49 protein-coding genes (1 of these 49 running past the window's edge) are annotated in these 57,179 nt (G+C 64.0%); 20 read left to right on the top strand and 29 right to left on the bottom strand.

What is annotated here, in order from left to right; all coding sequences use genetic code 11:
• A protein-coding gene (locus VSX56_RS13925) for a GTP-binding protein (RefSeq protein WP_350937955.1) crosses the window boundary here: on the top strand, window positions 1-842 show its 3' portion. 373 nt of this gene lie to the left of the window's left edge; 842 of the gene's 1,215 nt are visible here — the last part of the coding sequence; its start codon lies off the left edge, out of view; its stop codon occupies window positions 840-842.
• Between the two features lie 104 nt (window positions 843-946).
• On the opposite strand, the gene VSX56_RS13920 is transcribed toward VSX56_RS13925, so the two are convergent.
• The 4 genes from VSX56_RS13920 to VSX56_RS13905 all read right to left on the bottom strand — a co-directional run bounded on the left by VSX56_RS13920 (window position 947) and on the right by VSX56_RS13905 (window position 4,532).
• A complete protein-coding gene (locus tag VSX56_RS13920) occupies window positions 947-1,813 on the bottom strand; it encodes a nickel/cobalt transporter (protein WP_350937953.1) in 867 nt (288 codons plus the stop codon).
• Window positions 1,801-2,451 carry a DUF1007 family protein gene (locus tag VSX56_RS13915; RefSeq protein WP_350937950.1) on the bottom strand — a complete coding sequence of 217 codons (651 nt, stop codon included), beginning with the start codon at window positions 2,449-2,451 and terminating at the stop codon, window positions 1,801-1,803. The genes VSX56_RS13920 and VSX56_RS13915 overlap by 13 nt, the downstream gene beginning before the upstream one ends.
• A 72-nt stretch (window positions 2,452-2,523) precedes the next feature.
• Complete coding sequence (locus VSX56_RS13910; RefSeq protein WP_339115618.1) at window positions 2,524-3,822, bottom strand: TrkH family potassium uptake protein; 1,299 nt, start codon at window positions 3,820-3,822, stop codon at window positions 2,524-2,526.
• A 50-nt stretch (window positions 3,823-3,872) separates the two neighbouring features.
• Window positions 3,873-4,532 carry a potassium channel family protein gene (locus VSX56_RS13905; RefSeq protein ID WP_339115298.1) on the bottom strand — a complete coding sequence of 220 codons (660 nt, stop codon included), beginning with the start codon at window positions 4,530-4,532 and terminating at the stop codon, window positions 3,873-3,875.
• 239 nt (window positions 4,533-4,771) lie between these two features.
• Here VSX56_RS13905 and VSX56_RS13900 point away from each other — a divergent pair, with 239 nt between their 5' ends.
• Complete coding sequence (locus tag VSX56_RS13900; protein WP_350937948.1) at window positions 4,772-6,811, top strand: oxidoreductase; 2,040 nt, start codon at window positions 4,772-4,774, stop codon at window positions 6,809-6,811.
• 4 nt (window positions 6,812-6,815) lie between these two features.
• On the opposite strand, the gene VSX56_RS13895 is transcribed toward VSX56_RS13900, so the two are convergent.
• Window positions 6,816-7,766 carry a GlxA family transcriptional regulator gene (locus VSX56_RS13895; RefSeq protein WP_339115296.1) on the bottom strand — a complete coding sequence of 317 codons (951 nt, stop codon included), beginning with the start codon at window positions 7,764-7,766 and terminating at the stop codon, window positions 6,816-6,818.
• Window positions 7,767-7,894: 128 nt separating this feature from the next.
• Here VSX56_RS13895 and VSX56_RS13890 point away from each other — a divergent pair, with 128 nt between their 5' ends.
• Entirely contained in the window at window positions 7,895-8,488 is a 594-nt protein-coding gene (locus VSX56_RS13890; RefSeq protein WP_350937945.1) for a sarcosine oxidase subunit gamma, read from the top strand.
• A gap of 41 nt (window positions 8,489-8,529) precedes the next feature.
• On the opposite strand, the gene VSX56_RS13885 is transcribed toward VSX56_RS13890, so the two are convergent.
• Window positions 8,530-10,557: a polysaccharide biosynthesis tyrosine autokinase gene (locus tag VSX56_RS13885; protein WP_350937943.1), complete on the bottom strand. Its 2,028-nt coding sequence runs from the start codon at window positions 10,555-10,557 to the stop codon at window positions 8,530-8,532.
• A gap of 208 nt (window positions 10,558-10,765) precedes the next feature.
• Between VSX56_RS13885 and VSX56_RS13880 the strand changes: the two genes are divergently transcribed.
• A complete protein-coding gene (locus VSX56_RS13880; protein WP_339115293.1) occupies window positions 10,766-11,509 on the top strand; it encodes a sulfotransferase family 2 domain-containing protein in 744 nt (247 codons plus the stop codon).
• A gap of 3 nt (window positions 11,510-11,512) precedes the next feature.
• Entirely contained in the window at window positions 11,513-12,916 is a 1,404-nt protein-coding gene (locus tag VSX56_RS13875) for an oligosaccharide flippase family protein (RefSeq protein WP_350937940.1), read from the top strand.
• Here the strand turns inward: VSX56_RS13875 and VSX56_RS13870 are convergent.
• The 6 genes from VSX56_RS13870 to VSX56_RS13845 form a co-directional block, all read right to left on the bottom strand.
• Entirely contained in the window at window positions 12,897-14,024 is a 1,128-nt protein-coding gene (locus tag VSX56_RS13870) for a glycosyltransferase family 4 protein (RefSeq protein WP_350937937.1), read from the bottom strand. The two genes, VSX56_RS13875 and VSX56_RS13870, sit on opposite strands and share 20 nt — an antisense overlap.
• Window positions 14,021-15,187 carry a glycosyltransferase gene (locus VSX56_RS13865; protein WP_350937935.1) on the bottom strand — a complete coding sequence of 389 codons (1,167 nt, stop codon included), beginning with the start codon at window positions 15,185-15,187 and terminating at the stop codon, window positions 14,021-14,023. Before VSX56_RS13865 ends, VSX56_RS13870 begins: the two co-directional genes overlap by 4 nt.
• Complete coding sequence (locus tag VSX56_RS13860; RefSeq protein WP_350937933.1) at window positions 15,187-16,464, bottom strand: hypothetical protein; 1,278 nt, start codon at window positions 16,462-16,464, stop codon at window positions 15,187-15,189. The genes VSX56_RS13865 and VSX56_RS13860 overlap by 1 nt, the downstream gene beginning before the upstream one ends.
• Window positions 16,461-17,768 carry a GumK N-terminal domain-containing glycosyltransferase gene (locus VSX56_RS13855; protein ID WP_339115288.1) on the bottom strand — a complete coding sequence of 436 codons (1,308 nt, stop codon included), beginning with the start codon at window positions 17,766-17,768 and terminating at the stop codon, window positions 16,461-16,463. The genes VSX56_RS13860 and VSX56_RS13855 overlap by 4 nt, the downstream gene beginning before the upstream one ends.
• Before the next feature lie 36 nt (window positions 17,769-17,804).
• Window positions 17,805-18,482, bottom strand: coding sequence for a sugar transferase (locus tag VSX56_RS13850; RefSeq protein ID WP_350937931.1), 678 nt, complete (start codon window positions 18,480-18,482; stop codon window positions 17,805-17,807).
• 297 nt (window positions 18,483-18,779) lie between these two features.
• Window positions 18,780-20,063: an Nramp family divalent metal transporter gene (locus VSX56_RS13845; protein ID WP_339115286.1), complete on the bottom strand. Its 1,284-nt coding sequence runs from the start codon at window positions 20,061-20,063 to the stop codon at window positions 18,780-18,782.
• Window positions 20,064-20,263: 200 nt separating this feature from the next.
• Between VSX56_RS13845 and mntR the strand changes: the two genes are divergently transcribed.
• The gene (gene mntR, locus VSX56_RS13840) at window positions 20,264-20,692 is read left to right on the top strand and encodes a manganese-binding transcriptional regulator MntR (RefSeq protein ID WP_350937929.1); all 429 of its coding nucleotides are present in this window, start codon (window positions 20,264-20,266) and stop codon (window positions 20,690-20,692) included.
• Here the strand turns inward: mntR and VSX56_RS13835 are convergent.
• From VSX56_RS13835 to VSX56_RS13825, 3 genes are read right to left on the bottom strand one after another with little or no spacing between them, the layout of a single operon-like run.
• The gene (locus tag VSX56_RS13835; protein WP_350937927.1) at window positions 20,689-21,642 is read right to left on the bottom strand and encodes a D-2-hydroxyacid dehydrogenase; all 954 of its coding nucleotides are present in this window, start codon (window positions 21,640-21,642) and stop codon (window positions 20,689-20,691) included. The genes mntR and VSX56_RS13835 overlap by 4 nt on opposite strands.
• A 9-nt stretch (window positions 21,643-21,651) precedes the next feature.
• A complete protein-coding gene (locus VSX56_RS13830) occupies window positions 21,652-24,240 on the bottom strand; it encodes an AAA family ATPase (protein WP_350937925.1) in 2,589 nt (862 codons plus the stop codon).
• Window positions 24,237-25,358 carry a metallophosphoesterase family protein gene (locus tag VSX56_RS13825; RefSeq protein WP_350937923.1) on the bottom strand — a complete coding sequence of 374 codons (1,122 nt, stop codon included), beginning with the start codon at window positions 25,356-25,358 and terminating at the stop codon, window positions 24,237-24,239. Before VSX56_RS13825 ends, VSX56_RS13830 begins: the two co-directional genes overlap by 4 nt.
• Before the next feature lie 211 nt (window positions 25,359-25,569).
• On the opposite strand from VSX56_RS13825, the gene VSX56_RS13820 reads away from it, so the two are divergent.
• Genes VSX56_RS13820 through VSX56_RS13810 form a run of 3 tightly spaced genes read left to right on the top strand, consistent with a single transcriptional unit; the run spans window position 25,570 to window position 28,100 of the window.
• The gene (locus VSX56_RS13820) at window positions 25,570-26,637 is read left to right on the top strand and encodes a methionine ABC transporter ATP-binding protein (RefSeq protein WP_350937921.1); all 1,068 of its coding nucleotides are present in this window, start codon (window positions 25,570-25,572) and stop codon (window positions 26,635-26,637) included.
• On the top strand, window positions 26,627-27,301 hold the full coding sequence (locus VSX56_RS13815; RefSeq protein ID WP_350937919.1) for a methionine ABC transporter permease: 675 nt from the start codon (window positions 26,627-26,629) through the stop codon (window positions 27,299-27,301). The genes VSX56_RS13820 and VSX56_RS13815 overlap by 11 nt, the downstream gene beginning before the upstream one ends.
• A gap of 22 nt (window positions 27,302-27,323) precedes the next feature.
• Complete coding sequence (locus tag VSX56_RS13810) at window positions 27,324-28,100, top strand: MetQ/NlpA family ABC transporter substrate-binding protein (RefSeq protein WP_350937916.1); 777 nt, start codon at window positions 27,324-27,326, stop codon at window positions 28,098-28,100.
• Window positions 28,101-28,171: 71 nt separating this feature from the next.
• Here the strand turns inward: VSX56_RS13810 and VSX56_RS13805 are convergent, their stop codons facing one another.
• The 8 genes from VSX56_RS13805 to VSX56_RS13770 all read right to left on the bottom strand — a co-directional run bounded on the left by VSX56_RS13805 (window position 28,172) and on the right by VSX56_RS13770 (window position 38,296).
• Window positions 28,172-28,708 (bottom strand): response regulator transcription factor, encoded by a 537-nt coding sequence (locus VSX56_RS13805; protein ID WP_339115278.1) that lies wholly within the window; start codon window positions 28,706-28,708, stop codon window positions 28,172-28,174.
• Window positions 28,705-30,039, bottom strand: coding sequence for an ATP-binding protein (locus tag VSX56_RS13800; protein ID WP_339115277.1), 1,335 nt, complete (start codon window positions 30,037-30,039; stop codon window positions 28,705-28,707). The genes VSX56_RS13805 and VSX56_RS13800 overlap by 4 nt, the downstream gene beginning before the upstream one ends.
• 45 nt (window positions 30,040-30,084) lie before the next feature.
• The gene (cydC, locus tag VSX56_RS13795; RefSeq protein WP_350937913.1) at window positions 30,085-31,743 is read right to left on the bottom strand and encodes a thiol reductant ABC exporter subunit CydC; all 1,659 of its coding nucleotides are present in this window, start codon (window positions 31,741-31,743) and stop codon (window positions 30,085-30,087) included.
• Window positions 31,736-33,445, bottom strand: a complete 1,710-nt coding sequence (gene cydD, locus VSX56_RS13790) for a thiol reductant ABC exporter subunit CydD (RefSeq protein WP_350937911.1) — start codon at window positions 33,443-33,445, stop codon at window positions 31,736-31,738. Before cydD ends, cydC begins: the two co-directional genes overlap by 8 nt.
• Window positions 33,446-33,452: 7 nt before the next feature.
• The gene (locus tag VSX56_RS13785; RefSeq protein WP_339115274.1) at window positions 33,453-34,502 is read right to left on the bottom strand and encodes a cytochrome d ubiquinol oxidase subunit II; all 1,050 of its coding nucleotides are present in this window, start codon (window positions 34,500-34,502) and stop codon (window positions 33,453-33,455) included.
• A gap of 16 nt (window positions 34,503-34,518) precedes the next feature.
• Entirely contained in the window at window positions 34,519-35,964 is a 1,446-nt protein-coding gene (locus tag VSX56_RS13780) for a cytochrome ubiquinol oxidase subunit I (protein ID WP_339115273.1), read from the bottom strand.
• Between the two features lie 300 nt (window positions 35,965-36,264).
• Window positions 36,265-37,353, bottom strand: a complete 1,089-nt coding sequence (locus VSX56_RS13775; protein WP_350937908.1) for an N-acetylglucosamine-6-phosphate deacetylase — start codon at window positions 37,351-37,353, stop codon at window positions 36,265-36,267.
• 4 nt (window positions 37,354-37,357) lie between these two features.
• On the bottom strand, window positions 37,358-38,296 hold the full coding sequence (locus tag VSX56_RS13770; RefSeq protein WP_339115271.1) for an ROK family protein: 939 nt from the start codon (window positions 38,294-38,296) through the stop codon (window positions 37,358-37,360).
• 282 nt (window positions 38,297-38,578) lie between these two features.
• Here VSX56_RS13770 and minC point away from each other — a divergent pair, with 282 nt between their 5' ends.
• The 5 genes from minC (at window position 38,579) to VSX56_RS13745 (ending at window position 44,895) form a co-directional block, all read left to right on the top strand.
• Complete coding sequence (gene minC, locus VSX56_RS13765) at window positions 38,579-39,415, top strand: septum site-determining protein MinC (RefSeq protein ID WP_350937906.1); 837 nt, start codon at window positions 38,579-38,581, stop codon at window positions 39,413-39,415.
• Window positions 39,412-40,281 (top strand): septum site-determining protein MinD, encoded by an 870-nt coding sequence (gene minD, locus VSX56_RS13760; RefSeq protein WP_339115269.1) that lies wholly within the window; start codon window positions 39,412-39,414, stop codon window positions 40,279-40,281. Before minC ends, minD begins: the two co-directional genes overlap by 4 nt.
• Window positions 40,278-40,556, top strand: coding sequence for a cell division topological specificity factor MinE (minE, locus tag VSX56_RS13755; RefSeq protein WP_339115268.1), 279 nt, complete (start codon window positions 40,278-40,280; stop codon window positions 40,554-40,556). The genes minD and minE overlap by 4 nt, the downstream gene beginning before the upstream one ends.
• 150 nt (window positions 40,557-40,706) lie before the next feature.
• Window positions 40,707-44,009 carry a hybrid sensor histidine kinase/response regulator gene (locus VSX56_RS13750; protein WP_350937902.1) on the top strand — a complete coding sequence of 1,101 codons (3,303 nt, stop codon included), beginning with the start codon at window positions 40,707-40,709 and terminating at the stop codon, window positions 44,007-44,009.
• Window positions 44,002-44,895 carry a response regulator gene (locus VSX56_RS13745; RefSeq protein ID WP_350937900.1) on the top strand — a complete coding sequence of 298 codons (894 nt, stop codon included), beginning with the start codon at window positions 44,002-44,004 and terminating at the stop codon, window positions 44,893-44,895. The genes VSX56_RS13750 and VSX56_RS13745 overlap by 8 nt, the downstream gene beginning before the upstream one ends.
• Before the next feature lie 24 nt (window positions 44,896-44,919).
• On the opposite strand, the gene urtE is transcribed toward VSX56_RS13745, so the two are convergent.
• The 5 genes from urtE to urtA form a co-directional block, all read right to left on the bottom strand.
• Entirely contained in the window at window positions 44,920-45,639 is a 720-nt protein-coding gene (urtE, locus tag VSX56_RS13740; protein ID WP_339115265.1) for an urea ABC transporter ATP-binding subunit UrtE, read from the bottom strand.
• Window positions 45,640-45,643: 4 nt separating this feature from the next.
• Window positions 45,644-46,414, bottom strand: a complete 771-nt coding sequence (urtD, locus tag VSX56_RS13735; protein ID WP_350937898.1) for an urea ABC transporter ATP-binding protein UrtD — start codon at window positions 46,412-46,414, stop codon at window positions 45,644-45,646.
• Window positions 46,411-47,472 carry an urea ABC transporter permease subunit UrtC gene (gene urtC, locus VSX56_RS13730; protein WP_350937896.1) on the bottom strand — a complete coding sequence of 354 codons (1,062 nt, stop codon included), beginning with the start codon at window positions 47,470-47,472 and terminating at the stop codon, window positions 46,411-46,413. The genes urtD and urtC overlap by 4 nt, the downstream gene beginning before the upstream one ends.
• A 1-nt stretch (window position 47,473) precedes the next feature.
• Entirely contained in the window at window positions 47,474-48,367 is an 894-nt protein-coding gene (urtB, locus tag VSX56_RS13725; protein WP_350937894.1) for an urea ABC transporter permease subunit UrtB, read from the bottom strand.
• Between the two features lie 62 nt (window positions 48,368-48,429).
• Window positions 48,430-49,626, bottom strand: coding sequence for an urea ABC transporter substrate-binding protein (urtA, locus tag VSX56_RS13720; protein ID WP_350937892.1), 1,197 nt, complete (start codon window positions 49,624-49,626; stop codon window positions 48,430-48,432).
• 234 nt (window positions 49,627-49,860) lie between these two features.
• On the opposite strand from urtA, the gene VSX56_RS13715 reads away from it, so the two are divergent.
• Complete coding sequence (locus VSX56_RS13715) at window positions 49,861-50,430, top strand: hypothetical protein (protein ID WP_350937890.1); 570 nt, start codon at window positions 49,861-49,863, stop codon at window positions 50,428-50,430.
• 9 nt (window positions 50,431-50,439) lie between these two features.
• On the opposite strand, the gene VSX56_RS13710 is transcribed toward VSX56_RS13715, so the two are convergent.
• A complete protein-coding gene (locus tag VSX56_RS13710; protein ID WP_350937887.1) occupies window positions 50,440-51,492 on the bottom strand; it encodes a LacI family DNA-binding transcriptional regulator in 1,053 nt (350 codons plus the stop codon).
• Window positions 51,493-51,701: 209 nt separating this feature from the next.
• On the opposite strand from VSX56_RS13710, the gene iolG reads away from it, so the two are divergent.
• The 5 genes from iolG (at window position 51,702) to VSX56_RS13685 (ending at window position 57,093) form a co-directional block, all read left to right on the top strand.
• Window positions 51,702-52,721, top strand: coding sequence for an inositol 2-dehydrogenase (gene iolG, locus VSX56_RS13705; protein WP_339115258.1), 1,020 nt, complete (start codon window positions 51,702-51,704; stop codon window positions 52,719-52,721).
• A 171-nt stretch (window positions 52,722-52,892) separates the two neighbouring features.
• Window positions 52,893-53,810, top strand: a complete 918-nt coding sequence (locus VSX56_RS13700) for a sugar ABC transporter substrate-binding protein (protein WP_339115257.1) — start codon at window positions 52,893-52,895, stop codon at window positions 53,808-53,810.
• 153 nt (window positions 53,811-53,963) lie between these two features.
• The gene (locus VSX56_RS13695) at window positions 53,964-55,070 is read left to right on the top strand and encodes an ABC transporter permease (protein ID WP_339115256.1); all 1,107 of its coding nucleotides are present in this window, start codon (window positions 53,964-53,966) and stop codon (window positions 55,068-55,070) included.
• 1 nt (window position 55,071) lies between these two features.
• Complete coding sequence (locus VSX56_RS13690; RefSeq protein ID WP_339115255.1) at window positions 55,072-55,896, top strand: ATP-binding cassette domain-containing protein; 825 nt, start codon at window positions 55,072-55,074, stop codon at window positions 55,894-55,896.
• 63 nt (window positions 55,897-55,959) lie between these two features.
• Window positions 55,960-57,093 carry a Gfo/Idh/MocA family protein gene (locus VSX56_RS13685; protein WP_339115254.1) on the top strand — a complete coding sequence of 378 codons (1,134 nt, stop codon included), beginning with the start codon at window positions 55,960-55,962 and terminating at the stop codon, window positions 57,091-57,093.
• The last annotated feature ends 86 nt before the right edge of the window (window positions 57,094-57,179 follow it).

Here is a 57,179-nt window from a genome sequence, read left to right as displayed (position 1 = left end):
AGAGCCTCTCGGATGTCGCGCGACTCGATACGATGGTGACGGTGGTCGATACCGCGAACCTGCTCAATGATTATTCGAGCCATGATTTCATTGCCGATCGCGGCGAGAGCATGGGGGAGGGCGATGAGCGCCGGATCGTCGATCTGCTTGTTGACCAGATCGAGTTTGCCGATGTCGTGGTGCTCAACAAGGTCAGCGATGCAGGGCCTTCCAAGGTCGATGCGGCCCGCAAGATCGTCACATCGCTCAATCCCGATGCACAGATCATCGAGACCGACCATTCCAAGGTCGCGCCCGGGCGAATCCTCGATACCGGCCTCTTCGATTTCGACACCGCGCATGAGCATCCGCTCTGGGCCAAGGAGCTTTATGGTTTTGCCGATCATGTGCCGGAAACCGAGGAATATGGCGTGTCGTCCTTCGTCTATCGCGCGCGCCTGCCCTTCCATCCGCAGCGTATCCACGATGTGCTGAACGGGCCGCTGCGCGGGGTGATCCGCGCCAAGGGCCATTTCTGGCTGGCGACCCGTCCCGACTGGCTGGCGGAATTCTCTCTGGCAGGGGCGCTGTCGGCGGTGAAGCCGATGGGGATCTGGTGGGCCTCGGTGCCGCAGGAGCGCTGGCCCGACCATCCGTCGGCACGCAGCTATCTGGAGCAGCACTGGCAGGAACCCTATGGCGACCGGCGTCAGGAGCTGGTGTTTATCGGGGCGGGGCTGGACGAGGAGGGGATCACCCGCGCACTCGATAGCGCCCTGATCGATCCCGAAGAGATCCCGCCGCACAGCTGGGCGGATCTGCCCGATCCCTTCCCGCGCTGGCGTCAGCCTGAAGCGGCCTGAGCCCCCCGGATTTCCGCGCCGCCCCTGCCCGTGACGACGGGCGGTGCGGATCTGGAACGCCTCCGTCCCTTCCCGAGGCGGGGGCGTTCTGCTGGTGTCAGGGGTCAGATCGCGATGGCCAGAATGATCGCGCCGAGCGCCATCTCGAAGAACCGCCCCGCGATGCCGAGCCAGGGTCGGTCGGGCCTGCGGGCAAATCGGTTGCCCATATGGCCTGCCGCCAGCGCGATGGCCAGTGTCACGACGGCTGTGCCCACCCCCATCGCCAGAACCGCCCAGGCGCCCGTCCATGGGGCACCGATCAGCCATGCCAGCAGCATGACGAACAGCCCGCCCGTGCAGGGCCGGAACGCGACCGACCCGATCAGCAGAAGGGCCTGGGGCAGGCTTGCGCGGGCCGATTTTTCGGGATCGGGCGCATGGGCATGGCCGCACCCGCAGCCTTCGTGATGATGGTGGTGTTGGGTGCGGGGTTTGCGCAGGCTCCGCCAGAGCCCCAGAAGAGCGCGCGCCATCAGATAGGCCCCGAGCGCCCCGATCAGGATATTGCCGAGCTGCGTCACCGGCCCTTCGGCGAGTTCGGTCAGTGCCTGCCGCCCGAGCCCCAGAACCGAGGCGCCGATCACCACGATCCCGATGGCGCAGAGCGATTGCGCAAGGCTTGCGGTCAGCGTAATCCCCGCCACCCGCGCAAGCCGCGCCTTGGAGGCAAAGGCCCAGCTGCCCAGCACCATCTTGCCATGGCCGGGCCCTGCGGCATGGACCACACCGTAGAGGAAACTCAGCCAGATCAGGCTCGCGCGCGCCCCCGGATGATCGGCCTTGAGCGCGCGCATCGCCCGCGCCAATACGCTCTGGAAACTACGCTGTATGTCCAGAAGCGCGAAGTGCAGCCCCTGGAATACGCCCAACCCCCAAAGCGCCGCAAACCCCAGGATCACCGCACAGGCGGCCAGCATTACCCACCGCATGTAATCTCCACGGTCTGGGCGAAATACTGGCCGACATTGGGGAGCCCCGCCTGCTCGGGCGTCTGGTCGGCGGGCAGATTGGCGATGGCCGCGGCGGTCTTGGCCGAGACCTGGTGCGGCTTGGGCTGCACGATCTTGGCCTTGCAGTCGCTGCGGCCCTCGAAGGTGGGGGTCTTCGTTACCTCGTAATCGACGTAGAAATAGGGGTCATAATTCTGCAGGACGATCCCTTTGGACACATCGAGCGGGGTCTCCAGCTTGACCGTATGGATGGAGACCGCGCGCCCGTCATGCCATTCGGCGGCCCAATCGGTGGGGCCTTCCAGCGCCTGATCCTTGCCATCGGCATGGATGACCAGATCACCGCCGAAATCCGGTGGCCAATTGGCATCCCAGAGCCGGAAGGCCTCCAGCTCGTCGCCGGTGACATCACCATCGCCATTGGTGTCGTATTTGCCGTCTTCCACCATCAGCATGGTGAACATCTCGTCATAATCCCATGTCACCCGCACGGCCGTCAGGCGGCCCTGATCATCGAAGATCAGCTTGTGCGAGGCATCGACAAAGATATGCGGATGGGCCTCGGCCCATTGCGGCAGGGCTATCAGAAGGCCCAATGTGAGAAGGATCTTGCGCATGATCCCACCTAGCCGCGTGGATGGGGTTTTGGCAATGCCCGCCCGCTTGCGGGCGAACACAAAGCCGTATCCTCAGCCCAGATGGATCTCGCCCTTTGGATAGCGCAGCCGTGGCACCGAATGGGTGGCAAGGAAGAAGCCCAGTGTCAGCGGCCCGACGCGCCCGAGGAACATCACGGCAATGATCACTGCGCGCCCGAATTCGTTAAGATGGCTGGTATAGTCGCGCGAGAGCCCGACGGTGCCGAAGGCGCTCGAGACCTCGAAGGCCACATCGAGGAACCGCCCGTCATGGGTGATCAGGATCAGGAAGGTGGCCACGAACACCAGAACGGTGCTGATCGCGGTCAGCGCCATCACCTTCAGCACGGCCTCGAACCCGATCGAGCGGCCGAAGGCGTTGAGCTGGGTCTGGCGGCGGAAAAAGGCCACCGTGGCCAGCAGCATGACCACGAAGGTCGTCACCTTGATACCGCCTGCGGTCGAGGCCGGTCCCCCGCCGATCAGCATGAGCGAGATGAACATCAGCGAGGTGCTGTCATGCATGGCCGCGATATCGGTGGTGTTGAAGCCCGCCGTGCGGGTCGTTACCCCCTGGAACCAGCTGATCATCAGCTTGGCCCAGACGGTGTGGCCGCCCAGCGTGCCGGGATTGGTCCATTCGAGCGCGGCAAACATCACTACCGACCACGGGATCAGGATGGCCGTGCCCAGAAGCACGATCTTGGTCGAGAGGCTGAAGCGTTTCCAGCCCTTGCCCGAGCCCAGCTCGCGCAGCACCGTGTAGCCGATCCCGCCGATGATGAAGAGGGCAGGGATCACCAGATTGATGATCGGATCGGTCGCATAGCCGATCAGCCCGTTGGAAAAGGTCGAGAAGCCCGCATTGTTGAAGGCCGAGACGGAATGGAAGATCGCCTGCCAGACCCCGTCGCGCAGCCCGAGCCGTGGCACGAAGCTGAAGCAGAGGGCGACGGCACCGATCGCCTCGCAGATCAGCACGGCCTTAAGGATCACGCGCACCAGCTGCATCAGGCGGTGCATGGAGTTCTGGTTGAGGTCCTCGCGCAGATAGATCTGTCCGGTCAGTCCGATCGGCAGGCCCAAAGCCCCCAGCACCAGCACGGCAAAGGTCATCAGCCCGAGCCCGCCCAGCTGGATCAGGAAGGCCAGCACCATCTGCCCGAAGAGGCTCAGGCTGGTGCCGATATCGAAGACCACGAGCCCCGTCACTGTCACCGCCGAGGTGGCGGTGAAGAGCGCATCCGACCAGCTGATCTGGGCATGGCGCGAGATGGGCAGCATCAGCGCGCAGGCGCCCAGGAGGATCGCCGAGGCATAGAGCACGGCCAGCAGGAGCGGCGGTGGCATATGGGTCAGGCGACGCTGGCATTTGTGCCAGAGCATACGCGTCGAGGGTTTCACAACGCATCCCCGAAGCTGCGCAGATCGGGCCTGCGGCCCAGCACCAGAAGCTTGTCCTGGGGTGCAAGCTCCAGCCCCTCGGTCTCGCAGGGATGGAACTCGGTGCCCCGCATCAAGCCCAGAAGCCGCAGATCGTAATGTTCGAAATCCAGCGAGGAGAGCAGGCGCCCCTTCAGCCTCTCGGGCACGGCCATGGTCACCACGCTGAACCCGTTGCCGAGGTTGACGTAATCCTGCACCACGGGATTGTTCAGGCGCTGCGCCACATGGCGGCCCATTTCCTGCTCGGGCAAGATGATCCGGTCGGCGCCGAGCTTGGACAGGATGCGGTGATGGGTCTTGTTGATCGCCTTCACCCAGAGCTGGTCCACGCCCAGCACGCGCACATTCATCGTGGCCAGAATGCTCGACTCGATATCATGGCCGATGGCCACGAGTGCCACGTCATAGCGGTCGACGCCCGCCTCGCGCAGGGCCTGCTCGTCGGTGGCGTCCAGAATAACGGTAGAGGTCAGTGCATCGGCCAGTTTGGCCACGCGGGCCTCGTCCTGATCGATGCCCATGACGGTGTTGCCAAATCTCGCCAGTTCGCTTGCTACCGCAGAGCCGAACGCTCCGAGGCCGATAATCGCGAAGGTGCGGGTTTCTTTGGGCATGTTGGCTCCGTAGGCCGTTTCAGATGCGCCAGAGGTTGGCGCGGATTCGCGGAAAGTCAATCTGTTACGCGACTTGCCCGAAAGGCGGGCACTTCGCGCGCGCGATAAATGGACTTTGCTCCCGTTTGCAAATGGGTGTCGCTTATAAACAAGTCAGGTCGCTCAGGGATTTGACAGGGGCTGCGGGGCGGATTTGCCTTGGGATAGCCCGCATAGGTTGCGGCCACCGGAGGATTCCCATGCGCGACGACCCTTTATTGCAGCCTTTCACGCTCAAACATCTGACCCTGAAAAACCGGATCTTCATCAGTTCGCACGAGCCTGCCTATGCCGAGAACGGGATGCCGACCGAGCGCTACCGCGCCTATCACCTCGAACGCGCCCGCGCGGGGATCGCGATGACCATGACCGCGGGTTCGGCCAGCGTCGCCGCCGACAGCCCGCCCGCTTTCAACAATATCCTCGCCTATAAGGACGAGATCGTGGGCCATATGGGCAAGCTTGCGCAGGAATGTCATGACGAGGGCTGCGCGGTGATGATCCAGCTGACCCATCTGGGCCGCCGCACCCGCTGGGACCGTGGCGACTGGCTGCCCACCGTCGCCCCCGGCACCGTCCGCGAGCCTGCCCACCGCGCGATGCCCAAGCTGATCGAGGATTGGGACATCACCCGCATCATCGCCGATTATGCGGATGCCGCCGAGCGGATGAAACACGCAGGGCTCGACGGGATCGAGCTGGAGGCTTACGGCCATCTGATGGACCAGTTCTGGTCGCCGCAATGGAACGAGCTGGACGGCCCCTATGGCGCGCAGAGCCTTGAAAGCCGCATGAAATTCTCGATGGAGGTGCTGCAGGCGATCCGTGACCGCGTGGGGCCCGAATTCATCGTGGGGGTGCGCGGTGTGGTCGATGAGGACCTGCCGCAGGGGATCAATGCGGGCGAGGGCCACGAGATTGCCAAGCGCCTGACCGAAAGCGGGCTGATCGATTTCTTCAACGTTATCCGTGGCCATATCGACACCGATGCGGGGCTCACCGATGTGATCCCGATCCAGGGCTCGCGCTCGGCCCCGCATCTGGATCTTGCGGGCGAGGTGAAGGCGCAGGTCCGGCTGCCGGTGCTGCATGCCGCGCGCATCCCCGATCTGTCGACCGCGCGCCACGCCATTGCCTCGGGCAAGCTGGATATGGTCGGCATGACCCGCGCCCATATCGCCGATCCGTATCTGGTGGCCAAGTTGGTGGCGGGTCAGGAAGAGCGTATCCGGCCCTGTGTCGGCGCGAATTTCTGTATCGATCGCATCTATCAGGCGGGCGGGGCGCTATGTATGCACAATCCCTCCTCGGGCCGCGAGATCGAGCTGCCGCACCGGATCGATCCTGCCGAGGCACCCTTGCGGGTGACGGTTGTGGGGGCGGGGCCTGCGGGGCTTGAGGCCGCACGGGTCGCGGCGCTGCGTGGCCATAAGGTCACCGTTCTGGAGGCCGCCAACGAGGCGGGCGGCCAGATCCGGCTGACCGCACAGGATCCACGCCGCCGCGAGATGCTCGCGGTCACCGAATGGCGGATGAGCGAATGCGATACGCTGGGGGTCAGCTTCAAATTCAACTGTTTTGCCGAAGGCGAGGATGTGCTGGCGCAGGAGCCCGAAGTGGTCGTTGTGGCGACGGGCGGTCTGCCGCGCACAGATCTGGGCCAGCCCGGCGCGGATCTGGCGATCAGCGCATGGGATATCCTCTCTGGCGATGTGACGCCGGCCTCCGAGGTGCTGATCTTTGATGAGGCGGGCGATCATGCAGGGCTGATGGCGGCCGAGAGGATTACCGCGGCTGGTGGCAAGGTCGAACTGGTCTCGGCGGATCGGGCCTTGGCCCCCGAGGTGATGGCGATGAACCTCACCCCCTATATCCGCGCGCTGCAGGGGCGCGATTTCAGGACCACGCTGACATGGCGGCTGAAGGCGGCCACGCGCGAGGGCAACCGGATCAAGGTCACGCTGGGTTCGGATTACGGGCCGGAGGAGGAGGAACGTCTGGTCGATCAGCTGGTGGTGAATTCCGGCACGCTGCCGCTCGATGATCTCTATTTCGACCTCAAGGGGCAGTCCTCCAATCTGGGGCAGGTCGATTACGAGGCGTTGATCGCGGGCCGCCCGCAGACGCTTGCCCCCAATGCGGATGGAAGGTTCAAGCTGTTCCGCATCGGGGATGCGGTCTCGGCGCGCAACACCCATGCGGCGGTGCTGGACGGGATGCGCCTGATGCGGGCGATGTAAGGGCTCAGCCCTTGCGGGTGCCGGCCCTGTCGGCCTGCGGAGGCGTGCCGAACCGCGCGTGATAGCGGGTGGTGAAATGCGCCTGTGAGGAAAACCCCGTCATCTGGGCGATTTCGGCCAGAGGCTGGGCGCTGCGCTGCACCAGTGCGCGGGCCACATCGAGGCGCATCTGGCGGTAGATCTCCATCACCGGCGCACCGAGGGCCGCGTTGAACTGGCGTTGCAGCTGGCGCTCGGAGAGCCCCGCCAGCTGGGCCAGCTGCGCGGGGCTGAGCGGGTCGGCGATATGTGCCTCCATCAGTTCCAGCGCCGCCTCCACCATCGGTGGCAGAACCCCGTAACGGGCGCTGATCGACCCTTTCTGGGGTGTTTCGGAGGGGCGCACCTGCGCCTGGATGAACCAGTCGGAAATCTCGTGCGCGAAATGTGCCCCGTGATCACGCGCGATCAGCATATGGATCATGTCGAGCGGGGCCGATCCCCCTGCGCAGGTATAGCGGTCGCGGTCGATCACGAAGAGCCGGCGCTCCAGCAGGAGCGTCGGGTCGATCTCCTCGATATCGCTGTAATGATGCCAATGCACGGTGAAGCGCCGCCCCGACAGGAGCCCCGCCCGCGCCAGCAGCACCGCGCCCCCCGAGATCCCGCCCAGCTCGATCCCCGCCCGATCCGCGCGGCGTAGCCATGTGTCGATATCGGGGCGGCGCAACCGCATCGGGTCGCCCCCCGCCACCACAAAGACCAGATCGAATTCCATCCCCGCCTGCGCCAGAGGCACCGCATCGAACCGCCCGCCTAGTGACGAGGTCGCGACATGGCCTTCGGGCGTCAGCAGGGTGATCTCGTAGAGTGTGCGTCCCGCGAAACTATTGGCGGCGCGCAGCGGATCGAGCGCGGCGGCCGTCGACAGCATCGCGTATCCGTCGATCAGCAGGAAACCGATACGTCTGATCATGATGGCCCTATAATGAAAAGAAATGTCTTTATAATGAAAGTAACAGCGTTTGGCGGGCGCTACTATCCCCCTCGTTCCAGTGGCAATGCAGGCCGATCAAGTGCCTGTATAAGTAAGGAGATTGCCCGATGACCCATGCCGACACCCAAGACCGTCACGCAGCCGAGATGGCCCGTGAGACCCGTATCGGGACAACCACCCTGTCGGAACGCTCCGATATGGCGCTGGTCTCGCTTGGTGTGAAGCGGGGCGCGCAGGTGCCGGTGCCCATGGGGGTCTCCCTGCCTGGGCCGGGCAACTGGCATGGCGGGCGCGGGCTTGGCGCGTTCTGGACGGGGCCGGGCCAATGGATGCTCGAGGCCGAGAACGTCTCCGAAGCCGACATGACCCGTAATCTGCGGCACGGGATGCCGGGCCTGTCGATCAGCGCGCAGGGGGCGAGCCGGGTCATGCTTGAGCTGGTGGCCTGCGATGCCAGCACGATCGAGGATCTGGTAATTCGCCTGACCGATCTCGATGTGGCAAGCTTCGCGCCCGGATCGGCCCGCTCGGCCCGTATTGGCGGAGCCGAGATCTTTGCCATTCGCCGTAGTTTCAACCGGCTGGCGCTTCTGGTGCCGCGTCATGACAGCGGGCATATCTGGCAGGTGGTGAACCGCGCGATGGTGGCGCGTGCTGCCGCTCCCCGTTGTGTCGCGAACGCGCTGGAACCGGCTCTGTAACGGGACGGTCCAGCAGGCTGGCTACCTGCCGGACCGTGACATCAGGCTCTGGCGCGAGTGCGCCAGAAGGGTTTGGTCTGCGTGCTATAATAGCCGCTGTAGTAGAATTCCTGACGGTTTTTCGGGTCGATCCGGTTCAGGATCACCCCTCCCAGCTTGCGCCCCGATGTATGTAGCGCCCCGATGCCGTCGCGGACCTGCTGTTTTGTGGTCATGTTCCAGTTGACCACAAACAGCGCGCGGTCGCAGCCTTGCAAGATGATGCGTGTGTCGGGCACGCAAAGCACGGGGGGCGTGTCGATGATGATGTAATCATACTGCTCGCGCGCCTCGTCCAGCAGTGCCAGAAAGGCATTCGACGCGAAGATATCCGCCGGATTGCCGGGGGGCTTCGCCCCTACCAGCACATCGATCCCGCTATAGGGATCAGCACAAACGGCGCCTTGCAAGGATGTCTCGCCGGTCAGAGCGCCCAACAGGGTCTGTGGGCATTTGAGCCCCAGATACTCCATGAAGACCCTGCGGCGCAGATCGCCCTCGATCACCAGCACGCGTTTGCCAAGGCTCGCCATCTGCCGCGCCAGCCCCAGAGAAAGCGTTGTTTTGCCCTCCTGCGGATTGGCGGAGGTAATCGCGATAATCTTCTGACCCAGCAGCAGCTGGTCGAGCACGATATTGGTGCGCAGCGCGCGCAGTGCCTCGGCGGCGGGGCTGTCGGGATGGTCATGGAGATAGGCAAGCCCGCTCTGGCCACGGCGCTGGGGCAGGCGCGGCAGCTGTCCAATCACCTTCTGGCCGGTCAGATCCTGCAGATCCTGCGCCGAGCGCACGGTCTGGCGCAGCGCCTGCCACAAGAGCAGTAGGGTCAGGCCAACCGCGGCTCCCGCCATCGCACTCATCGACAGGACAAGGGGCGCGCGGGGCAGATAGGGCATGGAGGGCACGACCGCCGGTGCCAGAAGACGGCTATCGGCCAGTTGCCGCCCCTCGCGCGCGATGGTGTCTTTCAGCCGAGTCAGAAAATGCCCATAGACCAAGAGATCGGTCTCGTTCTGTTGTTCCAGCAGTTTCTGGCGGGTTGCGGATTCGGTCTCGTCACGCAGCCCCGCCTCGAGATCGCGATATTGCCGCTCGAGATTGCGCAACGTGGCGGCATCGATCGAGACCTGCGCGGCACGGCTCTCATGCGCGGCCTCGGAGGCGGTGGCGGGGAGGGTCTCGAGCGCCTTGCGCGAGGCGTCGAGGGCCGCGCGCGCCTGCGTCAGATCACCGTCAAGTTTTTGTAACCGGCGGGTCTGGACCAGCGTGCGCGTGGTTTCCGCATTGGTGGTGTCGAGTTTCGACAATTCGGCATTCGAAGTTTCGATCTGGTGCTGCAGGTCGCTCACCCGTTGGCCCAGCCAGCGGATCGCCTCATCGCTTTCCGCCCGCTTGCGGGTGATCTGCTCGCGGATGTAATTCTGGGCAAGCTGATCGGCGATACGGGTGGATTTCTCCGCTTCGCTGGTGACCGCGCTCAGTTCGAACACCAGACTGGGGGCCAGATTTCGGATCGAGATAGAATTCGCGAGCAGCGAGATCGCGGTTTCACGCGCCTCTGTCGCGCCTTTTTCCCGATCGGTTTTCTCGAGCGGGATCAGGGATTTGATCCGCGCGGACGCACTTTCAGGGCGTAACGCGGGATTGAATTCCGGGTCTTCGACCAGCCGCAGATCATCGACCACGGTGCCCAGAAGAGGGCGGCCGCGCAGGATTTCGACCTCGGTCCGGCGGATGGTCTCGTCGATGGGCTGCATGCGTTCGGTAACCGGATTGGGGTCGGTGAACTGTTCTGTTCGTGGGTCGAGCAGGATGCTGGCGGTCGCTTTGTAAAGCGGCCTAGCCATCGTGCTCAGCCAGAGCTGCGCGAGACCCAACGCGACCAGCGTGGCCGCAAGGATCAGCCATCGCCCGCCCCAAACCATCCGCAGCAGGGCAATGATCTGCCCGTCCTCGACTATGGCCGTCTCCTGAACGGCGCTAAGCGTCAGATGTGGCTGGGTGGTGCGGAAATTCGGTTGCACGCTCATAGCAGGTCTCCCCCATCATGAACAGGGCGCGATGCGCGGATAAAAGCCAAGCAATCCATCAACAAAATATCTACCATTCAAGCCCCGTAAAACGTCGTCAGATGCGGGTTGACCATAAGTTAGTCTTAGGAATGGCGGGGCTCAGTTAATTCGTGCTTAATGCCGTTAGGGTAAATGACTCGCATTCGATCTATCTGTCACGAGTCCCATGTCCCGTTCCTTTCTCTATATCCATGTTCCTAAATGCGGCGGCACCAGTTTCGGTGCGGCCCTGCGCCTTGCCTATTGGCCCTCGCAGGCCACGATCGATATCGACAGGACAAGACGTCTGGCTCAGGCGCTCGCGCCAGAGGCAACGGGAACGGAGCTGATTCTGGCTGATTATGCGCAGCGCCGCGTGGAACTGGCGCAGATGCTCGACCGGCGGGTGCGCTGTATTTCGGCCCATGTCCGGTTTAGCGACACGGTGCTCTCGACGCTCGATCCGGCGCGGGCCTGCGTGACCTTGCTGCGCGATCCGGTGGCGCGGTTCCTGTCGCATTATGCCTATGTCCAGCGCCACCACCCCGATCCATCGCGTGCCGGAACGCTCGATGCCTTTCTCGGGACGGAGGCGGCCCAGCGTTTCGGCTCGCAATATCTGTTCTATTTTGCCGAGACCTATCAACATCATAGTGCCGATGTCGCGGGTGACACGCAGCGCGCCTGTCGCGCGTTGGAGCGGTTCTCGCTGGTGGGGTTTCTGGAGGAGGGGGCCGCTTTCCGCCGCGCGCTGCAGCGTCTGGCGGGCCGTCCTCTTGTGCCACTCTCACGCAACCGCCGCCCCGATCCTGCACCGGAGCTGCCTGCCGCGTTGCGGGCACGGGTCGAGGCGGTTTGCGCGCCCGATCTGGACATCTATCACCATATCCGTTCCGCCGCGACCGCCGGCTTCTATCAGGGCGGGGTCTGAGCCATGTCGAAGGGCCTCTGGTCACTGGTTCTGCAAATGTCGCGTCTGGGCGGAAACGTGGTGTTTTTCCTTGCTATGGCGCGACTTTTGCCGGTGGCGGATCTCGGGGCCTTCGCAACGGGACTTGCGCTTTTCCGCTGGATGCAGGTTGTCCATAAGGGGGGGATTGCCGATGCGGTCGTCCTGACTGCACCCGGCGATATGCGCCGCATGGACGCGCTCTTCTGGCTCGCGCAACTGATGACACTGGGCATCTGTCTGCTGGCGCTGGGGCTGATGGTGCTTGCGGCGTGGGGGATCGGGGCGCTGGAGGGAATGGGACCGGTGATCGCCACGTTGATGCTGGTGCCACTGTTCCAGGGGCTGAGTGCCGTGCAGGAGGCGCAATTGCGGCAGGCTTTGCGGCTAAAGGCGCTCGCCTGCCGCACGGCCTTCGTGCAGCTGGTCTCGGCGCTGGGGGGATTTGCGCTCTATGCGCTGGGGGCCGGGCTGTGGTCGCTCGTGGGGTTTGCGGTGCTCAACGCGGCGCTCTCGGCCGTCCTGTCATGGCGGATGGCCCGCTGGTGGCCGCAGGCAGGACCGGATCGCGGGGCCATCCGCGCGATCGCGCCCGAGGTTTTTGCCATCGCGGGGCGCGGGCTGGTGGCGGGGGCCGCGTTGCCCTTGCTCCAACTGGCGCTGGGGCTCGTCTATGGCGGGGCCGTGGCGGGGGGCTTCCAGATCGCGCAGCGGATCTTCCAGCTTCTGGACGCCGTCACCCTTGCGCCGATCCGGTTTCTGGTGCTGCCGATGCTCTGGCGGGCCAAAGGGCAGGGCCCTGCGCTGGTCCGGCGGGTGATCGGGGCGGCGGCGTCCCTGTCCGCTCCGTTCTATGTGATGGCGGCGCTCTGGGCCCAGCCTGTGCTGGTCTGGCTTCTGGGGCGTCCGGCGGGAGAGATTGCGGCGCCGATGGTGCAGATCATGGCCGCTCTGGGGCCGGTGGCAAGCCTCGTGCTGGCGCTCGATCAGGCGCTTGTCGCGCAGAAATCGGCTGGACGGGCGCTCTGGCGGGCCTGTCTGACGCTGGCATTTACCGTGGTCTTCGTGGCGCTGGCCCTGCCGGTCTCGGCCTATGCCGGCATTGGCAGCTATGTTCTGGCCGCTTATCTTGCGCTGGCGGTCACGCTGGGGCGAAGCCTGCGGCTGATCGGCGTCAGGCCGCAGGATGTGGCGCGGGCTTTGGCGCTACCCTATATACTATCGGCGGGGCTCGGGGTCTGCCTGTGGCGTCTGGGCACGCTCGTGGCGGAGTGGCCGCTGCTGTGGCAGCTCATGGGGCAGGGGGCGCTGATGCTTGTGGCCTGCCTGCCGTTCTGGGCGGTGGTGCTCCGGCGCTCGCGCGGGCGGTCTATGCCGCCACACGCTTGACAAGAAGATCCGCCAGCGCCGCGCCCGAGGCTTCCCATGTGAACCGGCAGGCGCGGTTATGGCCCTCCATCACCATGGCATCGCGTGCTTTGGCGGACAGCCGGAGGAATCTCGTGATCGTCTGCGCGATCGCCCCGCTATCTTCGGGATTGAAGTAAAGCGGTGCATGTTCGAGCACTTCGGGCATGGCGGTGGTGTTGGATGACAGCACCGGCGTGCCGAAGCGCATCGCCTCCAGAGGCGGTATCCCGAATCCCTCGCGCAGCGGCGGCCAGATGAAGGCCCGCGCGCCTGCATAAAGCGCGGCGAGCGTCGCGTCATCGATCCGTCCCAGAAAACGGACATGTTCCGGCGGGCAAAGACCTTTCGGCCCCGTATCTGTTGCAAGCCCCGCAGCACTGGCCCCCGCTACGACCAGCGGCACCGGATGACCGGCCTCGGCCATCGCCGCGATCAGTCGCGCGAGATTCTTGTTGGGCGAGAGATTGCCCACCGCCAGAAAGAAGCCGTTTTTCACCAGTCCCATCTCCTGCAGCACCCTTGCGGTATTTTCGGGCGGTGGAAGGTGGTCGGAGCCGTTGGGGATTACGCGGAACCTGAGTTCGGGCTGTGCCAGAACCTCGGCCAGCTCGCTTGCCGAGAACTGGCTGACGGTGCCCAGATCGCGCGCGCGCCGTGCCAGACAGGGCCGGACCGTTTTATGGAAGGTGCGGTAGCGGCGCGAGAAGGCTTCGGGGAGTTTCCAGACATTGGCATCATGGATCACCAGAAGCTGCTCGGCATGGCTGAGCGGACCCGAGCCCGTCAGGTTGAGCAGATAGGCTCCCTTGCAGGCGCGTGGTAGGGTGATCTGTTCCCATAGATGCCCCGCGAACGGCCATGGGCTGCTTAGGGGCATGAGCCGGATATGACGCCAGTCAGGGCGGATCTGCAGCCGCGCGCCTGCCGGATAATAGGCGGTAACAGGTCCGATGGCCTCGGCCAGCGCGCCCTGTCCGAGTTTCTGGTCCAATGCGCTCAGCAGATTGAACGCATAGCGCTGCACGCCAGATTGGGCCTGGGTCAGGAAGCGGGCATTGACCGCACAGCGGTTCGGCAGATGTGTCATTGAATGACCCCTTTTGCCAGATGGGCCGCAGCGCGGCGCTGGTGGCGGGCCTGACGGGCCTGCCATGCCAGCACGCTCTGGCGGGTGCTCTCGCGCCCCAGCCGGTCGAGCGCCCAGTTCGATAGATCGGTCTCTTGCGCGCCTTGCGCGAGACGCGCCAGATGCGCGGGCCCGTCCAGCAGCGCATCGATCATGCCGATCATTGCGGGCAGGTCATCGGGTGGGGCGATCAGCCCGTTCACCCCATCGGTGAGGACCTCGCGAAGTGCGGGCAGATCGGTCGAGACCACCGGACACCCCCCCGCCAGCGATTGCACGATCACCCGTGGCAGCCCTTCATTGGTCGAGCAGAGGATACTCAGATCGGCGCGCGCGATCAGCGCCTCCGGATCGGGGCGATGGCCCAACATCAACACATGATCCCCGAGCCCCATCCGCGCGATCTGCGCGCGGATCGCGGCCTCTTCGGGACCTTTGCCGGCGAAACACAGGCGCAGATCGGGGTGGCGGGCCAGAAGCGGCGGGAGCGCCTCGAGAAAGGCGGCATGGCGCTTGCGGGGCTCGAAGGCCGCCAGCATCACGATCATCGGCCCGTCAGAGGGCAGATCCGGCGCCGGACCTGCCGTGGTGAAACGTGCCAGATCCATCCCCGAATGGATGGTTGTAACCTCGCGGGCAATACCCGCCTGCAGATAGGCGCGGCCGGTCGCATCTGAGACGGCGAGGAAGCGGTCGCTGAAGCGTGCCGCTATATGTTCGAGCCCGAGAAACAGCCCGCGTTTCGGCCATGACGATGTCTGGAAGGACACGATATGCAGCCCGCGCAGCACCGCCATATGCGGGCAGGCGGGGGCGGCCAGTGCCCCTAGCACGCCCGCCTTGCTCTGATGGGTATGCAGCACATCCGGATCGAGTTTGCGCAGCAGCCCGCGCAGCGCGAGGACCGCCCGCAGATCGGCCAGCGGGGCCACCGGATGGACCATATCGGGCAGCGTATGGAAGGCCATCAGATGCCCGTATTCGGCTGCCCAGCCCCGATCGGGATCGGGGCCGTGGATGATATGGACCTCGTGCCCGTGTTGGGCCTGCCACAGGGCAGTCGACAGGGTGTTCTCTTCCGAACCCGCGCGAAGCAGGCGTGTCAGGATATGGGCAATTCGCATTATCTGGCTCTTTGCAGTGGCGTGATCGCGGGGCGACCAGCGTTCTGCTGGCTCAGGTGGCAGGCGCGTCCCAGAAAGGCGGTCAGCGCAAGACCCGTAACGAAATTTACATTGGTGAAATACTGGACATGGGTAGAGAGCATAAAGCCCGCCGCGAGATGGGCATAAAGTGTGGCCGCCGTCAGCCCGAAATGCCCGCGATGGAACGCGATGGCCGTTGCAATGGCGAAGACCGCCAGCAGCACCAGCGCACCGGCGATGCCGAAATCGACATAGGGCGTGGTCAGCATCGACCATTCGCCACCGCCGCGCACCAACTCGATCCGTTCCAGCCGTTCCGGTATCAGGCCATCAACCGCATCGCGGCTCTGGGTCAGGATCAGCAGGAAATGGAAGCTGAAATATCCCAGCATGTGGTCGAACTCTTGCGTGAACGGCAGCAGAGAATTGAGGAAGTCATTCGAGATATAGAAGACCAGCTTCTGCAGGCCGATCTCGAGGGCGGAATGATTGTCGATCGTAGGATTTGTCACAGCCTCGCGCAGCACCCATGTCGTCAGGAATAGCGTGGCCCCCAGGATCAGCTGTGGCAGCGCCACGATGCGCTGATGGACCATGCACAGCCCGAAATAGGAGGCCAGCATGAGGTGCAAAAGCAGGATACGCTGTGACATCACGATCGGCAGAAGGGCCAGCGCCACCAAATCCGATATCAGCACGAGGATCAGGATCCGGCGCGCGAAGGGCGACATCGTCCCGAATTTCCGGCCAGCGGCCAGCATGACACAGGCCATGGCTCCGATGGCCGGCAGGGCACCGTAAAACAACCGCATCCCGCTGAACAGTTTGTTCTCCAGCATCTGGTCGCGCAGGCTGCTGGCATCGCTCTGGGCGCTCTCGATCAGCGCGCCGATTCCGCCCATCTGCACCGCACTGCTGAGCACCCAGACCAGCGTGATCCCGAGACAGACGAGATTGGCACGGAAGATCCGCCGTGCCATACGCTCGAAATCGGTCAGGGCGCGGGTGTCGGGCAGGTCCCTGGCGCGCAGGAGCGTCAGAGCGTTGAGCGCCACAAAGAAAAGAAGTGCCGCGGCGATCCATGCAAGCCCCATCAGGGTGATCGCCTCTGCACCCAGTTCCTCGCGCGAGAGGAAATAGAGTGCGAGCGAGAAACTGTCGGGATAGAGAAAGGGCAGCACGCCGATCCCGAGCGTCAGAACCCAGGCAAGTCCCAACAGCGAGATCGGCGAGAGCAGCCAGAGTTTCGGTCTCATGGGTGGGGGCCGTGCAGAGAGGGATCGTGCATGCAAGAGAGCTGCGCCAGCGGATCCTCCGCGCCATTGGCGGCAGGCATTCCGCTCCGTTGATCCGCCATCCGCCCGTTCTCCACCTGACGGTGGATCCCCGGAAGCACCGAGAGCAGCCGGTCGGTCAGGCGGGACCAGTCCTCGATCTCGGGATCACCCGCCACACGGCGCAGCCCAGCCACGCGTTCGGTCGCCAGGCGGATGCTGTCGGGATCATGGGCATCATAGCCTGCGCCATGCAGCGCGATGCCGCCAAAGACGCGATGCGGCCCGAGGATCGGTAGCCCGAAATACCGGTAAAGCAGCATACGGTTGCTGTGATGGGCCTGATATTCCGCGCCTGCCTTGTCCTGATAGAGCGCCAACCCGATATCGGCAAAGCGGATATAGGCGGCGGAGACCTCGTAAGGCACCTCGCCATGCAGGATCAGGTTCGCCGGCAGATCGGCGGGCACATCCGCGATGCGTCCCAGAATATGGAAGCGCCAGTCGGGGCGGGCCTCGGCCATGATCCGCGCCGTCGCCAGATCGATCTGGGTCGTGCCCGCACAGACCGCCTGTTTGCCGAATTTGCCCAGAAACGGATTGATCATCGGCGCTTCGAGCACGGCGCGTGGCACGCCGATCGGGTCGATCTCGGTTTGGGGATGCTCGTCGAAACGCGCCGCGATCTGCGGCCCCGCAATACTGATGCGGTCGAACAGATGCGCCTGTGCCATTTCGGCGCGGCGCACGATCTGCGGCAGGCCGAGCGCCTTCACATCATCGCTGATGCGGTAGATGAACTTGGCATGGGGCGCGGCCGATTTGGCGATATCGGCCAGCAGCACCGGAGGGCCGCTTTCGATGATGACCAGATCGGCCTGCGCCAGCAGCGCGGGCAGCCGTCGGGCCCAAAAGTGCCGGAATAGCGTCATCAACGGCGCGGCCAGCGTGTCGAGCTTGCGGTTGCGCAGGCTGAACGGGTGGATCGGTGCATAGCCGAAATAGGCGTCGAAACTAGGAGTGATCCGGCGGTAGCCCTCGGGCACCGGCCCGTCCACCTGCATCAGGCGGCGGTCCTTGCGCCATTTCGAGATCCAGCTATAGCCCACGCTGACCATGGTCACATGACCGCCGCGTTTCTGCACATCCTCGCAGAACCACTGCATCGAGGCCTTACGCTTCTGGAGCGGCAGATGGCCCGTGATCAGCACCACTCTGAGCCCGCGCGCATGCACATGGCGCAGGGTCTTGGCGGTTTTGGCGAGTTTGGGAGAGAAGGCGTTCATAATGTGTCTCTTGGCGCAAGGGGCTGGGGAGGGGCGTTACTCGCCGGTTCCGCGCAGCACCACTGCGACGGTCAGAAGGATCAGGCCGATATCCATGAAAAGGGAGCATTTCTGCAGATAGGCCATGTCCATCTCGACGCGCAGCGCATAGGGCAGATCGGAGCGGCCCAGCACCTGCCAGAAACCGGTGACACCGGGACGCTGGCTGAGATAGGCCTGACGGCGATGGCGGTAGAGGGTCAGTTCGTCCTCTGTGACGGGGCGCGCGCCCACAAAGCTCATCTCGCCGCGCAGGATGTTCCAGATTTGGGGCAACTCGTCGAGAGATGTCTTGCGCAGGAACCGGCCCAGCCGGGTCACGCGCGGGTCGTTTTTCAACTTGCGCGACAGTTCCCACTCGATGGCGGCATCGGCATCGGTGGCCAGCAACAGGGCCAGTCTGCGCTCGGCATCGGGCACCATCGTGCGGATCTTCCAGCAGCGGAAGGGGCGGCCATCCTTCCCGATACGGGTATGGCCATAGAAACCGGAGCCCCCGTCCAGACGGGCCAGCGCCCAGAACACGGCGATGACGGGCATGAGGACGGGGACAAGAGCGAGCGCCAGACACAGGTCGAAAACCGGTTTCATCCGGCGGTGATAGATACGGCGCTTGGAGATCTGCACGATCGCGTCATCGCCAAGCGCCTTGGATAGGGAAACCGAATGCTGCATCTGGAGCCTGAAAAAAATGAACTCGTAACGTCTCCGCCCTGTCGAGCGGATGAGTGCAGATTTGGCCGATAACCGATAACGTTCGGTAAATGCCGTTAAGTTACATCTTGTGGGTGTATTTGGCAGGCTGCCGCCCCCGCCTGCAGTTGCCGTTTGGGAAGGTGTGTCCCTCAAGGCGCGAATTTTATACGGATTTTCGTGCCACGGTAGTGGTAGGGATTAGCGCTATTACGAATCAGAAAGGCGCCCGATAAGGACGCCTTTCCATGGATCTGGTATCGGGACGCGGTCTCATGCTCAGAGGAAGGGGATCGTCACCCCGAAGAACTCCGCCAGCAGCACGAAGTTCAGCGTCAGGACCAGCAACGCGCCCAGAATGGAAAGGCAGCGGGTCAGCATGGACGTCGCGAATTCGCCCATGATATCGCGTCGCGACACGAAGATGACGAGTGCGATCATCGGCACCGGCAGCGAGATCGAGAGCACGACCTGCGACCAGATCAGCGCCTGTGTCGGGTTCACCCCCAAAGCCACTACGGCAAAGGCAGGCGCCATCGTGACCAGACGGCGCAGCCAGATCGGCACGCGGAAGTGCAGGAAGCCCTGCATGATCATCTGTCCTGCCATTGTGCCCACGACCGAGCTGGAGATCCCCGAGCAGATCAGCGAGGTCAGGAACATCCCCGCCGCCGCCGCTCCCAGCAAGGGCGTCAGCGTGTGATAGGCGGTCTCGATCTCGGCCACCTGCGAATGGCCCTCGTGGAAGGCACTCGCCGCCATCATCACCATCGCCATATTGATCATGCCCGCCACAGCCAGCGCCAGCACGACCTCGACATTGGAAAACCGCACAAGGCGTCGTTTATGTTCGATCTTCTGGGTGGGCATCCGGTTCTGGGTCAGGCCGGAATGCAGATAGATCGCATGTGGCATAACGGTCGCGCCGATAATCCCCACCGCAATCGCCAGCGCTGCGGTATCGGGCATATCGGGCGTGACCAGCCCGCGGGCCGTGGCGCTCCAGTCTACGGGTGCGATCAGCACCTCGGCCAGATAGCACAGCCCGATCACCCCGACAAAGGCCCCGATAATAAGCTCCATCGGGCGGTAGCCACGGCCCTCGAACAGTAACAGACCATAGGTGATGATTGCGGTGATGATCATCCCCACGAAAAGCGGCAGGTCGAACAGAAGCGCCAGACCGATCGCCCCGCCGAGGAATTCGGCCAGATCAGTGGCCATTGCCGCGATCTCGGAAACCACCCACATCACCCAGACGACAGGACGGGGAAAATTGTCGCGCGACAGCTCGGCCAGATTTTTGCCGGTGACAATTCCCAGACGGGCCGAAAGCGCCTGAAACAGCATCGCGATCAGATTGGCCAGCAACACGACCCACAGAAGCTTGTAGCCATAGCCCGCGCCCGCCTGGATATTGGTCGCGTAATTGCCCGGATCCATATAGGCGACCGAGGCGATAACCGCAGGGCCCAGAAACATCAGACGCGCCTTCCAGCCGATCGTGGGGCTCGATAGCACCTCGTCGATCCGGCTTTGCGCTTTGCTGGCGAGAGAACTCATGGAATGGCCTTCATTGACAGGGGCGAATGGAGGGGAGGCCCCGATATTGCACATTGTCAGAAATATAGCCTGTGCTAACTTTCTTGCAAGGGTAAATATGTAATGCTCAGGCTGGCTCCGTTCTGCACCATGTGGTATCTGGGGCGCTCGCACGCGGCGTCGATGCCCAAGACGCGCAGCGCCCCAAGAAGGAGAGACCCGTGCCGCAGGATCAGACGCCCCCCGAAGAGATGGCCGACCGTTTCACGCGCGCGCGCGAGGTGCAGGCGAAGGCCCTTCTCGAGGATTATGTCGAGCTGATCGGGGATCTGATCGCCGAGATGGGCGAGGCGCGCGTGGCCGATATCGCAGCGCGGATGGGGGTGGCACAGCCCACCGCCACCAAGGCGATCGCGCGGCTCAAACGCGAGGGGCTGGCCACCGCGCGGCCCTATCGCGGGGTGTTCCTGACCGATGAGGGGGCCGCTCTGGCCGACCGTGTCCGGGCGCGCCACCGGACGGTGGTGGCGCTCCTGATGGCGGTAGGGGTGCCGGAGGCTGTGGCCGAGCTCGATGCCGAAGGGATCGAACATCATGTCTGTGACGAGACGCTGAGCGCTTTTGAAGCCTTTCTGGCGGCCTGCGGTTAGGTCAGCACATTCAGGGGCTTACCCTCCATGAACCCCTCGATCACCTGACAGAGCTGCGCGGCCAGCGCTGATTGGGCGGCCTCCGATGCCCATGCCACATGCGGCGTGACGATGACGCGCGGATCCTTTGCCAGCTGCATCAGCAGATCATCGGCGGGGGGTGGCTCCTGATCGGCCACATCAATCCCCGCGCCCGAAATCCGCCCCGCCTCCAGCGCGCCAGAGAGCGCCGCCAGATCGATCAACCCGCCACGACCGGTATTGAGGATCACCGGTTTGCGCGCCATTTTGGCAAAGGCATCAGGCCCCAGCAGCCCCCGCGTCTCGGGCGTCAGCGGACAATGGAGCGAGATCACATCGGCGCGCTCGAGCATCTCGTCGAAACCGATCCGCTCATCCTGCGCCACCTGTCCGGGACGGGCGGCAAAACAGACCTCCATCCCGAAAGCGCGGGCAAGCATTGCCACCTTCTGTCCGATCTGTCCGCGCCCGACGATGCCCATCGTGCTGCCTGCCAGATCCTGGATCGGATGGTCGAAGAAGCAAAACTGTCCGCTCTCCTGCCAGCGGCCCGCGCCAACATCGCGCGCATAGGGGATCAGGTTGCGCCGGAGCGCCAGCAGCAGCGCAATGACATGTTCGGGCACGGTATTGACCGAATATCCACGGATATTGCACACGGTCACGCCGCGCGCACGGGCCGCCTCCAGATCGACGCAATCGAAGCCTGTCGCGGCAATCGCCACCAGCTTCAGCTCGGGGCAGGCCGCCAGCACCTCGGCGGTGATCCTCACCTTGTTGGTGATCGCGATCATGGCCCCTGCCAGCCGCGAGGTGACCTCCTCGGGGCGGGTGCGGTCATATTGCACCCAATCCACATCGCCCACTGGTCGTGGCACGGTGATCTGCGGCGCGATGGTCGCGCGGTCGAGGAAAACGATACGGGTCATGGAGGTTCCTTAAGGGGCGGGGGTCAGATGCAGGCGCTGGCCGCCCAGATCGCGGAAGGCACGCTGGCGGCAGGTGAGGACGATGATCTGCAGATCGCCCGCCTGACGGTTGAGCGCATCGAACATCTTCTCAATACGCTCGTCATCAGTATAGACCAGCGCATCATCGAGGATCACCGGTGCCCCGCGCCCCGCCTCCTGCAACAGTCGTGCGAATGCCAGACGCACCATCAGTGCGATCTGCTCCTGCGTGCCGCCCGAGAGAATGTCGATAGGCTCGGACTGGCCTGCGCGCACCAGCGCCTCGGGCAACAGCTTGTCCTGCGCCCATTCCAGCTGGGCTTCCGGCCACAGAAGCCCCAGAAGCGGGCGCAGCGCCTTGGCGACAGGGGCGAAATACTGCTCGCGGGCGGCGCTGCGCGCGGCCTCGAGCGCGGCCTGCAGCCGGTGCAGCACCGCGACCTCATGGGTCAGGCGTGCTTCGGTCGCGCGGGCCGCCTCGAGCGCATCGCGGGTCTCGGCCAGCTTTTCCTCGATGGCCTGACCGTTGGCCGCCATAATGCGCTCGTCGAGGCGGGCAAGCTCGGTCGAAAGTTCTGTGGCTTCCCTTTGCGCGGTCTCGATGACCGCTCTGGCACGTTTGAACGCCGCCTCGGCCCCCGCCAGATCGGGCGCCTTCCGGCGCAGATCGTCATGCAGGGCGCGGCTCGCGCTCAGGGCCTGGGCCGCATGGGTCAGCTCGGCCTGAAGGCTGTCCTCATCGCCCATCCGCGCGCTTTCCGCAAGCCTGTCCTCGGCCCGTTGCAGCCGCTCGCGGGCGGCGTCAGACAGGCCTCGCAGCCGCCCCGTCTCGAGCCGTGCCTCGGTGGCTTTTTCCTCCGCGAGCCGCGCTTGCGGCGCCAGTTCGGCGGCTTTGGCTTGCGCGGCCTCCAGCAGGGACTTCACCTCGGCCAGCGGGGGCAGCTCGGGGTCTTCAATCGGGGCGGGGATCGCGGCATGGTCGCGGCGCAGCGCCTCGATCCCTTGTGGAGCATTGATCTTCAGCTCCGCCTGCGCATCGCGGGCGGCGGCCTCCCGCTCGGCACGCCGGTGGGCGCTGCGGCGGGCGGCGGCCATATCGGGCAGACCATGGCGCTCGAGCGCCTGTATCAACCGTGTGTGCGCGGCCTGCGCGGCCCCCGCTTTGGCCCGTTCGCCCGGATCGATGGTCAACTGCCCGAGGCCCGGCAGGTCCAGATCGGCCCGTGCATAAAGCGGTGTGGCCGTGTCGGTCAGCGGGGTGCCGTCGAGCCGGATCTCCTGCGCGCCCGAGGGGACGAAGCTCAGCTGCACCGCTCCCGCCGCCGCGAGCCGCGCCTCGGTGATCCATGCCTGTTCGAGGCTTTGCAGTGTCTCCAGATCCTTGGAGGCAAGGAGCAAGCCAGCTTCGGCCTGCGCTTCCTCGTGGCGCGTGCGGGCCGCTTCAGCCTGTTCGATCCGTGTAGCGATCTCGGCTTTACGGGCGGCCCCCTGCCGCGCGGCCTCGGCCAGACTGGCGCGGGCGTGACGCCCGGCCTGCTGGCGCTCGGCCTCGCGGGCGGCCTCAAGCGCGGCCGCCAGCTCCTTGGCCTGCGCGCGGGTGCGGGCCTCGGTCTCTGCGGCGGCCTCCGCCAGAGGCATCGCCGCCTCGAGCCCGGCCTTTGCCTCGGTAGCTTCCTTCCGCAGGCTGCGCATCTGCCCCAGCCGCTCCTCGGCGCGGGTCACGGCCAGCCCGTCCGATTGCAGTTGGCGGGCGGCAGCGGCCACCTGCTCGGCATGGCGAAGCGCCTCCGAATGCGCGGTCTCCGCCTGGGCCAGACGCGTCTCGCGGGCGCCTCTTTCCTCGGGATCCTCGAGATCGGTCAGGGTCTTTCGGTGGCGCTTGCGCGTCTCGAGGTCGCGGTGAAGGGCCTCCACGCGGGTCTGCTGCTCGGCCTGCGCCGTCTCCAGCCGCTGGATCTCGTCGAGCACATCGCCCAGAGGGCCGTTCTTCCTGGGCTTGCCGCTGGCGGTCACATAGCGGGCCAGTTCTCCGTCGACCCGCCTGAGCGCCATATCCATCCGCCGGCCGCCGGTCATCGCCTCGACCTCTTCTGTCACGCTCGACATCAGATCGCGGCGCGAGGCGAGCGCCGCCTCGTTCTCCGCCTTCACCGGCCCTTCCAGCTCGGTCATGCCCTGACGGACCCAGATCAAACCCGCCGGACCGCCATCCCCCGCGCCCAGAAGCCGCGCGATCCAGTCCTCGGCAGCATCCGATTGTGCGATGACCCGCCCGTTCTGGCGCACCTCGGCCATAGGTTTGGAGAACCACCGTTTCGCCAGTGTGAACCGGCCCTGAGCGGTTTCGATCTCGACCTCGATCTCGGGGGCACCCCCCGCATGGGGCCTGAGCGCGCCCACCTCTTTCTTTTTCGAGCTGTGACGCTCGAAAAACAGCGCCTTCAGCGCATCAAAGAGGGTGGATTTGCCATATTCATTGGGTTCGGACAGCACGTTGAGCCCGTCACCAATGCCGGTGATCTCGACCTGGGCGGTGAAGCGGCGGACATCTTTCAACCGGATCGCGCGCAGCTTCATGGCATATCCTCCCGCATATAGGCGTAAAGCCGCGCCAGCGCGTCTCCGGCAATCGCCCGTTCGCTCTGGGCCAGCCGATCATCGTCGAACTCGGATTTCAGCGCCTCGGCAGCCTGACGCAGCGCCCCGCCATGGTCGATCTCATCGAGGTCATCACTTGCATATTGCACCGAGAGCCCGTCCTCGCGCAGGACGAAATGGGCAAATTCGGGGCTCTGGGCCTTGGCCATTTCCCCCAGCGCGAACTGACCGGGCAGGGTGGTCCAGCCGCGTGCGGTAACGCGCACCAGAATATCGCGCCGCCCTTGGGGCGGCAGACAGGCGGCCAGCGCGGCGGCGCTGTCTTGCTGGGCAGTCAGATCCAGCTCCAGATCCTGCCACAGAAACTGTCCCGTCTCGATCTCGCGCACATCGGGCGCCCCATCAAGCGTGACGCCCAGACAGAGTCCGCGGCGGTCATGTTTGAACCGGTCCTGTTCGGGGGTGCCGCTGTAATGGGTGCGCGCGCTGACAGCCATCCGCCCGTGCCAGTCGCCGAGCGCCAGATAGTCGAGCCCCGCGCGGGTGTCGCGGTCCGGCGCGATCGCCCCGCCCTCATCGGTAAAATCGGTGATCCCGCCATGTGCGAGCCCGATGCGGGTGGCGCCTTCAGGAGTGGCCATCACATCCAGCACGGTTGACGGATCCTCGACCTGCGCCCGCCACTGGATGGGCGCCGGCAGAAGGAATACGCCCGCCGCCATCTGACGGGGCGTGGCCTCGGTCAGCGCGCGCAGATTGGCGGGGGCCTCGCGGGTGAGGGTCTCCCACAGGGGCTCGGCCTCGCGCAGATTGTCATGGTTGCCGGGCAGGAGCCACCATGTGATGTCATCCGCGTCTTTCATCGCACCGACCGCCTGCCGCAAAAGGGCAGCCGTTGGCGTGGGGGTGTCGAATGTATCGCCTGCCAGAACCACATGGACCGCGCCCTGATCGCGGGCGGCCTGTGCCAGCCGCGCGAGGCTCATATGGCGCGCCTCCATCAGCCGCCCGCGCAGATTGGTATCGGGGCCTTCGGGGATATTTGCGAAACGGCGACCGATATGCAGGTCAGAGGCATGGATAAAACGGAATGTCATGTCTTCTACTGAAAAGGGAGAATGATGATCTGGCTGCTCATGATCTGACAGGTCATCGTGATCGAAGACAAGGGGGGCTGTGGACATTGTTCGCGGCGGATGCGCGCGGATGCCTGTAAAACAGGGCGAATGCGCTTGAATCTCGCCCAAAGTTTCTATCTATCCCCACGCAACCGTGACCCTATTGTCAGAACCGCATGGACGAAGTGAGATGAGCACAGACGAAGAGAAGGCCCAAGGGGCCGCGATCCGTTTCGAGGCGGTCAGCAAGTCCTATACCAAACCGGGCGGCGGTCGTTTTGACGCGCTGTCGGATGTGTCTCTGGAGGTCGAGCCGGGCACGATCACCGGTATTATCGGGCGTTCGGGCGCCGGTAAATCGACCCTGCTGCGGATGGTCAACGGTCTCGAGGTGCCGAGTTCGGGACGCGTGGTCGTGGCAGGCCATGATGTGGGGGCCGCTCGTGGGGCGGACCTGCGTGGCATCCGCCGCGAAGTCGGCATGATTTTCCAGCATTTCAATCTGCTGGCCTCGCGCAGCGTGCGTGAAAATATCGCACTGCCTCTCGAGGTGGCGGGAATGCCCAAAGCGCGGATCACGCCGCGCGTGGACGAGCTGATCGAGCGGGTCGGGCTGGGCGTGCAGGCAGACCGCTATCCGGCAGAGCTGTCGGGCGGTCAGAAGCAACGCGTGGGGATCGCGCGGGCGCTGGCCACCAACCCCAAGGTGCTTCTGTCGGACGAGGCGACCTCGGCACTCGATCCCGAAACGACGCAGACAGTGTTGCAGCTTCTGCGCGACATCAACCGCGATCTGGGCCTGACCGTGCTGCTGATCACCCACGAGATGGCTGTCGTGCGCGATATCGCAAGCCATGTGGCGGTGATCGACGCGGGCAAAATCGTCGAGGCGGGCGAGACCTATGATGTCTTCGTGCGGCCCGGGCATCCCACGACCCGCAGCTTCCTGTCGGGGGTAACCGGCGTGACCCTGCCCGAGTTCGTGGCCTCGCGCCTGCAATCCGCGCCGGGCGATGGCGCGGATCAGGAGGTAATCCGCGTGACCTTCGCCGGAACCCATGCGACCGACCCGATGCTGGCGCTTCTGGGGCGCGATCTGGGCGTCTCGGTCAATATCCTTGCCGGTGCGGTCGAGGAAATCAGCGGGCGGCCTTTCGGTAACCTGCTGGTCTCGCTGCCCGCCGGACGCGGGGCGGAGGCGCGGGCCTATCTCGAACGCCATAACCTGTTTACGGAGGTGCTGGGCTATGTCGGCTAACCTTATCCATCTGTTGATCGAGGCCACCGGACAGACGCTGTATATGGTGGCGATCTCGGCGCTTCTGGGCACCGTGTTCGGGCTGCCGCTGGGCACGTTCCTTGCCTGCTCGCAAAAGGGCGAGCTGCTCTCGGCACCTTTGGTCAACAAGGTACTGGGGCTGGTGGTCAATGCCACGCGCTCCGTTCCCTTCATCATTCTGGTGGTCGCGATCATCCCGTTCACCCGCGCGATCGCGGGCACCTCGATCGGGACGACTGCCGCCATCGTGCCGCTGACCATTGCCGCCGTTCCCTTCATCGCGCGGCTGATCGAGAACGCCATCCGCGAGGTTGATAGCGGGCTGATCGAGGCGGCGCGCTCGATGGGGGCAACACCCATGCAGATCATCCGTAAGGTCCTGATCCCCGAGGCCGCGCCCTCGATCACGCTGGGGCTCACGCTCGCGGTCGTCTCGCTTATCGGCTATTCAGCCATGGTGGGCGCGGTCGGTGGCGAGGGTCTGGGTGATCTCGGCATCCGCTACGGCTACCAGCGCTTCATGCCCGAAGTCATGCTGGCGGTGGTCGTCATTCTCATTGTGCTCGTGCAGCTGGTCCAGTCCATCGGGGAATGGATCGCGGCACGGGTGGACAAACGCGCGCCCAAGAGCCGCGGACAGTAATCACAGACGAAGGAGCATCATCATGCTGCGCATTCTTACCCTCACCTCCGCGATTGCCCTCTCGGCAGCGGCAGCCATGGCCGAAGAGATCAAGGTCGGTGTCTCGCCTGGCGAACATGCCGAGATCATGGAAGAGGTCAAAAAGGTCGCCGAGCCGATGGGTCTCGATATCGATATCGTCGAGTTCTCCGACTATGTCGTGCCGAACCAGGCGCTGGCCGATGGCGATATTCAGGCCAACTCCTTCCAGCACAAGCCCTATCTGGACAACCAGATCAAGGATCGCGGCTTCGATCTTGTGCCGGTGGCCGATACGATCACCACGCCGATGGGTATCTATTCCGACAAGATCAAGGATATGAAAGATCTGGCCGAAGGCTCCAAGGTCGCCATTCCGAACGATCCGACCAATGGTGGTCGCGCCCTCCTGCTCCTTCAGGATCTGGGCCTGATCAAACTGGCCGATGGCACGGGTCTTGTGCCGTCCACTCTGGATGTGGTCGAGAACCCCAAGGATCTCTCCTTCCTCGAGCTGGATGCCGCCCAGTTGCCGCGCTCGCTGGCCGATACCGATATCGCGATCATCAACACCAACTATGCCATCGCCTCGGGGCTGAACCCCAAGACCGATTCCATCGCGATGGAAAAGGCCGACAGCCCCTATGTGAACATCATCGTGGTCAAGAAGGGCGATGAGGACAAGCCGTGGGTCAAGACCCTCGTGGAGGCCTATCACTCGGATGACGTGAAGAAGTTCATCGAGGACAGCTATCACGGCACGGTGCTGACCTCCTGGTAAGCGCGTAAGACAAGGTCTGGACCCTGTCGCCCTTCCCGGGGCGGCAGGGTTTTCCTTTGCCTGCGCGCGCTCTAGCGCAGTTGCCGTTTTGCCAGCTTGCGGGCCAATGTGCGGCGGTGCATCCCGAGCTGGCGTGCGGCCTCCGAGATGTTGAAATCGGTGGCGCGCAAGACCTCCTGAATGCGTTCCCATTCATTGACGCGCATCCCGCCCGAGGCTTGCCCCAGCGCCAGATCCGTCTCGCCCTCGCCGCGCTCGAAGGCAGCCTCGATCTCGGCGGCGGTTGCGGGCTTGGCCAGATAATGGCCCGCGCCGAGCTTGATCGCCTCGACGGCGGTGGCAATCGAGGCAAAGCCCGTCAGCACCACGATCCGTGGCGGCGGATCTAGCGCGGCCAGTTCGCGCACGCATTCCAGCCCGTTCCGGCCCGGAAGTTTCAGATCGACCAGCGCGAGATCGGGCACCTCTTGCGCCACCATCTCGCTCGCCTCCTCGGCGGATCCGGCATGGCGCACGGCAAATCCGCGCCGCGTCATCGCCTCGCTCAGGGTCTCTCCTAAGGCGGTGTCATCCTCGACGATCAGCAATTTATGCCCCCTATCCTTCATGCGGTCTCCTCCTTCAACGGCAGGTGCACGCGGACCACGGCCCCACCTGTCGCGGCATTTGCCACCGACCAGTCCCCCCCCAGACGGCGCACGGCATTCGAGACCAGATAGAGCCCGAAGCCCCGCCCCGGATCCCCTTTGCCCGCCGCCATCGGCCGCACGGGGTTGTCCAGCACCGTCTGCGGGAAGCCCGGCCCGTCATCGGTAAACACGAGGGTCAGGGAGGCGGTTCCGGCCTCGACGGTGATCGATGTGCGATGGGCACCGGCCTGCTGGGCGTTGGTCAGGATATTTCGGAACGCCTGTTCCAGCATCGAATCCGCGATGATCTGCGCCCCGAGGATCGCAGCCTTGGGCAGGACCACCTCCATTTCGCCGCCATCCTCGCGCCAATCGGCGATGACCTCCTCGAGGAACTCGCCCACCGGCAGCGCCTCGGCCACGTCCAGCCGGTCGAGCCCCGCGGCAAAGAGCATTCCACTGACAATCCTGCGGCAGCGCGCCAGTTCGCCCTGCATACGGGTCAGCACCGTCTCGCGGCGCGGGCTGTCGGGGATGCCGCTCTCGTGCCATTCATCGAGCGTCACGGCGATGGTGGTCAGCGGTGTGCCCAGATCATGCGCCGTGCTGGAGGCCATGACGCCCAAGCGGACGAAATGCTCGTCCTCGACCACCTTCTGGCGCAGCGCCATGATCTGGGCATCGCGCGCCATCAGGTTGCGCCTGAGCCCCGAGACGAACCATGTCATCAGCCCCGCGGCCAGCACGAAGCTCAGAAACATCCCCAACAGATGCAGGCTGAAGAAACCGCCCCCCGTCAGCGAGCCCACCATGCCGTCCCGCATCATCGGCAGGCCCAACGGGCGGCCATGGTCGATCAGCCAGAAATGCGCCGCCGCCGCCGCCGTCAGGATAAAGATCACCTGTGGCATGGGCGCCAGCAACAGTCCCAGCATCACCTGCAGGATAAACAGCGTGACAAAGGGGTTGGTTGCGCCGCCACTATAGTAGAGCAGCAGCGTGAGCGCCGCGATATCGATCAGCAGCTCGACCGTGATCACCCAGTCGGGGACGCCCCAGCCCTTGCGACAGCGCCAGAGCGCGAAGAGATTGAGCGCCACGAGGAGGCCGATCACCGCGATCATGTTGAAGACCGGCAGATCCGCGCCGAGATAGAGCACCGTGATGGCGATGGCCAAAGCCTGGCCTGCCAGAGCGATCCAGCGGAGCCGGATCAGGAGCGCCAGATTGCGCCGCCCCGTATCCTCGGAGAGCGCGCGGATCGCATCGCTAGGATCGGCGTTCTGGGACGAAGGAAGAGGCAGTTTCATCTTGGGTATCCAGCATGCAGGGGCGTGCGATCTCTCGCAAGGCGCCTATTCGGAACGTGGGGTGCTCTCGTCCAGCATAATGACTTTCTGTGCAAGGGCGAGCACTTGCGCGTGGTGGGTCACGATCAGCATCATCCGGCCTTCGGCCAGCTGCGCCAGTCCGCGCATGACCTGCGCCTGGGTCGCGCGGTCGAGCCCCTCGGTCGGCTCGTCCAGGAGCAGAAGCGGCGCATCCTGCAGCGCGGCCCGCGCCACCGACAGTCTGCGCGCCTGTCCGCCCGAAAGCCGCGCTCCGAGTTCGCCCAAACGGGTCTCGAGCCCCTCGGGCATCGCCTCGACCTCCGCCCGCAGCGCGGCCAGATCCAGCGCCTGCCACAGAGCGGCGTCATCGGCCCCGGGGGCGGCAAGGCGTAGGTTCTCGGCAATGGTGCCATTGAACAGATGGACAGTCTGGTCGACCACGGCGATCTGCGCCCGCAGATCACGGTCCGACAGATCCCGCAGATCGACGCCCGCAAGGGTGATCCGGCCAGCGCGCGGGTCCCAGAACCGCTGAACCAGATTGAGGATGGTGGTCTTGCCCGCGCCGCTCGGGCCGGTCAGCGCAAGACTTTCGCCCAAGTGCAGCGACAGGTTGAGATCGGTGAGAATATCGGGCCCGTCGCCATAGCCGAAACTGACGCGGTCAAGCGCCAGACCGGGCGTTTGCGGGGCTTTGGGGGCAGGGCTCGGGGCCACTTGCGGTGCACGGTCTGCCAGCTCGAAAATACGCCGTGCCGAGGCCATCGTGCTATCCCAGTTGGACACGGCGGCGGGCAGGCCTGCCACGGTTTCCATCGCGGCCATCACCGCCAGAACCAGCATTGCCATATCGGGCGCCGAAAGGCTCTGACCCTCGACCTGCGGGATCAGCAGCAGCAGCGCGCCCAGCACCATGATCTGCCCTGTCAGTGTGCCGAGCGCCATGAAAAGCGCCGCGATCCATGCCTGACGGCGCTGCGCCGCGACCATACGCGCGCTTGCGCGGGTCACGCGGGCGGCCTGACGGGCGACCGCACCAAAGACCTGAAGCTCGGCCAATCCCCGCGTCAGATCGGTGCTCTCGCTTTGCAGGGCCGCGCGGGCCTGTGTGATCTGGCCTCCGGTTTTGCGCACCAAGGCCCGCTGGATCAGCGGCAGGATCATTCCCGCGAGCGCCAGCCCGATCGCCACCAGCAGCGCCAGCGAGGCCGAATTGAGCCCCAGCCAGAGCACGATCAGCACCGAGGCCACCGCCGCCGAGATCACCGGCCCCAGAATCCGCAGATGGAAGTTCTCGAGCGCATCCACATCGCTGCGTATCCGCGCCAGAAGATCACCATGGCGCAGCCCGCGCAGGCCTGCAGGCGCCAGCGGCACCAATCGCGCGTAAAGCCATGGCCGTAGGCGGGCGATAAAGGAAAGCGTGGCCTCATGGGTCACCAGCCGCTCCAGATAGCGCGCCCCCGCCCGCAACAGCGCCAGCCCGCGGATGGCTGCGGCAGGCGTGAAGAATTCGAGCATCAGCTGCCCCAAACCCGCCAGCGCCATCGCGGTAATGAACCATCCCGACACCGCCATCAGCGCCACATTCGACAGCATGACCGTGACAGAGAGCACCACGCCAAGCGCGATCCGCCAGCCAAAAGGCCGGCACAGTTTGAGAAGACGCAGGAACTCACGCATGGGGCATCTCCTTGGTGGAGCCATGATAGGTGACGCGGCCCGCCTCCAGCATGATCACCCGATCGGCAAGTGCTGCACAGGTGGGGTCATGGGTGATGATGAGCCGCGCCGCATCGGGCGTGGCTGCCAATACGGCCTCCATCAGTGTCTGCGCGCCCGCAGCATCAAGGGCGGCGGTGGGCTCGTCGAGGATCAGGAGATCGGGCTCGGACAGAAGCGCCCGCGCCATGGCCACACGGCGGATCTGCCCGCCCGAAAGCCCCGCCCCGCCTTCGCCCAATACGGTTTTATATCCCGAAGTGCTGGCCGTAATGAAGTCATGCGCTTGCGCGATGCGGGCGCAGGCTTCGATTTTCGCCATACTGGCTGTCGGTTGGCCGAGTGCGATATTCTCGGCGATGGTGCCGGCAAAGAGACGCGGTGTCTGCGGCAGCCAGCCGGTGCCTTCCTGCAGCGTCTTCGGGTCGGTCTCGTGACCATCTAGCAGGATGTGCCCCGATTGCGGCGGTAGCTGGCCAAGGATCAGCCGTGCCAGCGTCGTCTTGCCCGCGCCCGAAGGGCCCATGATCGCCAGCGTGCGCCCGCGTTTGAGGGTGAAGGAGAGGGGCTCGATACTGTCACCCCCTTCATGGGTAAAGGCGAGCCCCTCGACCGAGAGTATCCGCCAGTTGCCTGCGGGATCCGGTGTTTCGGGGGCGGGCGCATCGGGGCCGATCAGCCCGATCATCGCCTCGGCGGCGCCGATGGCGGCCATGCGGGCGTGGTAATGCTGGCCCATCTCGCGCAGCGGGCGGAAGAATTCGGGCGCGATCAGCAGGGCAAAAAGCCCCGGAAGGAAGGTGATATCGCCATAATAGAGCCGGAAGCCCACATAGACGGCCACCATGGCCACGGCGATGGTCGAGAAGAACTCCAGCACCAGCGAGGACAGGAAGGCAAGGCGCAGCACCTTCATAGTGGCGCTGCGATAGCCTTCGGACATGGCGGCAACCAAGGCCGCCTCACGTTGGGCGGCCCCCAGCTGGCGCAGGGTCACCAGACCCGCGATCCGGTCGAACAGATGCGCGCCCATCACCATCAGGCGCTGCCATTGGCGGCGGTTGAGCGCCTCGGCGCCCTTGCCCACAACCACCATGAAGACCGGAATAATCGGCGCGGTGATGGCGAGAATGAGGGCCGTGACCCAATCAAACGGAATGACACAGACGAGCACCAGCGCGGGGATGAGTGCTGCGATCATGCGTTGGGGAAGGAAGGCTGCGAAATATTCCTGAACGGCTTCGACACCGTCGGAGACGAGCCCAGCAACTTCGCCCGAAGGGGGGAGGTCGTGGATGCGGGCCGCGCCGACACGCCCAAGGATCACCTCGCGCAGACGGGCACGGATCGCGGCGCCTGCCTCGAAGGCCAGCCCCTGCCGCAGCGTGTCGAAGGCGGCGCGCAGGATCATGGCCAGCACGAACAGGATGATCTGGGCGTGCATTCCGCCCAGACCGGTTTTATCGACTGTGACGCCCGCGATCATCGCAGCGACCGCATAGGCCTGCACGATGACCATCGCTCCCGACCCCAGAGCCGCGGCAATCGCCAGAGCGGCAGCCCGTTTGCCTGCCAGTCCGAAGCTTTTCAGCCAACGCTCGATGCGCTTTGCGGCTTCGCCATGGACGGGGCGCGGTGTGAGGGGGCGGGAGGATTGGGACATGCGTTACTCAGTGATGTTCATAGGCGACCAGTTTGGAGATCCGCGCACGGAACACCCAGATCTGGTACCAGTTATACATGACCATCACCGGAAGGAAGCCACCCATGGTCATGGTGAAGGTGATCAGCGAGACCTGCGGGCTGGCGCCCTCGCGGATGGTCCAGGTGCCCGGAACAAGCCATGGATGCAGCGTGATCAGCATGCCCAGACCCAAGATCAGCACAGCGCCGTTATACCACAGGATCGCGGCAAGGTCGCGGTCCTTGAGCGTGTCGCGACGGACCTGTTCGATGCACCACAGTGCCACAAGGCCGAAGATACCCCAGAGCCAGAAATGCGGGCCGAACCACGTCGAACGCGCCCAGTCGAAGATCGCCGCACTCCAGACCAGTGTAATCAGCACGGAGCCAATCGCCAGCCAGAAGATCGTTGCCGTCCAGCGGGCCGCGTCCTGACGGATGCGCTCGGTTTTCTCGAAGCGGGCGCGTACGAAAAGCACCCCCGACAGCGTCACCGCCACACAGGCCGCGATGCCGGTCCAGATCGAGAAGGCCGACACGAAGTCGAACGCGCCACCTGCGTAGTAGGGCAGCTTGCCCTCCTCATGCACCAGCGGGAAGCCCTGCAGCAGCGCACCCACGCTCATGCCGCCGAAGAAGGTGACGGTCAGCGAGGAGAGGCCAAACACCCAATCGGTGAAGCGCTGCCATTTTTCCGATGCCAGATGGCGGAATTCGATCGCCACGGCGCGCGACATCACGCCCCAGAGCACGAAGGCCATTGGCACCATCAGATAATGGAAGGCCGAGCCATAGACGAAGGGGAAGGTTCCGAAGAGAATGCCCCCCGCCACGATGAGCCAGGTCTCGTTGGCATCCCAGGTGCCGGCCATCGCCGCCATGATCGCGCCGCGTTCGTCATGGTCGCCCACGACAAGCCCGAAGATACCCGCGCCCAGATCCGCCCCATCGAGGATGATATAGAGGAGCATCGCCACGCCCAGACCAAGCCACCAGGCATTGGCCAGGAAATATTGCATGTCATCAAGTTGTGTCATCTGATTTTCCTATGGCTCAGACCGGACGGATATATTCGGGGTGATCGGCATGGCCTGCCGAGGAGGGCAGATCCAGCTCGCCCAGATGCTCGTCACCATCGCCCGCGACGGGGCTCGTGAGATCGGGCCCGTTGCGGCAGACCTTCAGAAGGAAGTAGATCGTGCCGAGAACGACGGCGGTTTCGAAGATCGCGAACCCGATCAGCCAGAAGGTCGCCAGACCGACCGAGAGTTTCGACATGCCGTCCTCGACGCGCATCATGCCATAGACGATCCACGGCTGACGGCCGATCTCGCGCGTCCACCAACCGGCGATCACGGCGATATAGGGCAGCACGACCATCCCGGTGCAGGCCATCAGGAACAGGCGGTTAGCCGAGGCCAGACCTTCGGTCATGCGGCCACGCCAGCTGAGCCAGCATCCCCAGAGCGCCACCAGAAGGATCGCCCCACCAATCGCGGCCATGGCGCGGAAGGTGTAGAAGGGCAGGATGACGGGCGGGCGTTCGTCTTCGGGGAAGGAGTTCAGACCCTCGACCGCGCCGTTCCAGGTTTTGGTTTCAATGAGTGAAAGCGCATGCGGGATCTTGATCGACCACGCAAGGCCGGTGTTGTCCTTATTGGGCCAGCCGATGACATTCCATGCGTTATTGACGTTGCCGTTTTCGTCATAGGTGTCGTATTGGCCTTCCATCGCGGCCAAGGCGGCTGGTTTGTGCTCGAGCACGTTCTCGCCCAGCACATCGCCCATATAGATCTGCACGGCGGCCACAGCGGCCAGAGCCACCAACGTATAGCGCAGCGGGCGCGCGAACAGTTGCACCTCGCGGCGTTTGAATACGAACCATGCACAGACCGCTACCACGAAGCATAGCGACAGCTCGACCGCTGCCAGCAGCATATGCGGGAAGGCGGCGAAGACATTGGGATTCAACAGTGCCTGCAGCCAGTTGGTGACCTGGAACATGCCGTTCTTGAACTCGACACCACTGGGTGTCTGCATCCAGCTATTGGCCACAAGGATCCACATCGCGGAAAGGGTCGAGGACAGTGCCACGTTGAAAGTGGCAAAGAGGTGCATCTTGCGGCTGATCTTGCCCCAGCCGAAGATCATCAGGCCGATGAAGCCCGCCTCATACATGAAGGCGGTGATGGTCTCGTAGCCCAGCACCTGCCCGAAGAACGGGCCAGCGGCTTGGCTGAACGGCCCGTAGAGAATGCCGAAGGCCATTTCCATGGTTACGCCGGTGGCCACGCCCGCACCGAAATTCACGATAAAAAGTTTTTCGAAGAACCGGCACAGACGGTACCAGCGTTCATCATTGGTGCGGAACCACGCGAGTTCGAAACCGAACAGGATGATCGCAAGGCCGATTGTGAGCGGGGGGAAGAGGATGTGCACCGAGGAGATCAGGCCGAAATCAATCCGCGAGATCAGGATGCTAAGTGGATCTGGTTGCATCGCAATGCCTTTTGCTGAGGCAGCGCATAGATGGTCCGGAAGATCCGAGGGGAGGACGGGTGTCTGGAACAGCGCTGCATTTGCTGACGCGGTGGGGTGTAAACCTACATCTGACATTCCGGCATTGGACAAATTGTCCAACCCGGATACATCTTTCCACGGGAGGAGTTTTAAAAAAATATAATATATATTACAATTATTTATGGGATATGATGCGTGGCGAGTAGAGATCACGGGGGGTCACGCCGGTGGACGGGGATGTGCAGCGGCCGCGCCGATTCTCCTGCGGGGTGCCGCGGGTCAGGGGACCACGCGGCAACAGGCGTCATCAAGGAGGATCACTTCCGCCATCGCCATGCCCGCTGCAAGATCGGGGCGGGGCAGGCGCATGGCATCGCGCGGCACGAGGGCTGCCATCTCATAGGCGGTCTCGGGAGAGAGGCCCATATGGTGCACGGCATTGTAAAGGCAATGCGCCAGATCGGTATGCGCGCCTGCAAGCGCCCCTTCGGCATTGACCAGCGCGCCGTTTTCCAGATGGATCGTCTGGCCGTAGAGCTCAAAATGCTCCGGCCCGCCGATGGTCGCCATTGCATCGGAGATCATGAACATCCGCCCCGTTTCGGGCCGCGCACGGCAGGCGATCGCGGCCATGGTGTAATCGACATGATGCCCGTCGAGGATGATGCCCGCATAGGCGTCCGAGGCGATCGCTGCGCCCAAGAGGTTCGGGCTACGCGAGCCCATGGCGGGCATGGCGTTGTAAAGATGGGTAAAGCAGCGCAGACCCGCCGCGAGGACAGCCTGCGTCCGTGCCGCATCGGCCATCGTATGCCCGCCTGACACCACTACGCCCATCTCGGCCAGTTCCGCAATCACCGACAGATCCACGCATTCGGGGGCAAGCGTCAGCATCACCGGAATGCCTTTTGCGCGCAGGCGCCGCAGATCCGTCATTGTCCGCTCGTCGAAGGGTCGGATGAACCCTGCCTGATGGGTGCCGCGCTTGGCGGGGTTGATATGCGGGCCCTCGATATGGAGCCCGATAAACCCGTCCATCCCGAAGGCTTCGATCGCGGCATCGGTGGCGCGGGTCAGGCGCTCGGGTTCGCAGGTGATGAGTGTAGGCATGGCCCAGCCGGTGCCACGGGCGCGCAGCGTGTCGATGATGGTCGCGATCCCCGAGGCATCGGGTTGCGAGTTCAACATCACTCCGCCCGCGCCATTGACCTGCAGATCGGTCAGGGCAGGGCCGGCAAAGGCAACCTCCAGATCGCCGCGCGCGCCCGCGGCCGTGCGCCAGCCGAGGAGCCGCCCGTTTTCCACCTCCAGCCGTAGCGGCCCGCAGAACTGTCCCGCAACCCAGCCACGCTTGGCGATGATGATCATGACGCTATCCTCTTGCCGCTTGCTGCACGGCCAGAATGGCGGCGCCGCGTGCGCCCGAACTATCCCCATGGGCGGCCAGCCGCAAGACGGGCAGGGCCATCGGGCCCAGTCTGCGCGTGGCAAAGGCGCGCGTCAGATGGCGGGTGACATCGGGCAGCTGCGACAGTCCGCCGCCAAGGATGATGCAATCGGGATCAAGGGTGATTTGCAGGGTCAGGAGCAGCTCTGCCATCAGCTCGGCCCAGATCTGGAGCACGCTCTGCGCGGCCGGATCGCCCGCCTCCGCCGCCTGCCCGAGATCCTTCGGCGTGATCGGGTGGCCGAGTTTGAGCCGGCAGATCTCGCTGAGGCCGGGGCCGGAGAGATAGGTCTCGAAACAGCCTTTCTTGCCGCAGCCGCAGGAGCGCAGGGGCAGATCGACCCGCGCCAGCAGATGGGCCGGGATCCCGAGATGCCCCGCTTCGATCCCCGCGATGTTGCGCCGGTAGGGGGGCGCGCCGCCGAGCACATGGCCCGCGCCAATCCCCGTGCCCATGATGAGCCCCAGAACCGATTGCGCCCCGAGACCCGCGCCGCCATGCGCCTCGGACAGGGCGAAAGCCTGCCCGTCATTGATCAGCGGTAGCGCGCGCCCGAAGGTCCGTGTGAGCGCGGCAGGCAGGTCCACACCGGTGATCGGGATATTGGCGGCCATCGCCTCGCCCGTCTCGCCATTGATGATGCCCGGGAGGCCGATGCCGATGGGCAGCTTGCCCCCGCGCCCCGATTGCGCCTCGAGCCAGTGGATCTGCTTGGCGAGCGCGCGCAGAAAGCTGTCGAAACTGCCGCGCGGGGTCGGGATGCGCAGACTGTCGATGCTCTGGTAGCCCGGACCGAAGAGACGGGCCTCGATCTTGGTGCCGCCCAGATCGATTCCGCCTGAAATTGCCGCAAGATCGGTCATAGGGCTCCTCCGTGTTTGCACTTGCAGAATAGCTGTAACGGCATTTGATCGCCAGTGCCGGAATTTACTTCACATTCCGCAAGGGCATGCGTTATACGCGCCTGCATCAGCAGGTCTTCATCGGATAATCCGGCCAAAGGGTGGCAGGAACCCGCGCAATCCGTAGCGTCAAGCTTCACAGACCCCTGTCCATAGTGTCATGAGGGGGACAAACATCAATATGGGCGATATCCGAGTCGAAGCTCTAAAATCACGCCCTGATAAATGAGGAGCAGTTTCGTCGTGGCGAAAGACGATATCCGTAGCCGGGCCGAGGGGTCCGCAGCACAGGCCGTAGCGCAGGCACGGCCCTTCCATTTCCGCGGCAGGTTCCTGACCGCGATTGCGCTGCGTATGGAATCCGATACGCCGGACGAGGCTTTTTATGCCGCCCTTGACCAGCAGCTCGAGAAAACGCCGCAGCTTCTGGTCGGCTCGCCCATGGTGATCGATTTCGCCGATGTACCGGGCTTTGCCAACCCCACCGATATTCAAGACCTCGTGCGCCACATGCGGGCGCGCAACCTGTCGGTCTTCGGGGTGCAGAATGCCAGCAAGGTGCAGCTCGACACCGCAGACCAGCTTGGCCTGATTCCCGTGATCTCGGGGCGCGACGGCCCCGTGCACGAGCCGCGCAAGCCGCTCAACCCCAAGGGTCGCAACGGCGCCCACCAGCTGGGCAGGAATGCCACCGCCGAGGAGCCTGCCGAGCAACAGGCGGAGGCCGAGGCCGAACAGCGCAGCAGTGGCGCGCAGACCATGACCATCCGCAATCCCGTCCGTTCGGGCCAGCAGATCGTGGCCGAACATGGCGACCTGATCGTGCTGGGATCGGTCGCCTCGGGCGCCGAGCTGGTGGCGGCGGGCAATATCCACGTCTATGGCGCGCTGCGCGGACGTGCGATGGCAGGGGTGTTCGGCGACGAGAGCTGCCGGATCTTCTGCCGCGATCTGGATGCCGAACTTCTGGCCGTGGCGGGCCTATACCGTACCAGTGAAACCATCGGAGACGACCTGCGCCATCGTGCTGTGCAGGCATGGCTCGAAGATGACAGACTTTGCATGGAGAGCTTTGCATGAGCACCCAAACCACAGATAAGGCCAAGGAAGAGCTGAAGGAAAAGCCGCCGCTCGGTCGGGTGATCGTCATCACCTCCGGTAAGGGGGGCGTCGGCAAGACGACCTCCGCTGCGGCGATTTCGGCAGGGCTTGCCAAGCGCGGTCACAAGACCGTCGTCATCGATTTCGATGTGGGCCTGCGCAACCTCGATATGATCATGGGCTGCGAACGCCGTGTGGTCTTCGATTTCATCAACGTCATTCAGGGCGATGCGCGCCTGAAACAGGCGCTGATCAAAGACAAGCGCGTCGAGACGCTGCAGATCCTGCCGACCTCGCAGACCCGCGACAAGGATGCGCTGACGCAAGAAGGCGTCGAGGCGGTTCTCAACGAGCTGAAGCAGGAATTCGACTATATCGTCTGCGACAGCCCCGCAGGGATCGAGCGCGGTGCGCAGCTGGCGATGTATTTCGCTGATGAAGCCGTGGTCGTGACCAACCCCGAAGTGTCCTCGGTGCGCGATAGTGACCGCGTTCTGGGCCTTCTGGCGTCGAAGACCCAGCGGGCCGAGAAAGATGGCACCGGCGTGAAGGCGCAGGTGCTGCTGACCCGTCATGATCAGGCCCGGATCGACAAGGGCGAGATGATGACCGTGGAAGACGTGCTGGAGATCCTGGCCGTGCCGCTTCTGGGGATCGTGCCCGAAAGCCCTGCCGTCCTGCGCGCCTCGAATGTGGGCACGCCGGTGACGCTGGATGATCCGTCCTCGGCAGGCCGTGCCTATGAGGATGCCGTGGCGCGCCTGCTGGGCGAGAAGGTCGAAATGAAAATCGAAGGAGAGAAGAAACCGGGTCTGTTGGGCCGTATCTTCGGACGGACGGCATGAGCTTATTCGGATTCTCTCTCAAACCCCGCAAGAAGCAGACCGCCAATGCTGCCAAGGAGCGCCTGCAGATCTTGCTGGCGCATGAACGCGGCAGCAATTCCTCGGGCGGGGATTATCTGCCCCAGCTGCAACGCGACATCATTGCGGTGATCCGCAAATATGTCGAAGTGGCCGATGAGGAAGTCGATATCCGCATGGAACGCGGTGACGATATCGAGAGCCTCGAGATCAATATCGAGATGCCCTCGAAACCTGCCAAAGCGGCAAAAGCCTGACACCGGACCGGGGCCAATGGTCCCGGTTTCCATTTGGACCGCCAAGTTTCTGGGCAAAGGCCGGTTTTTCGGGCGGTTTTTGCGGCTAGGGCTTGCGCGGGCGGCACCTGCTATCCTAACCGGAGACAGAGACCGGAAAGGAAGGCTTTCTTGCGGCACCAGTTCATCGCGCCCGAGCGCCGCGACTACAACCAATGGGCGGCCAACGAGACGCTGGAGGATTTCGCGCTGCGCTTCACCGCGCGCAGGGCGCGGCTGACACCGTCCCGCGTGGCCCATACCGCTGTCGGAGCACTGGCCTTTCTGGCCTGCGAGGCCATCGGCGGCTCGCTGACGCTGGCGCATGGCACACGCGATACGCTGGCAGCCATCGGCGGGTTGATCGTGCTGGCCCTGCTGATCGGTTGGCCGATTACCCGCAATGCGGCGCGCTCGGGGCTCGATATCGACCTGCTCACGCGGGGGGCAGGCTTTGGCTATATCGGCTCGACCATCACCTCTCTGGTCTATGCGTCTTTCACCTTTGTGCTCTTTGCCATCGAGGCCTCGATCATGTCGGTGGCGCTCAATCTGGCGCTCGGGGTGCCGCTCTGGCTGGGGCATCTGGTCTCGGCGCTGGTGGTGCTGCCGATTGCGGCTTTCGGGATCCGAAGGATCTCCAAAATGCAACGGCTGAGCCAGCCGGTTTGGCTGGTGTTCCAGATCGCGCCGCTCCTCGTGCTTCTCATGGCAGGCCAGGGCGGAACCGCGCCCGGTGCGGGCGCATGGCTGGGCTTTGGCGGGTCTGCCTCGGGATTCGATCTGATCCAGATCGGGGCAGGGATCTCTCTGTTGCTGTCGCTCCTGCCGCAGATCGGCGAACAGGTCGACTATCTGCGCTTCCTGCCCGAACGCGATGGCTGGCGCAGGCGTCTGGCGCTGGGGCTTGCAGGGCCCGGCTGGGTGCTGATCGCGGGCGCCAAGATCGCGCTCGGCTCGTGGCTGACGGTCATGGCGATCCGCGCGGGTGTCCCGCCCGATCTGGCCGCCCAGCCTGCTGTGGCCTTCGATCTGGCCTTCCGCACCGTCTTCGGAAATCCGCTGATCGCGCTGGTTGTGATGGGGGTTTTCGTCTGTGTCGCGCAGGTAAAGATCAATGTGACCAATGCCTATGCGGGCTCTATCGCTTGGTCGAATTTCTTCTCGCGCCTTACCCATAACCATCCGGGTCGTGTGGTCTGGCTGGTCTTTAACACCGCCCTTGCGCTGATGCTCATGGAATTGGGCGTGTTCGGGGCGCTCGAGAGCATCCTCGATCTCTACGGTATTCTGGCGGTGGGCTGGCTCGGGGCCGTGGCGGGCGATCTGGCGATTGCCAAGCCGCTGGGGCTCTCACCAAAGCTGATCGAGTTCAAGCGCGCCCATCTTTACGACATCAATCCCGTAGGCTGCGGGGCAATGGCGCTGTCGGTGCTGGTCTCGATCCTGTGTCTGACGGGGCTCGCGGGCGAGATGGCGCAGGCCTTCTGTGTGCCGGTCGGGCTGCTGGTCGCGTTTCTGGCCGCGCCCTGTCTGGCCTATGCCACGGGCGGGCGGTTCTATATCGCGCGCCAGTCGCAGACGCCTGCCGATGCGGAGGGGCTGTGCCAATGCGGCATCTGCGCCAACCGCTTCGATCCCGAGGACATGGCCCAATGTCCGGCTTACGGCGTGCCGATCTGCTCGCTGTGCTGCTCGCTCGAGGGGCGCTGCCGCGATCTGTGCAAGCCCGATGCACGGCTCTCGCAGCAGATCCGCACCCTGTCGCAGCGGTTGTTGCCCGCACGTCTCTCGGCGCGCAGGCGGGCGCGGATCGGGCAGGTGGCGGGGCTGGGGCTGGTCTTCATCCTGACCATGGCGGGGCTTCTGGGAGCCGTGCGCCATCAGGTGACCCGCGATATGGAAGAGATCCCCGCACAGGCCGTGGGCACCGCCTTCTGGGTCATCTTCGTGGCGCTGGCGATCCTGTCGGGGCTGATGGCGTGGTTCTTCGTGCTGGCCCATGAGAACCGCCGGCAGGTCGAGGATGAATTCGAGCGTCAGGCCGAGGATCTGCGCCGCGAGGTCTCGGCCCGCGAGGAGGCCGAGGCCGAGGCGCGCAAGGCCCGCGAGGTGGCCGAGGCCGCGAACTTTGCCAAATCGCGGTTTCTTACGGGGCTGAGCCACGAGATCCGCTCGCCGCTCAACGCGATCTACGGCTATGCCCAGCTGATGGAGCGCGATATCTCGGCCGCGCCTTCGGCGGTGGGCGTGATCCGCCGTTCGGCCGAGCATCTGGGCGATCTGGTGGACGGGTTGCAGGATATTTCCCGTGTCGAGAGCGGCACGCTCGTGCTGGCGCGCGACCGCGTGGCGCTTCCCGAGCTGCTGGACCAGCTGGCCGAGATCTTCCGTTTCCAGGCCGAGGCGAAGGGGCTCGAGTTTGTCTATGACCGCCAGGGCTGGCTGCCGCGACAGGTTCTGGTGGACCGCAAGCGGCTGCGACAGGTGCTGATCAATCTGCTCTCCAATGCGGTGAAATTCACCGAAGCCGGGCAAGTGGGGATGCGCCTGCGCTATCGCAGCCATATCCTCGAGGTCGAGGTGTTCGATACCGGCATGGGGATCGCGCCCGAGGATCTTGGCCGTATCTTCGATCCGTTCGATCGCGGCACCCGTGCCGATCTGGTGCCGGGCACGGGGCTGGGCCTCACGATCACCAAGCTTCTTGTCGAGATCATGGGCGGACAGTTGCGCGTCGAAAGTGCGCCAGCCGAGGGCACGCGCATGTTCCTGCAGCTGCTGATGTTCGAGGCATCGGGCGGACCACAGGGGCAGGCGCAGGCTATTGCGGGCTATGAGGGACCACGCAAACGGCTTTTGCTGGTCGATGACGATGCCGATCATCTGGCCCTCCTGCGCCGCATCCTTGCGCCTTTGGGCTTTCAGGTCGTGGTGGCGCAGAACGGGACCGAGGCGTTGCGCCTTGCGCCCTCGCTGCGCCCCGATCTGGCGCTTCTCGACATCACCATGCCGGTCATGACGGGCTGGGAGCTTGCCGGAAAGTTGCGGGCGCTCTCGTCAGAGATGAGGATCGTGATGCTGTCGGGTAATGCTCATGACAGCCATGCCGAGGGCGCGGGGGTGCATAACGCCTTCCTGCCCAAACCGGTCGATCTCGATGCAGTCGTGGCCGAGATCGGGCGTCTTCTGGACCTTCGCTGGCGTGAGGCGCAACCCGCCCGCCCGCCTGCGGCGCAGGTAAAAATCCCGCGCGAGATGCTCGAACGCTTGCTGGCGGCTGCGGAGATCGGTCACCGGCGCGGGGTTCTGGATATTCTGGAGGGCCGCCCGGCTGGATCGGTGGCGCATTGGATGCAGCTGGCGCAGGGGTTCGAGCTGCCACGGCTGGCACAGGAGCTGCGGGCTCTGCTGGAGGAGATAGGCGATGAGTGAGGATATCGTCCTGATCGTGGATGACACACCGCAGACACTGGGGCTTCTGACCGACACGCTGGAGCGTGAGGGGATGACGGTGCTGGTCGCGACCTCCGGTCAGGCGGCGCTGGACCTTTTGGCCAAGATCGCGCCGCATGTGATCTTGATGGATGCAGTGATGCCGGGTCTTGACGGGTTCACCACCACGCGGACCATCAAGCAGACACCGGGACGCGAGAATATCCCCGTCATCTTCATGACCGGACTGTCAGATACCGAACATGTGGTGGCGGGATTGGCGGCGGGCGGGGTCGATTATGTCACAAAGCCGATAAAGCTGGAGGAGCTGATCGCTCGTATCCGCGTGCATCTGTCCAACGCGCGTCTGGCCGAAGGCGCGCGGGCGGCGCTGGATGCCACGGGCCGGTCGTTGATGGCGATTGATGCGGGCGGGCGGATCTTGTGGACCACGCCACGCGCCGAGGAGCTCTTGGGTGGCCTGTTCCACGGCGGGCAGTTGATGCTGACCGATGCGTTGGTGGGGCAGCTTCTGTCACTGACCCGTCAGGCAGGAACGAGTGCGGTGGTGCCTCTGGGCGAGGCGGAGATCGGGTTCCATTATCTCAATCCGGTGCGCGAGGGCGAATATCTGTTCCGCGTGACCGAAGACCGTCCGGGTCTGCGCGAGGAGATCCTGCGCGATCGGTTTCCGCTGACCCAGCGCGAGGCGGAGGTGCTTGTCTGGGTCGCCGCAGGAAAATCCAATCAGGACATTGCCGACATTCTGGGGAATTCGGTCGCCACCGTCAAAAAGCACCTGTTGCAGATCTATGCCAAATTATCCGTGGAAAATCGGGCCACTGCCGCGGCAATGGCGGTGCAGGTGCTGGCCGAGCAGGGATAGGCCGCTCGGCCAAATTGTCACAAATCACACATTGACCAGATGCGCGACTTCGGCGGCGGTATCCTCTGCCGTGCGTCCCTGACGGACCTGCCGCCCACGTTGCAGCACGCAATACTCATCGGCAAAGGACCATGCGAAATCGAGATATTGCTCGACGATGATGATGGTCACCCCCAGCTCGCTGCGCACGCGGCGCAGGGCCTCCTCGATCTGCTGGACCACATTGGGCTGGATGCCTTCAGTGGGCTCGTCGAGCAGCAGGAGTTTCGGCTGGCCACAGAGCGCCCGACCGATCGCCAGCTGCTGTTGCTCGCCGCCAGATAGAACTCCCGCCTTACGATGGCGGATCTGGTCGAGCTTGGGGAAGAGATCGAAGATATGATCGGGGATGCCCCGGCCAATCAGCCCCTTGCCGCGCCCCGCCAGGGCCGAGAGCCCGGAGAGCAGGTTTTCCTCTACGCTCAGATGCGGGAAAACATGGCGGCCCTGCGGCACAAAGCCGATGCCCGCGCGCGAGCGCTCATGCGGTTTGGTCGAGGTGACATCCGCCCCGTCCAGAGTGATGCGGCCCCTAGTGGCTTTCTGAACGCCCATGATGGTGCGCAAAAGGGTGGTCTTGCCTACGCCATTGCGCCCGATCAGGGCGAGCGCACCGCCGCGCTCTACATCAAGGTCGATATCGAACAGCACGGGGCTCTGGCCGTAACCTGCGCCGACGCGCTCCATTTTCAACAGGCTGTCCATGGGCTTACTCCTTTGCGCGGCCAAGATAGACGGCAGCGACCTCGGCATCGGCACGCACCTCGGCGACCGAGCCCTGTTTGAGGAATTTGCCCTGATGCATCACGGTGACCTTGGCGCCAAGTTCCTCGACAAAGGCCATATCATGGTCGATCACCAGCACCGCATGATCGCCCAGAAGCGAATGGATGAGCTTGGCCGTCTTCGAGGTCTCGTTGGGGCCCATGCCGGCGGTGGGCTCGTCGAGCAGAAGCAGCTCGGCTCCCGTGGCCACCACCATCCCGATCTCGAGCCATTGCTTCTCGCCATGGGCCAGATCGCGGGCATAGGTATCTGCCCTGTCGGTCAGGCCGATCTTCTCCAGCAGATCATCAACCTGCCGGGCCTCCTCGCGCTTGGCGCCATGGCCGAAGCCTTTCCACCAGCGGCGATCCTTGCGCGCCGAGACGAGCAGGTTGTCGCGCACGGTGAGCGAGGGCAGCACCCCCGGTGTCTGGAATTTACGGCAGATGCCACGGCGGACGATTTCGAATTCGGGCAGGTTGGTGATATTGGCGCCGTTGAAGGTCACCGTTCCCGAGGCCGATTGAACCCGCCCGATGATCGTGTCGCAGAGCGTGGATTTGCCCGCACCATTGGGGCCGATCAGCACCCGCAGCTGGCCGCGTTCGAGCGTCATCGAGAAATTGTCGATGGCTTTGAACCCGTCGAAATCCACTGTGATACCATCGAGTTTCAGGATATAGGGATCGGGGGTTACGGGGGTATAGGCGTTCATTTCGGCTCCTCCACGAGGTCCGCTTCGGGGGTGCGGCGGTTACGGGATTTCTCGATCAGCTCTTCGATCAGACCGGCGATACCATTGGGCAGGAACATGACCGTCAGGATGAAGACGAGGCCCAGCACATAGAGCCACGCTTCCGGCATGGCCGAGGAGATCACGTCCTTGGCAAGGTTGACCACCAGTGCGCCAAGGACTGCGCCCCAGAGGCTGTGGCGGCCACCGACCGCGACCCAGACCACCATCTCGATCGAAGGCACCACGCCTACGAATGCGGGCGAGACCACACCGGCATGGAGCGTAAAGAGTGCCCCTGCAATCGATGCGAACATGCCTGCGAATGCGAAGGCCACGACCTTGTAGGGGGTTGTGTTATAGCCCAAGAAGCGCACGCGGTTCTCGCCATCGCGGGTGGCGCGCAAAAGCGTGCCGTAGCGCGAGCCGGTCAGCCATTTGGTAAAGGCGAAGACTACGACCAGAAGCGCCAGCGTGACGAAATAGAGGATGCGGTTGGCCTCCGGAGTGCCCAGTTGCAAGCCGAAGATCTCGGTGAAGCCGGTGAGCCCGTTATAGCCGCCTGTCGTGCTTTGCTGGCTGGTCAGCAGCGTGGCAAAGGTCAGCGCCACGGCCTGTGTGATGAGGGCGAAATAGACCCCCACGATGCGGCGGCGGAAGACGAGCCACGAGAAGAGGGCCGCGAAAGCCGTCGGGATTACGATGATGGCGGCGATGGCAAAGGCGGGGTTGGCAAAGGGCACCCACCACCAGGGAAGCTCCATCACGCCCGACCATTCCATGAAATCGGGCAGGCTGCCCGCGGGCAGCGAGGCCAGTTTCATATACATGGCGATGGAATAGCCGCCCAGTCCGAAGAATACGCCTTGTCCGAGCGTGAGGATACCGGCCTCGCCCCAGATCAGCACGATGCCGATGGCAAGGATGCCCATGGCGAGGAAACGGCCCAGCAGATTGAGGTCGTAGGACGACACGAAGGAGGGAGCGAGAACGGCCAGTGCCAGCACGGCGATCCAGCCATAGCGGTGAATTGCAGTCATATCAGTCCTCCAGAGCGCGCGAGCGGGTGGCCACCACGCCTTGCGGGCGGAATTGCAGGAAGATGATCACGGACAGCAGCATCAGCACTTGGCTCATCGAGACATCGAGGAAGATCTGGCTGATCGCCGAGACGAGGCCGAGGATAATGGCGGCAATCGTTGTGCCCACCATCGAGCCAAGCCCGCCCATGACCACCACGAGGAAAGCGGGGATGATATAGCTCTGGCCGACCGAGGGGGTGACGGGTCCGAGAAGCGAGAGCACCACGCCCGCAAGCCCCGCGATGCCCGTGCCGAGGCAGAAGACGGCCAGATCGACGCGGCGGACATTGATGCCCGAGGCGCTTGCCATCATGCGGTCCTGATTGACCGCGCGGACCAGAAGACCCAGCCGGGTGCGCGCGATGAGAAGTCCCAGCGCCACCAGCACCAGAACCGCCACCAGAAGGATGAAGATCCGGGTCGAGGGGAAATAGACACCTGCCAGCATGAAGCCGGTATTGAGCCAGTCGGGCGCGGTGACCCCCACTCCGATGGGGCCGAAGATCGAGCGCGCCGCCTGTTGCAGGATGAGGCTGACCCCCCATGTGGCCAGAAGCGTATCAAGCGGGCGCGCCGAGAGTTTGCGCACCACGGTCAGCTCCATGATGCCGCCCAGAAGTGCCGCGCCGAGGAAGGCCACCGGCATCGCGACGAGGATCGCCAGCGGACCCGGCACGACCAGATAGGTGAGATAGGCCAGATAGCCGCCCAGCATCAGCATCTCGCCATGCGCCATATTGATCACCCGCATCAGCCCGAAGCTGAGCGCGAGACCGAGAGCGGCGAGAACAAAGAGCGAGGCAACACTGAAACCGTTGAAGATCTGCCCGACAACAAGTGCGGTGTCCAACATGGGTTTTCTCCTTCGCGGGAAAGAAATCGGCCCCCGGTGCGATCCGGGGGCCAGTCGGGGGATCAGTTGGTTGCGCTCAGGTCGCAGGATTTGCCCGGGAAGGTGAGAGCATCATAGGGCTCGGGGGTGATTTCACCTTCGGATTTCCAGACGATGTCGAATTTGCCGTTCTCGTCGAGCTTGCCGACATAGGCGGTCTGGGTCAGCGACTGGTTGGGCGCGAAGGCCACATCGCCCATAGGCGTTGCCACATCGAGGTCGACAGCGGCTTTGCGCACAGCATCGGTCTCGAAGCTGCCGGCCTTTTCAACGGCTGCTTTCCAGGCATAGACATCAAGATAGCCATGCAGCATCGGATCGGTGATCGCGGCATCGGCGCCATATTTCGCGCGGTAGGCTTCGACGAATTTCGCGTTCGCATCGCCCGGCAGGGTCTCGAAATAGTTCCATGCGGCATAGGAACCTGCCACCAGCGAGGTGCCCATTGCTTGCGCTTCCTGCTCGGCGATCGAGAAGCTCATGACCGGCGTATCTTCCAGCGTGATGCCCGAGGCGGCGAGCTGTTTGAAGAAGGACACGTTTGAATCGCCATTGAGCGTGTTGAGGATGATATCGGGCTTGGCCGCGCGGATCTTGGCGACCACAGCGGAGAAATCGGTGCCGCCGAGGGGCACATATTCCTCGCCCGCCATGGTCAGGCCGTCTTTCTCGATATGTTTCTTCACGATCAGGTTGGCCGTGCGCGGGAAGACGTAATCCGAACCGACGAGGAAGAAGCTCTTGTCGCCTTCGGCCTTGGCCCATTCATAGGCGGGCAGGATCTGCTGGTTGGGCTGGGCGCCCGAATACATGATATTGGCCGAGCATTCGTTACCCTCGAACTGGACCGGATACCACAGCAGGTTATCGGTGCGCTCGAAGACCGGCAGCATCGCCTTGCGCGAGGCCGAGGTCCAGCCGCCGAAAACGGTGACGACATCGTCATTCTCGATCAGCTTGGTGGCTTTCTGCGCGAAGATCGCGGGGTCGGAGGCGCCATCCTCGACAACCGCCTTGATCTGGTGGCCCATCACGCCGCCTGCGGCATTGATCTCGTCAATCGCCATGACTTCGGCGTTTTTCACGGTGACTTCCGAGATTGCCATCGTGCCCGAGAGCGATTGCAGAACACCGACATTCACGGTGTCTTCGGCCAGCGCGCCATGGGCGGAGGCGGCGCCGAAGGCCAGAGCCGCGATGGTCAGATTGGTCTTTTTCATAGTTCATCCCCGTTGTTGATGGTGCCGCGTTTTTGGAAGGGGCGGCGTGGGGAGGACGATGACGCGATCGCGCGCAAAGGCATATGCACCAAAGGGAGTATGGCGGTCAGGCGCGCAGGGTGCTTGCCGCTGTGTCCGCCCGCAAAGATGCATGACCGGTTTTCCTTATTTGCAAGGGGAAAACCGGCGCGGCCGCGCTATTTTCAGACGGGGAGGGTTGTGAAAGGGTAATCAGTGCTGGCGGAATATATTCTCTCGAAAGTCGATGGTCTTGTGCGCAGGACCTTGCACCCCCGTCCTTCGCGTGAGGCGCGCCGTCATGCGTCACAGGGGCTTATGCCGCGGCGCGGGCGGCTCGACGAGGCCGTCGACCCGCTCGAGCAGGCCTGTGCCCGGGTGGTGCTGGCGATGCCCGCCGAGGAACGGCGCGTGCTGGAGTTGACCTATGGTCTGACCGGCCATCTGCCCATCAGGCCGCACCGGGCCGCCGATATGCTTGGCTGGGGACTGGCACAGACCATGACCATCGGCGAGGGCGCGATCTTGCGGTTGCGCAATTCGGCCAGCGGTCAGGCGGCCTTCGGCGCGCTTCTGGCGGCGCTACATTTGCGACTTCTGGACGCCGCCGAGAGGATCTACGACCTGCGGATGGAAAACGCGCCGCGTGCCGAGAGGGATATGGTCCTCAAGCGGTTCTGGTGTGAGCTGAGCCCTGTCGAGCGGCTCTGCCTGCGGGGGTTCGGCGAGGGTGAAGTGGCCGAGATGCGGGTGGCGCTGGAGGCACGCGCGGACGGCCGGATCTGAAATCGGGGCTTATGCGGTCTCGCGGGCGACCAGCTCGCCCAGAAACATCCGGCTTTGCATCGGTTCCTGCGCCTCGAGCACCTCGACGAGATAGGCGGCCATCTCGGCCAGTGGCTGGCGATAGGTGGTCAGCCGGTAATTGGCGCCTGCCGCCTGCGGCACATCGTCGAAGCCGATCACCGCGATATCCTCGGGCACGCGCAGTTTCAGGTCGTGCCGGATGGCATCAATCGCCCCCAAAGCAAGCGCGTCATTCTCGCAGACGATGACATCGGGCAAGGCCTCCGCCGCCCGTCCGCGCAGGCTCTCGCGGATCAGCGATTCGGCTTTTTGCGAATCATAGGCGCCGATCCATGCGGTTTCGGGCGTATGCCCGTGGGTCTGCCCCCAATACTCCATGAAGGTCTCCTTGCGCAGCAGATGCGCCGAGAACGTGCGCGGCCCTGCCAGATAGAACGGCCTGCGGAAGCCCTTGCGCGTGACATATTCGGCGATGCATCGGGTCGCGGCCTGATCATCCACCGCGATCGAGATCACGCCCTCGACCTGCGAGGTTCGCGCGAAGACGATCAGCTTGGGCTGGCGCCCGCCCTGATGGACCTGATCGAGGATCTCGTCGCTGAACTGGATGCCGATCAGGATCGTCGCATCGACGCGGCGCTGGCTGGCATGGCGCAAGGCCGGCGCAGTATCATCGGTATCGAGCGTGTTCACCAGCAAGATATCCCACCCGCCCTGACGCAGCGCGCGGGTCAGATGCTCCAGCATTACCAGTTTGTGGGGATTGGCAAAATCGTCGATCAGAAGCGCAACCAGATTGGAGCGCGCCGAGACGGAGCGCGCCGAGGCCAGACCTGCTGCACGCAGATCGGGGATATAGCCCAGATCGGCTGCGGCCTGCATCACCTTCTCGCGGGCTTTGGCGGAAATCGAGGCATCTTTGCGGAAGGCACGATTGACCGTCCAGCGCGAGACACCCGCTGCGCGGGCCACGTCATCGGCGGTCACATAGCTGCCGTAAGCGGTGCTGGCCTCTGGGGTCGTCGGGACGTCGTTACTCATGCTCTGGTCCTTGTTACGCGATCGGGCAGCGTGGCTGTCCGGTCACCGTTTCTATAGCGCCTCTTGGACGGCAGCTCCACTCTACAGAGTAACTGTCGGCTGGCTCATAAATTTTGCACACGAGAGCAAATTTAGCTTGCACACGCGAGCAAAGGAAGTCTTAATATCCCCATCGCGGCCTTGAGGAGGGCGGCAACAGGGAGGGATAAATGCTGAAAGTTGGGCTTTTGGGCGCCGGCCGGATCGGTCAGGTGCATGCTGTGAACATTGCCGGAAACCCGCGCTCGACGCTGGTGGCGGTCTCGGATGTCTACCGTCCGGGGGCCGAGGCGCTGGCCGAGAAATTCGGGGCCGAGGCGCGCACCACCGAGGAGATCCTCGCTGATCCGGCGATCGATGCGGTGCTGGTGGCGACCTCGACCGATACCCACTCGGATCTGATCGAGCAGGCCACGGCGGCCGGCAAGGCGGTGCTCTGCGAGAAGCCGGTCGATCTGTCACTGTCGCGGGCCAAAGCCTGTCTGGCGCAGGCATCGATGACGGGCCGTCCGGTGATGATGGGCTTCAACCGTCGCTTCGATCCGAATTTCGCGACGCTGAAGGCTTCGGTGCAGCGCGGCGAGATCGGCAAGCCCGAGCTGTTGTCGATCACCTCCTTCGATCCCGCACCGCCTCCGGTGTCCTATATCAAGGTCTCGGGCGGGCTGTTCCGCGATATGATGATCCATGATTTCGATATGGCCAACTTCCTGATGGGCGAGGCGCCGGTGACGGTGCGCGCGGTCGGCAGCTCGATCGTCGATCCCGAGATCGGCGCGGCAGGCGATGTCGATACGGCCGTGGTCACGCTGACCTATGCCGACGGGCGGATCGCCGTTATCAAGAACTCGCGCCGGGCCGTCTATGGCTATGACCAGCGGGTCGAACTGCTGGGCTCCGAAGGGCTGTTGCAGGCGCAGAACATGCTGGAGAACACCGTGGTGCGGTCGACGACCCAGGGTGTGATGAGTGCCAAGCCCACCTATTTCTTCCTCGAGCGGTATATGCCCGCCTATGCGGCGGAATGGGAGGCCTTCGTGGCAGCCCTTGTGGATGGCGCGGCCCTGCCGACCTCGCTCGAGGACGGGATTGCCGCTTTGGCGATGGCGGAAGCGGCCACGGAATCGGCCAAAACCGGACAGGCTGTCTCGCTCGATCTGCATGAGGAGCTTTACCAGCGCGCGGTCTGACGCGCTGGTCCAGACACCCCCGCGGGGGCCGTGCCGGAAGAGGAGCCGGCAGGGACCACCCCTCGCAGGGTAAGTGGGGGCCGTAAAAGGCCCAACCGGCCAAGGGCCGGATAACCGGCGCAAAGGGCGACAGGGACGCCCGCGCCAAGACCTTTTTGGGAGGAGAGACCAATGAAAACCCTTTTTGCCACGGCAGCTGTGACCGCGATGATGGCTGGATCGGCGATGGCGCAAGAGATCATCGTTGTGACCCATGGTCAGGCCAGTGATCCGTTCTGGTCGGTCGTGAAAAACGGTGCCGCCGAGGCGGCAAAGGATACCGGCGCGACCGTCGATGTCCGCTCGCCCGAGACTTTCGATATGGTCCAGATGAGCCAGTTGATCGATGCTGCCGTGAACCAGGAGCCCGACGGGCTCGTTGTGAGCATTCCCGATGCCGACGCGCTCGGGCCGTCGATCCAGCGCGCGGTGGATGCCGGTATTCCGGTGATCTCGATGAACTCGGGTGGCGATGTGTCCAAGGAACTGGGCGCGATGCTGCATGTGGGCCAATCCGAATATGATGCGGGCAAGGCCGCAGGGGTCAAGCTCGCGGAAATGGGCGGCACCAAGGGCATCTGTGTGAACCAGGAAGTGGGCAATGTCTCGCTCGATCAGCGCTGTGCGGGTTTCGAGGAGGGGTTCGGCAATCCGGTCGAGGTCATCCCGACCATGACCGATCCGGCAGAGGTGGAATCCAAGGTCCGCGCGGCACTTGAATCCGATCCCGATGTGAATACGGTTCTGGGTCTGTCGGCACCCATCGTGGGCGAACCCTCGGTCAAGGCCGTGAAGGCGATCGGGCGCGATGACGTGCTGGTGGCGACCTTCGATATGTCGTCCTCCTTCCTGCAATCGGTTGTTGATGGCGATGCGGCCTTCGCGATTGACCAGCAGCAGTTCCTGCAAGGCTATCTGCCGGTGGCCTTCCTGGCGCTCAATGCCAAATACGGGCTGATGCCTGCAGGCGATGTGCCCTCGGGTCCGAACCTGATCACGCAGGACAAGGCCGAGCAGGTCATCGACCTCGCTGCCAAAGGTATTCGCTAAGTCAACGGGATGTCCGGAGCACCCGCTCCGGGCATCCGCCGCGCCGTATTACGGGCGCATGTCATGTGACGCATGACACTTCCGGCCCGAGGGCCGGGCTGCTGGGGAAGAGCAGCCAATTTTTCAAGACGGATCGCATGTGGGGAGGGAACCATGCCAACGGACGCCACCATCGAGGCGGACGAACGGATCAAATCCGAGTCGTTTGCCGCTAAACTTATGAAACGACCGGAGCTGGGTGCCATCGGGGGTCTGATCCTCGTCACTCTGTTCTTCTTGTTCACCGCCGACAGCACGATGTTCACCCTGTCCGGCATCATGAATTTTCTGACGCCTTCGGCACAGCTGGGTATTCTGGGCATTGCCGCCGCCATGCTGATGATCGGTGGCGAGTTCGACCTGTCCATCGGCTCCATGGTAGCCTTCGCAGGCATGGTCTTCGGTGTGTTCACCGTCAATCTCGGCCTGCCGCTGATCTTTTCGATCCCGTTGACCATGGTCTTTGCCGCGGCGATCGGGGCGGCCAATGGTGCCATCGTCATCCGCACGGGGTTGCCCTCCTTCATCGTTACGCTGGCGGGTCTGTTCATCCTGCGCGGCCTGTCTCTGGTCGGGCTGAAGCTCTTCACCGGCGGTTCGACCCAGCTGCGCGGTGTGCGTGAGGCCGTCGAGGGGGATTTCCTGACCCCGTTCTTCTCTGGAGATGCGTTTACCGGCCTGTTCGCATGGATGGCCAAAGCGGGCATCATCGACAGTTTCAAATCGGGCGCGCCCAAAGTGCCGGGGGTGCCGGTCGAAGTGCTGTGGTTCATAGGTTTCGCACTGGTCGCCACCTATATCCTGCTACGCACGCCGGTGGGGAACTGGATCTTCGCCACCGGCGGGGACAGCAATGCCGCGCAGAATTCTGGCGTGCCGGTGAAGCGTGTGAAGATCTCGCTCTTCATGCTGACGGCCATTGCCGCGAGCCTTGTAGCCATCATCACCGTGATCGATGCCGGCTCCACCGATGCGCGTCGTGGCTTCCAGAAGGAATTCGAGGCGATCATCGCGGCCGTGATCGGCGGGTGCCTTCTGACTGGCGGTTACGGCTCGGCCATCGGGGCCTTCTTCGGGGCGATCATCTTCGGCATGGTCACCATCGGTCTGACCTATACCAATTTCGATCAGGACTGGTTCCAGGTCTTCCTGGGCGGCATGCTGCTGATTGCCGTGGTCTTCAACAATGTGGTGCGCAAACGCGTGACGGGGGAGCGTTGAGATGACCCTTCAGGATAGCAAATTCCATCACGGCTCGGTCGCCGGTGCGCAGGCCCCGATCATCGAGATGAAAGAGATCACCAAGCATTTCGGTAATGTCATCGCGCTCAACGGGGTGACTTTCAATGTGAAACCCGGTGAATGCCATTGCCTGCTTGGTGATAACGGCGCGGGTAAATCGACCTTCATCAAGACCATGTCGGGCGTGCACAAGCCCACCTCCGGCACGATCACCTTCGAGGACAGGCCGCTGTCCTTCTCCAGCCCGCGCGATGCGATGGAGGCAGGGATTGCCACCGTGTTCCAGGATCTGGCGATGATCCCGCTGATGTCGGTCACCCGCAATTTCTTCATGGGGCGCGAGCCCACCAAGGGCAGGGGCCTGACCAAGCGTCTCGATATCGAGCGTGCCAACGAGATCACCATGGAAGAGATGCGCAAGATGGGCATCAACCTGCGCGCGCCCGATCAGGCGGTGGGCACGCTTTCGGGCGGCGAACGCCAGACGGTGGCCATTGCCCGCGCGGTGTTCTTCGGCGCGAAGGTGCTGATCCTTGACGAGCCCACCTCGGCGCTGGGTGTGCGCCAGACCTCCAACGTGCTCGCGACCATCGACCGCGTCCGCGATCAGGGGGTGGGGGTCGTCTTCATCTCGCATAACGTGCGCCATGCGATGGCAGTGGGCGACCGCTTCACCGTGCTCAACCGTGGCCAGACCCTTGGAACGGCAGCGCGGGGCGAGATCACCTCGTCCGAACTGCAGGACCTCATGGCTGGCGGTCAGGAACTGGCCGACCTCGAAGGGTCGCTCGGCGGCACGATCTGACGCAAATTCCGGGCGGTAGCGCCCGGAAGCCTTGCAGGTTTTCCGATAGGTATGGAGTTTGCCATGACGGGCACTCTTTCGCAAAAGCCACTCGGGGTAGCCCTGATCGGCACCGGCTTCATGGGCAAATGCCATGCGATGGCATGGAATAACGTCGCAACGGTTTTCGGCGGAGCGCGGCCCCGTCTGGAGCTGCTCTGCGATGCCGACCCCGATGCGGCCGCGCGTCTTGCGCCCCAATGGGGGTTTGCCCGCGCGACAAGCGACTGGCGCGAGGTGATGGCCGATCCGCGGGTCGATGTGGTCTCCATCACTGTGCCCAACGGTCTGCATTACCCTATGGCCATGGCCGCACTTGCGGCAGGCAAGCATATCTGGCTCGAAAAGCCGATGGCGCTGACGTTGCAAGATGCCCGCGCCATGGCCGAGATGGCCGCAGCCCATCCGCAGCAGGTCACCATTCTGGGCTATAACTACCTGCGCTCGCCCGCAGTCCAGGCAATCCGCGCGCTGGTCGATGCGGGCGCGCTGGGGCAGCTGCATACGTTCCGCGGTGTCTATGACGAGGATTATGCCGCCGATCCCGATTTGCCATGGTCGTGGCGCCATACCTTGCAGGGTGGGGGCTTGGGCGCTTTGGGCGATCTTGGCTGCCATCTCGTCTCGCTCATGGTGGCTCTGATGGGGCCAGTCGCGGGGCTATCTGCCCGGACCCATATCGCCATTGCCGAACGTCCTTCGCCCGAGGGGATGAAAGCGGTCGAAAACGAGGATAGCGCGATGGCGGTTCTGCGTTTCGCCTCGGGTGCACAGGGGAGCTTTGCCACCTCGCGGGTCGCGCGCGGGCGCAAATGCCATCTGTCGTTCGAGATCCATGGCAGCCTCGGGGCCTTGCGCTTCGATCAGGAGCATATGAATGAATTTTGGCTGCACAGGCAGGGCGAGGCAGGGTTTGTCCGCCACCTCACCGGCCCCGAACAGCCCGATTTCGCGGCATTCTGTCCCGCGCCAGGCCATAATTTCGGCTTCAACGAGCAGAAGGTTATCGAGGCGCGCGATCTGGTGGCGTGCATCGGGGGGGCGTCCGCATGCGGCCCCGATTTCGCGCAGGGTCTTGTGATCGAGGAAATCATTCACGCTATGGCCCGCTCGAACGGCACATGGCGCGACATTCAGGAGGCCCGCAGCCTTTCATAAGCGGGCGCGAGGGAGGAAGACATGAAACCATTGGATGTAATTACGATTGGTCGCGCTGGCGTTGACCTTTACGGCTCGCAGGTTGG

Source organism: Thioclava kandeliae, from assembly GCF_040297545.1.
Taxonomy (GTDB): Bacteria; Pseudomonadota; Alphaproteobacteria; order Rhodobacterales; family Rhodobacteraceae; genus Thioclava; species Thioclava kandeliae.
The sequence above is the reverse complement of the archived record's forward strand: the minus strand, read 5'-3'. Positions and strand labels throughout refer to the sequence as shown.

Excerpts from the sequence above, each read along its gene's own strand:
- VSX56_RS13920 (WP_350937953.1), bottom strand. The coding sequence starts at position 1,813 with ATGCGGTGGGTAATGCTGGCCGCCTGTGCGGTGATCCTGGGGTTTGCG.
- VSX56_RS13915 (WP_350937950.1), bottom strand. The coding sequence starts at position 2,451 with ATGCGCAAGATCCTTCTCACATTGGGCCTTCTGATAGCCCTGCCGCAA.
- VSX56_RS13910 (WP_339115618.1), bottom strand. The coding sequence starts at position 3,822 with ATGCCACCGCCGCTCCTGCTGGCCGTGCTCTATGCCTCGGCGATCCTC.
- VSX56_RS13905 (WP_339115298.1), bottom strand. The coding sequence starts at position 4,532 with ATGCCCAAAGAAACCCGCACCTTCGCGATTATCGGCCTCGGAGCGTTC.
- VSX56_RS13900 (WP_350937948.1), top strand. The coding sequence starts at position 4,772 with ATGCGCGACGACCCTTTATTGCAGCCTTTCACGCTCAAACATCTGACC.
- VSX56_RS13895 (WP_339115296.1), bottom strand. The coding sequence starts at position 7,766 with ATGATCAGACGTATCGGTTTCCTGCTGATCGACGGATACGCGATGCTG.
- VSX56_RS13890 (WP_350937945.1), top strand. The coding sequence starts at position 7,895 with ATGACCCATGCCGACACCCAAGACCGTCACGCAGCCGAGATGGCCCGT.
- VSX56_RS13885 (WP_350937943.1), bottom strand. The coding sequence starts at position 10,557 with ATGAGCGTGCAACCGAATTTCCGCACCACCCAGCCACATCTGACGCTT.
- VSX56_RS13880 (WP_339115293.1), top strand. The coding sequence starts at position 10,766 with ATGTCCCGTTCCTTTCTCTATATCCATGTTCCTAAATGCGGCGGCACC.
- VSX56_RS13875 (WP_350937940.1), top strand. The coding sequence starts at position 11,513 with ATGTCGAAGGGCCTCTGGTCACTGGTTCTGCAAATGTCGCGTCTGGGC.
- VSX56_RS13870 (WP_350937937.1), bottom strand. The coding sequence starts at position 14,024 with ATGACACATCTGCCGAACCGCTGTGCGGTCAATGCCCGCTTCCTGACC.
- VSX56_RS13865 (WP_350937935.1), bottom strand. The coding sequence starts at position 15,187 with ATGCGAATTGCCCATATCCTGACACGCCTGCTTCGCGCGGGTTCGGAA.
- VSX56_RS13860 (WP_350937933.1), bottom strand. The coding sequence starts at position 16,464 with ATGAGACCGAAACTCTGGCTGCTCTCGCCGATCTCGCTGTTGGGACTT.
- VSX56_RS13855 (WP_339115288.1), bottom strand. The coding sequence starts at position 17,768 with ATGAACGCCTTCTCTCCCAAACTCGCCAAAACCGCCAAGACCCTGCGC.
- VSX56_RS13850 (WP_350937931.1), bottom strand. The coding sequence starts at position 18,482 with ATGCAGCATTCGGTTTCCCTATCCAAGGCGCTTGGCGATGACGCGATC.
- VSX56_RS13845 (WP_339115286.1), bottom strand. The coding sequence starts at position 20,063 with ATGAGTTCTCTCGCCAGCAAAGCGCAAAGCCGGATCGACGAGGTGCTA.
- VSX56_RS13835 (WP_350937927.1), bottom strand. The coding sequence starts at position 21,642 with ATGACCCGTATCGTTTTCCTCGACCGCGCGACCATCGCGCCGCAGATC.
- VSX56_RS13830 (WP_350937925.1), bottom strand. The coding sequence starts at position 24,240 with ATGAAGCTGCGCGCGATCCGGTTGAAAGATGTCCGCCGCTTCACCGCC.
- VSX56_RS13825 (WP_350937923.1), bottom strand. The coding sequence starts at position 25,358 with ATGACATTCCGTTTTATCCATGCCTCTGACCTGCATATCGGTCGCCGT.
- VSX56_RS13820 (WP_350937921.1), top strand. The coding sequence starts at position 25,570 with ATGAGCACAGACGAAGAGAAGGCCCAAGGGGCCGCGATCCGTTTCGAG.
- VSX56_RS13815 (WP_350937919.1), top strand. The coding sequence starts at position 26,627 with ATGTCGGCTAACCTTATCCATCTGTTGATCGAGGCCACCGGACAGACG.
- VSX56_RS13810 (WP_350937916.1), top strand. The coding sequence starts at position 27,324 with ATGCTGCGCATTCTTACCCTCACCTCCGCGATTGCCCTCTCGGCAGCG.
- VSX56_RS13805 (WP_339115278.1), bottom strand. The coding sequence starts at position 28,708 with ATGAAGGATAGGGGGCATAAATTGCTGATCGTCGAGGATGACACCGCC.
- VSX56_RS13800 (WP_339115277.1), bottom strand. The coding sequence starts at position 30,039 with ATGAAACTGCCTCTTCCTTCGTCCCAGAACGCCGATCCTAGCGATGCG.
- cydC (WP_350937913.1), bottom strand. The coding sequence starts at position 31,743 with ATGCGTGAGTTCCTGCGTCTTCTCAAACTGTGCCGGCCTTTTGGCTGG.
- cydD (WP_350937911.1), bottom strand. The coding sequence starts at position 33,445 with ATGTCCCAATCCTCCCGCCCCCTCACACCGCGCCCCGTCCATGGCGAA.
- VSX56_RS13785 (WP_339115274.1), bottom strand. The coding sequence starts at position 34,502 with ATGACACAACTTGATGACATGCAATATTTCCTGGCCAATGCCTGGTGG.
- VSX56_RS13780 (WP_339115273.1), bottom strand. The coding sequence starts at position 35,964 with ATGCAACCAGATCCACTTAGCATCCTGATCTCGCGGATTGATTTCGGC.
- VSX56_RS13775 (WP_350937908.1), bottom strand. The coding sequence starts at position 37,353 with ATGATCATCATCGCCAAGCGTGGCTGGGTTGCGGGACAGTTCTGCGGG.
- VSX56_RS13770 (WP_339115271.1), bottom strand. The coding sequence starts at position 38,296 with ATGACCGATCTTGCGGCAATTTCAGGCGGAATCGATCTGGGCGGCACC.
- minD (WP_339115269.1), top strand. The coding sequence starts at position 39,412 with ATGAGCACCCAAACCACAGATAAGGCCAAGGAAGAGCTGAAGGAAAAG.
- minE (WP_339115268.1), top strand. The coding sequence starts at position 40,278 with ATGAGCTTATTCGGATTCTCTCTCAAACCCCGCAAGAAGCAGACCGCC.
- VSX56_RS13745 (WP_350937900.1), top strand. The coding sequence starts at position 44,002 with ATGAGTGAGGATATCGTCCTGATCGTGGATGACACACCGCAGACACTG.
- urtE (WP_339115265.1), bottom strand. The coding sequence starts at position 45,639 with ATGGACAGCCTGTTGAAAATGGAGCGCGTCGGCGCAGGTTACGGCCAG.
- urtD (WP_350937898.1), bottom strand. The coding sequence starts at position 46,414 with ATGAACGCCTATACCCCCGTAACCCCCGATCCCTATATCCTGAAACTC.
- urtC (WP_350937896.1), bottom strand. The coding sequence starts at position 47,472 with ATGACTGCAATTCACCGCTATGGCTGGATCGCCGTGCTGGCACTGGCC.
- urtB (WP_350937894.1), bottom strand. The coding sequence starts at position 48,367 with ATGTTGGACACCGCACTTGTTGTCGGGCAGATCTTCAACGGTTTCAGT.
- urtA (WP_350937892.1), bottom strand. The coding sequence starts at position 49,626 with ATGAAAAAGACCAATCTGACCATCGCGGCTCTGGCCTTCGGCGCCGCC.
- VSX56_RS13710 (WP_350937887.1), bottom strand. The coding sequence starts at position 51,492 with ATGAGTAACGACGTCCCGACGACCCCAGAGGCCAGCACCGCTTACGGC.
- iolG (WP_339115258.1), top strand. The coding sequence starts at position 51,702 with ATGCTGAAAGTTGGGCTTTTGGGCGCCGGCCGGATCGGTCAGGTGCAT.
- VSX56_RS13700 (WP_339115257.1), top strand. The coding sequence starts at position 52,893 with ATGAAAACCCTTTTTGCCACGGCAGCTGTGACCGCGATGATGGCTGGA.
- VSX56_RS13695 (WP_339115256.1), top strand. The coding sequence starts at position 53,964 with ATGCCAACGGACGCCACCATCGAGGCGGACGAACGGATCAAATCCGAG.
- VSX56_RS13690 (WP_339115255.1), top strand. The coding sequence starts at position 55,072 with ATGACCCTTCAGGATAGCAAATTCCATCACGGCTCGGTCGCCGGTGCG.
- VSX56_RS13685 (WP_339115254.1), top strand. The coding sequence starts at position 55,960 with ATGACGGGCACTCTTTCGCAAAAGCCACTCGGGGTAGCCCTGATCGGC.